Source organism: Pseudothermotoga sp., from assembly GCF_031962025.1.
GTDB lineage: Bacteria > Thermotogota > Thermotogae > Thermotogales > DSM-5069 > Pseudothermotoga_B.
In genome coordinates this window covers 115,344-173,014 of the sequence record NZ_JAVRKW010000004.1, presented here as the reverse complement: position 1 = coordinate 173,014, position 57,671 = coordinate 115,344, and the positions used below count along the sequence as shown (strand labels likewise).

Below are 57,671 nucleotides of genomic sequence, written 5' to 3'. Positions count from 1 at the left end.
TTTCCCATATCGCGGCTGATTTTGTAATTCTGGTAGGTCGATTCTCTCAAAGCATGTTCAAGAATATCTGCTCTTGCAGCAGAGAAGACTTCCTTTGTGTCATTTAGAAAACTGACCCACTTTGGCGTAACCAGATCGACGAGCCAGTTCACGGGGTTGAGTTTGTCCTTGATGAGTTTTTTGAAATTTCTGAAATCACTCACGCTGTTGAAATTGATCGGCACAGGTGTGTTCGATAACTCTTGAAAATTTTCTACTTTTCTTGTCATCTCGATCAACTGCATCAATGTCTTGGTATTTCTCAGGCTGTCCAGAGCTGTTTTGAAAGATTCGTCCGGTATTTTTCTTGCAATAACTGAGCGTTGCTTGACAAGTTGAATGATCTGCTCCTGACTGACCTTTTCAGCAAAGATGGATGTGCTGAAAAACAAAACCATAGTGGCAAGCATGACCAAAACCGCAAAAGAAATCCTTTCATTCACTTTCACAAGCCATCACTCCCATGGAACCTGCTGCCTGAGGGAATTGTAAAGTGGGCGAGCAAGTGATTTTAGTTTATTATAACACAGAATCTTATCAAAATTAATCCCAACTTCGTGGAAGATGAATCGCTGAAAAGTGGATGGTTGTTCACAAGCCAAAGACGAGAGTATATTCTTCTATCTGTCCAGGTCTTTGTTCGATTTTGACGATCGCCTTTCTGTATTTGATGGTTTTTGAAGAAACAGTTTTTTGGATAATTTCAAAGTTCAAAGAATGCACCCTTGGATACTGAACATTTCCATTCCAGTAAAGCTCGTTTATGGACTGAGCTGTTACATCGGAAAGATCATTTCCAATTTCGTACTTTGAAAGATATCCGTTTACGAAGTTGAGCAGTGCAGTGGCTTGAATCTTTGATTCTATCTTGCTGGTTTGCGTTAATGACAAACTGATGCTTTCAAACCCAAAAACCAGAAGAATGGACACCAAAAGCAGTGCAACAACTGCCTCTGTCAGTAAACTCCCTCTCATCAATAAACACCTCTGAGCGTCAAAACGAGTATTTTTTCTCTCTTGGCAGGTGTACCGATAGAGCTGATGCCTTCAAGTATTTTTTCATCATAGACGTAGTTTTTGTAATATCCCGTGACAGTCGTATCTCCACTAAATGTTCCCACAGGACCTCTGTAATTTTGCATAAGAGAGCCAAAGATCGTGAGCTGACCTGATGGACCTCCTGTATTGTAATCTTCTACGTAGAATCTTTCGTTGAATGCGTAGATACTCGCAGTTATTTTCAAATTTTGTTCCTTATCTTTCACAACAACTGAATTGTTGGCGACTATGTTCAGAAAATCTGTGCGCTCGGTGTTTCTCATGTTCTGAATCATCTGTTCATTCACGACTATATTGTCAATTCTGTTGTGGGGAAAAAGGTCTCTGAAATCTTCGTACACTATGTGATCGTATATCTCGACATCACGTTCAGAATAGATAGTGTATTTTCCATCTACATACATTGGTTGGCCGCCGTTGCTGATATTTTTTAAAGCCACGGTAAGGTTGGATTTGAGAATTCCATTGAAATTGACATTTCTTGTTTCATCATTACCACTACCCTGTAAACCAAGCCATTCTCTGCCGTTTCCGTGTATGATCATTTGATAGCCACCATTTGGTCTTGGTTTGAGAGTAAAAAGAGGATCTCTACCAGAACCCTGTCCAGTATATTCAACATAGACTTTCATGAAATGATCATTTCCCTGACCCTGTGCACTTTTAAATTCAACTATAACTTTTGTCGCTGTTAGCGTATGGTTCCCCCTTTTGATAGATGTAAGGTTCAATTTTATACCGGATTCGACTGTACTGTTTATGAAATCTGAAGGAGTTTTCACCAGAGCATTGATGTCGCTGGAATAGTTGTCTTTTATCATCGACATTCTGTATTCTTCAATGTCTTGCTGTGTGAGTATTTTCGGTGAAGTTGGATCATCGAAAATGGGTCTGTCAGTGTTAGTTCTATACTTCAAGCCCTTGACTTCCACGGAAGATTTGAATCTTGGGCTGCCGCTGATGTAAATGTAGTCGTTTGATCTCATCGGACCGTCTATCACCTCACCGGTTTTGAAATATATTGGACCTATGTTAGGGCTATACTCGGTCTCAGTGAAATAGGCGTATTTGTTCAAAAAGTCTATGGCAATGACCGCGGCGGAGTAAGCTTCCAGTTTGCCGCTGTTTGATTTACTCACCAAAAGAGCGGCGTACGGTTTATTCTGAATCTGGTAAGAAGCTGTGATTGGAAGAACGATGCAAGAACCAGAAATGCCAAGCTCGTTCAGATCCTGGTTGAACTGGCTTATCGTTGAAAGATCGTAGTACTTTTGCTCGTTGATCTTGCTGAAAAGGTTCTGCCAGTAAGCTCCATCAGATTGAGAAATCATACGCTTTTTAAATCTGTCCCACCATTCTATGTTTTGATTCACATCTGACTGAGTCCAGCTAAGATCGATTCCACCGATGCCTTTGAAGTATGGTTTTAAATATGCAAAAGACAGCTGTAGAAGTTTTTGTGAAGACAGATATGCGTTGTTTTTTTCTATCTCAAGTGCGTTGTCTTTAACGTAAACTGCGGTGTTTGTCAAAAGAGCCATCGATAAAATCGATATCGCGGCAATTATGATAAGAGTGTATATCAAAACATAGCCTCTTTTCACAGATACCACCTCACTTGATATTGCTCAAAACAACAGAACAACGAAGTTCATAACTTCTACCTGCGGCTTTTTTGACCAGGGTGTAAAAGATCACTCCTGTTCTGGGACTTGAAAAGGTACATGCATCCAACGCACCTATTTGTGTAGATTGACTGTATGATCCGTTGATTTCTTCCACAGTCAGAACCAAGGTACCATTGGAAAAACTCAGCGTGTATTTCAGCTTTGTCGCAGATCCATAGGTGCCATACACACCTTTGGAAAATGGGACCGTTGAAAAAAAGGTCACAGAATTACTCTGGACAGTCAAGCCGTCAGATGTTGGACCGGCTTTTAAAAGTTCTCGTCGAATGGCAGAATCGATTTTAGCCAGTTGTTCGTAAATATTTATCTTTTCAGTCACAATCTGAGAATTTCTGATCACCTGGTTGTATACAAGAGCAGATATTCCAGTCACTGTAAAGATCAGTATCATAACCACTATCAATTCAATCACCGTAAAACCCTTCACAAAAATCTCCCCCGACCGTTTTTGAAAATTATATCAAATATTCATACCGCGATTGAAAGAGCATACTCAAGCATACGTGTGCATACTCATAAAAGTGGGTATGGTATCGGTTTTTATTCACCTTCAAGACCAGACAGGCACACTTTTTAAAGATGACAAAGATTATCTTAGTTGATATACTACCATAGGATTATAAACTGTATGGAGGTGGAAGATGTGAAAAGAAAGGTTATCATCATGGGTGCAGCAGGAAGAGATTTTCACAACTTCAACACGTTTTTCAGAGACAACGAAGATTACGAAGTTGTAGCATTCACAGCTACACAGATACCGGATATCGAAGGCAGGGTTTATCCACCAGAGCTCGCTGGAAGACTTTACCCGAAAGGAATTCCAATTGAATCTGAATCAAACCTGGTTGAACTCATCAAAAAACACAATGTGGACGAAGTTGTGCTGGCTTACAGTGATCTTCCGCATCAGTATGTTATGGAAAAAGCAGCGATCGTCACCTCTGCGGGCGCTGATTTCAAGTTGATGGGACCAAAACACACGATGATCAAATCTACAAAACCAGTTGTCGCAGTCTGTGCAGTCAGAACAGGCTGTGGAAAAAGTCAGACCACAAGAAGAGTGCTGGATATACTCAGATCAAAGGGTTTGAAGGTGGTTTCTATCAGACACCCGATGCCTTATGGAAACCTTGTTGAACAAAAGGTGCAGAGGTTTGCCACTTATGAAGATCTGGACAGGTACAAATGCACAATAGAAGAAAGAGAGGAATACGAACCACACATCGATAGAAAATCTGTGATTTATGCAGGTGTAGATTACGAAGCAATTGTCAGAAGTGCCGAGGCAGAAAATCCAGACGTGATTCTCTGGGATGGTGGAAACAACGATTTTCCGTTCTATAAACCGGATCTTTTGATTGTCGTGGTAGATCCGCACAGACCCGGGCATGAAGTCACGTACTATCCCGGAATGACCAACCTGTTGATGGCAGATGTCGTGGTGATAAACAAAGAAGAAACTGCTGATCCACAGGCAATAGAAACGGTCAGAAAAAATGTCGAAAAATGGAATCCAAAAGCGATTGTAATAGATGCAAGCTCACCGATATTCGTCGAAGATTACTCAAAAATCAAAAACAAAAAAGTGCTCGTGGTTGAAGACGGTCCTACTCTAACACACGGAGAAATGAGATACGGTGCGGGATTTATCGCGGCAAAGAAATTTGGAGCATCGCAGATTATAGACCCAAGACCGTTTGCAGTCGGATCGATAGTGGAAACATACAGAAAATACAGCCATCTGGATCTGATCCTTCCAGCCATGGGATATGGAGAAAAGCAGATCAAAGAACTTGAAAAAACGATAAACTCATCGGACGCAGAGCTTGTCATCATAGGAACACCAATAGATTTGAGAAGGGTTATGAACCTGAACAAACCAGCGGTGCGTGTAAAATACGAGCTGCAAGAAATAGGAAAACCAGATCTGCAGGACGTTCTGAGTGATTTTGTCAAAAAGATTGGAAAGAATATCTAAAGATGAATCACTTAACATGTTTTTTGAACCAGTTTGTACTTTGTTCTGTCTATAAGGATAGGAAAGAAAATTAGACAATTTTGGTCTTAGTAACTTGTTAACACAAACGTTTTCACACAGGAACCTAAACTGATAGTATTTGTAACTTGAAACCATTACAATTTAGTTGAAAAGTGAAGAGAAACCCCCCTATCCCCCTTGAGATACACCCCCCACGGCTTTTGCGGGCTTTAGAGCCCGCATTTTTTTTGCAATTCTCCATAAAGTGGACCGGCGGTTGTTCGAGAGATTTTTACGATAACCGTGTCACCTAAGGAAACATCCTGAGCTGAAAAGATGACTATCTTGTTTCTCATATCTCTACCGTAGTAAAAACCGTCTTTTGTAGTGCCTTCAACGATGATCTGAACACATTGATTGAGGTATCTTTGGTTCAATTTCCTGTTTATCTGTTTTTGAAGTTCAAGCAGTTCGTTGAGCCTTCTTGCCTTTTCTTTTCTGTCCACGTCGTCCTTGAAATACTTGCTGGCAACAGTGCCCTCACGCGGTGAATAAACGGCAAGATTCAACCGCTCAAATTCAACGTTTTTAACGAATTCAACAGTTTCGTTGTGGTCCTGTACAGTTTCTGTGGGAAAGCCGACTATTATATCACTGCTGATGGAAACATCTTCTATTCTGTCGCGGATCTTTTTCACAAGTTCGAGATACTGCTCCTTGGTGTACCGGCGATTCATCAACTTCAAAATGCGGTTGCTGCCAGACTGAACTGGTATGTGAAATGATTTTGCCGCCTTTGGATTTTTTGCAACGGTTTCTATGAGTTCATCACTGATTTCTGTGGGATAAGAGGTCAAAAACCAGATTCTTTTTATCTGTTCAAATTCGCTGGTGCGCTCTATTAGCTCTGCCAGAGTTGTCTGGTTCATCAGGTCTTTGCCGTAAGCGTCTACATTTTGACCCAGAAAGGTTATCTCTTTCACACCATCCTGCACGAGTTTTTCGATCTCATGCAGTATATCTTCCATGGGTCTGCTTTTTTCTCGACCCCTTGTGTACGGAACTATGCAATAGGTACAAAACCTGTTGCAACCATGAATGATCGTCACCCATGCGTGATGTTTTGACGTTCTCAGTCTTGGCACATCTGAATTGATTGAACAAATCGTGTCTTCTAAAAAAACTACTTTCTCACCGCTGATGGCTCTGCTTAAAATATTCGATATCTCACTTATAGACCTTGAGCCGAGCACAAAGTCAGCACCCAAATCTAAAAGTTTTTCTGCTTCAAGATTCGAACCGCATCCAGTTATACCGATAACTTTCAATTTTCCCTGCTTTTTCAGCTTCAAAAGCTGTCCCAATTCCGAGTGGTACTTGTCCTGGGATTTTTGACGAACGACGCAGGTGTTGAGAACAACGACATCTGCTTCGTCTAAGGAATGAACTACATCAAACCCATTTTGCAAAAGGATGCCTGACATTATTTCAGTATCGTTCAGGTTCATCTGACAACCGTATGTTTTGAAAAAAACCTTCATTGTGTTATGAAAAAGGGGACACAGTCCCCTTTTTTCATTCCTCCTCTTCAAGCTCTTCTTCTTCAAAAAGATCTGATATATCCAGCGAATCTTCTTCTTTCAAATCACTTTCAGTTGTTGGCTGTTCGGCGGGTTTCTCGGTGGGTTCTTCAAAGGAGATGCCTTCTTTTCCTTCAAGGTAAGCTTCGGCGATTTTCGAGGTTATCAACTTTATAGATCTTATAGCATCGTCATTTGCTGGTATAACGTAATCCACAGGCTCTGGATCGCAGTTGGTATCAACTATACCTATAACGGGTATGCCCAGAGAATTTGCTTCCTCAACGGCTATTCTCTCTTTTCTGGGATCGATGACGTAAATTATGTCGGCTGGTCTATCCATGCCTTTTAATCCACCAAGGTTTTTTCTCAGTTTCTCAAGGACCTTTCTGAGTCTGCTCTGTTCCTTTTTAGGAAGCTTGGCAAGTTCACCGCTTTCTTCCATTTGTTCGAGCTCAATAAGCTTGTCGATTCTCGGCTTGATCGTTTTGAAATTGGTCAAAAGTCCACCGAGCCAGCGGTTGTTGACATAGAAACATCCACATCTCTGTGCCTCTTCTTTTACCACATGTTGCGCTTGCTTTTTGGTACCGACGAGGATCATCGTTGCTCCTTCACTGGCTTTCGTTCTGACAAATTCACAGGCTTCTTCCACGAGCTTCAGGGTCTTCTGCAGATCGATGATGTAGATACCCTTTCTGGCTCCATAGATATAGGGAGCCATCTTTGGATTCCATCTTCTTGTTCGATGACCAAAATGGACTCCGGCTTCAAGCAGTTGTTTCATGGTAATAACCGGCATCAAAACACCTCCTGATTTGGTTAAATCTTCCGCTCTTCTCATCTCCTTTGCCGACCCGACTTTTTGGGCACCGAGGCTCGGGATCAAAGAGCGTGCTTTTTTAAAAGCGTATATATTATATCCTCTATTGTTAAGTTCTGTGTCAAATCAGTGTAAAAATAAAAATCTGGTATTATCTTTCACGGGAGGTGTACTTTTGCTTCTGATTGGCATAGGTGGAGGAACGGGGTCTGGTAAAACAACAGTTGCCCGAAAGATCATCCAGAGAGTCGGTGCAGATAGGTGCATTCTTCTGCCGATGGATAACTACTACAGGGACATGAGTCATCTTGAATTTGAAGAAAGAAGGAAAATCAACTACGATCATCCCGATGTGATAGAATATGAACTATTAAAAAATCACCTTGAATCGTTACTTGAAGGCAAGTCTGTTGAAATCCCGACGTATGATTTTGCAAATTACATTAGAAAGCCCGAAACACTTCACTTCTCACCTAAGGACGTTGTCATTGTCGAGGGAATCTTTGCTCTGTACTATGACCAAATATACAGGCTTTACGGGTTATCAGTTTATGTTGATGCCGAGAGTGATATAAGGTTCATCCGCAGGCTCAGAAGAGATGTTCGTGAAAGAGGAAGAACTATGGAGTCTGTTATAGAACAGTACCTGCAGACTGTGAAACCAATGCACGACGCATACGTAGAGCCCACAAAAAGGAAGGCAGATATAATAGTACCAAGAGGCGGACATAACGACAAAGCTATCGAAGTGGTTGTGAATTACATTTTCAAAAAACTGGAGTGTTCGGGATGAAAAAGATCACCATCTGTTTTCTTTTGATCTACTGTGCGGCTTTTTCGGCTGGCAAATTCAAATTGATAAGAACATTGTGGGTAGACATAGCCTATGAGCAGGGTCTTGAAAGACATGCTTTGATTCTTTCAGAAAAAGCCGATGAAATATATCAGAAAATCTCCAATGAGTTCGGTTTCACTCTCGATCCAAGACCGACAGTTTATCTGATCGATAAAACAGACATCGCAAATGGATATGCAAATCCATTAAACAACATCATCGTGATATACCCGAATGAAATCGATCCGTACATTTTCATACCAAAATACGATCAGTGGGTGAGCTTTTGTTTTTCACACGAATTAACTCATCTGTTTCTCGCAAATGCTTTTTCACCGTATTTTTCATTCACTTCTATCTTTGGTCATCCAGTTGTAGCGGCAATTCAATCTCTTTTCACTCCGCTTTATTTGCATGAAGGGGTTGCCGTTTATTATGAAACATTTCTGTCCAATTCCGGTCGTGGGAGAGACAGTCTTTTTGAAGAATTCATCCATCAGGCGAAGTACACCGATGTGGGACTGAAATACGCTTCTTCTCTGAACACGCGCAGGTGGCTTCCTGGCGGGGCGGCTTATGTTCAGGGATTCTCATTGTTGAATTCCATAGAGGAAAAGTACGGTCATGAAAAGGTAATGGAACTGGTCAAAAAATTCACTCAGGATCCTTTAGCCGGTTTCTACAGGGCTTTGAAAAATTCTGGGTTGAAAGACGATCTTCAAAACTGGCTTGCCAAACCACCACAGCCACAGGAAATCGGAAAAATATCAGAAGTATTGATGTATCCAAGTAAAATTGACATCAATGCCTGGAGAATATACTACATTGCAAAAAAATACAATTCAGAAGAAGCAATTTATTACTACGATACTTTTACGCACGAGCATGTGAAACTTCTTGATGTGGACAACGTCGTGTCCTTTTCCGTCAACAGGACCAGAATGATAGCGATAGCAAGGTATGTTCAAGATAAGAGCTCAACCACATCTCGATTGTACCTTTACAGCGGTACAGTAAAAGATCTTGGTATTGAGAAAGTTGTTGATCTATCTTGGATGAACGATTTTGAACTTGCCATGATCAGGCAGGATGAATCTGGCAGAAGGTTCATCGACATTTACGATTTGAGGGACAGAAAATTAAAGAGGATTTTTGGACCGGATAGATCAATCATTCCACTTCAGATTACGGCTTTTGATGGAAGAATTGTTTTCACAGCAAAAATAGATGAACAGATAGATCTTTTTGAAATTGATCAAAACAGATCGATGAACAGACTCACCAACGATGGATATGCCAAATTATCTCCAAAACTTTTTTCAGATGAACTCTATTTCTGCGCGGATTATTCTGGCAAGTTCGATCTGTACTCGCTGAATATCAACAGCAAAAAGATTTCAAAGATGAACGTTGAAGGGGCGATCAGTGCTGTTTTTCTCAACGATCTGGTTTACTCGTTCAAAGTCGTCCCGGGCGGTTTTTCCATCTTTGAGCAGCCGGCAAAACCTGAGTTTATGGCAAATTCAAAAACCTGCACCTTCGAATATCTGCCTGCTGAGCCTGTGAAAATACAGGATGCAGAAAGTTATTATGATTCGGTGAAATTGCGATTTGTCCTGCCATTTCCGTATTTATCATTCAATACAGGTCTGGATTACGGTGCCGGCGTTGGTCTGGGATTCTGGGACGATCTCATGGATACGTCCATGATCTTTGGATGTGTCTGGTCCTGGGAAAAATGGATGGCACAGTTCATGATCAAATCGCATTCTGATGCGTCGTTAACTGTTAATTTTAATCAAAAAAACGATGTGTTTACGCTTTCTACCCAGCTCGATGTACCTTTTTATGTGAACAGGGGGTTATTGAATGAGAAATTCGATTTGATTCTGGGGGCAGTTCTGGATCAAAGGATGTTTATAGATCCACAGGTGAGAGTTGTTTATACGCTTGGAAAGGTCGGTGGCAGACTGCATCAAATAACTCTGCCTGACGTGATGATCTGGTCGGACCTTCTACCGAATTTAAGCGCTGGTTTTGCAAAGGCGTTTCTTTTGAAGGATATCGTCTTTCGATTTTACAGTCAGGTGAAGCTCACAGATTTTCAATACGGTGCTGATCTTTTCATACCAGGACCTTCAATCGATTTTGGCACTGTGGACGGCTTTTTCGCAATTGACGGTGTGGATTTCTCACCGGGCTTTCGTGTTAAGATCTATAGCGATGAGATCGGATACGATGCATGGTTTAAAGTAACTGTTAATTCTCATCTGATCTACCAGGTTCCCATTCTGTTTTCTATCACGATGGGTATTAGAGATTCAAAAGGATATCTGAATTTCTCCATAGAAAACGTGCTGAGCTCTCTGCTCAATTGAAAATCACAAGGCGCATGATATAATTTTGAAAAAAGAGGTGATTGTATGAAAGTGGCAATGGTTGCTTATGAAGTGTATCCTTTTGCGAAGGTTGGAGGCCTTGCAGATGTTGTTGGGTCTCTTCCGAAGGTCATAGAAAAACAGGGGGCAAAAGTCACTGTCTTCATGCCATTCCATAAGATTGTGCAGAAAAATTGCTCAAAGATGGGTCTTGTGATAGAACCTGTTGCAAAATCTATTCAGGTTCCAAACCTTCAGACTTCAGAGAAATTCGATCTTTATAAAAGCCGAATGCCCGATTCTAACAGCGTTGTTTACTTCATAGCGAATGACCATTACTTTTGTGCTGAAAATGTGTATGAAGGACCTGACCTGGCAGAGCAATCGATCTTCTTCTCGAATGCATCCTTGGAAGCGATGAAGTACCTATCAGAAACCTTCGATCTGGTTCATGCTCACGACTGGCAGACGGGACTGATACCGGTTTATCTGAGAACGATTTACAGAACCGATCCTTTCTTTTCTAAAACTGCCACCGTTTTTACGATACACAATCTGGGTTATCAGGGCATATTCAACCCAAAGTACATCAAATTCGCCGGACTGCCGAGTTATCTGTTCAACATAGACGGGCTTGAGTTCTACGGACAGATGAACTTTCTCAAAGGCGGAATCCTTTTCAGCGATATCGTCACGACGGTAAGTCCAACTTATGCTCAGGAAATTCAAACTGAGCAGTTTGGTGAAAAGCTCGACGGTGTACTGCGTCTCAAAGCTGAGGATTTATATGGAATACTGAACGGCATAGACTACAACGAATACAATCCAGCGACTGATAAGAGAATATACGCAAATTACGATATTGATAGTATTGATAACAAGAAAATCAACAAAAGAGAACTGCAGAAAGAACTTGGATTACAGGTCAAAGAAGACACAGCACTGATTGGTATGATAAACAGGCTCGTTGACCAAAAGGGACTCGATCTTGTTGAAAAAGTTGCAGATTATGTGATGATGTTCGATGTTCAGCTCATTGTTCTTGGAACAGGTGACAAAAAATATGAAGAATTCTTCACAAACCTTCAAAAGAAATACCCCACAAGGGTTTCAAGCAACATCAAATTCGACATCGACCTTGCGCAGAAAATCTATGCCGCAAGCGATATGTTTTTAATGCCATCGAGGTATGAACCGTGCGGGCTTGGGCAGATGTACAGTTTGAGATATGGTACAGTGCCCGTGGTGAGATACACTGGCGGTCTTGCCGATACTGTGAAGGAATACGATCCAAAAACAAAGGAAGGAAATGGATTTGGCTTTAGAGAGTATGATACAGCACATCTTCTGGAAGCAATTGCAAAGGCTGTGTATTTCTATAAAAATGAGGCAGATCACTGGTCAAAAATAATCAAAAATGCGATGAGTACAGATGTCTCATGGGATAGATCTGCAAGACAGTATATGAGAGTTTATCAGGAAGCGTTGAAAAAGAGAAAATTCTGAGGAGGATTGCTCAATGCCTGAGTTCAGGAAAGATCCCGTTCTGAAACGCTGGGTAATAATAGCCACCGAGAGGGCAAAAAGACCTCACGATTTTGTAAGACCAAAAATAGAGGAAAAGCCAAGCTTTTGTCCATTCGATTATGGGAACGAACACACAACTCCACCTGAGATTCTTGCGTTCAGACCAGCCGATACTGAACCAAACACACCCGGCTGGTGGGTAAGAGTTGTGCCGAACAAATTTGGCGCAGTTAACCCGTCCCTTCAAGCAAAGAGATATGGCGTTGGTATGTTTGATGCGATGGATGGCTTTGGATACCACGAAGTGATTGTCGAAACACCGGATCACAACACGCACATTGCTCTTATGGATTACAGGCAGGTTGAGGAAATCATCTGGGCGTACAAACACAGATATGAAGCAATCGCAAAAGACAAAAGGATTCAATATGTGCTTATCTTCAAAAACCACGGTCGGGATGCAGGTGCTTCTCTGCAACATCCGCACAGCCAGCTCATAGCCATCCCGATAGTACCAAAAAGAGTTCAGGAAGAAATGAACGGATCTGAAGAATACTATTCATACAAAGAGCGGTGTGTCTTCTGCGATATCATAGATCAGGAGATCCAAAGACAGGAAAGAATAGTTGAAGAAAATGATGACTTTGTATCACTTGAACCTTTTGCGGCGCGTTTCCCGTGCGAAACATGGATCATTCCAAAACGACACATGAGCAACTTTGACGCAATAGAGCAAAATCAGGTTAAATCTTTCGCTCAGATTTTGAAAAATACACTCTACAGAATATACAAAGCTCTGGATAATCCACCTTACAATTTCATGCTTCACACATCACCGACCACCGGTGAAGGTAAGAATTACTATCACTGGCATCTGGAAATCGTCCCTCGCCTCACCAACGTGGCTGGATTTGAGTGGGGCTCGGGCTTTTACATAAATCCAATGCCACCCGAAGAGGCGGCAAAATATTTACGTGCAGTTGAAATACCATGAATTTATGGTAAAATCATTTTGTACAACACTTACTCCAAGGAGGATTGGTAGAATGGAGATTTTGAAGGTCAGTTCAAGTTCGAATCCCAACAAAGTGGCGGGGGCTATAGCGGGTGCATTATCAAAAGCAGACAAAGTTGAGATCCAGGCAATTGGTGCAGGTGCTGTTAACCAGGCAGTGAAAGCCATTGCTGTGGCGAGACGATTTCTCAACGAGGGTGGGAAGGATATCTACATGATTCCTGGTTTCATTGAAGCTTTGATCGACAACGAAACAAGGACCGGGATGTCCTTCAAAGTTTTTGTAACACCAAAACAGTCCTGATCGATGGATGATGTCCTGCAGGAGATAGTTAGAGCTTGTCTTGAAGATCAAAGAATACTTGAGATCGTTCAGGCTGTTGCGAAAATGACAGCGCAGGAGAAAGAGCAATTTGAGTCGAGAGTGAAAAGTTATTATCTTAGTAGGACAGATCAGGCAGATTTGCAGGCTTATCAGTTTTATGTATTCATATTGAGTGGATCGAACGCACAAGAGATACTGAAAATTGTTTCATCTAAAGGACTGTGTGTTTAAATGTTTTTGTAATTTGTTCAGAACCATTCTAAATGTGGTATAAATGTTCTGTGCGGGCGTAGCTCAGTGGTAGAGCATCAGCTTCCCAAGCTGAGGGCCGCGGGTTCGAAACCCGTCGCCCGCTCCAGACCTCAACTCGGATACGGGTGAGTCCCTGTCTGGGTTGAAGGATTTTAAAAATGTGGAGGTGCAATCTGTGGATCAAAAAGAGAAACAGCAGATCATTGAACAATTCAGGATCAACGAAAAAGACACAGGCTCGATCGAAGTTCAGGTAGCTATACTGACCGCGAGAATAAGACATCTGACAGAGCACTTGAAAGCTCATCCAAAGGATTTTCATTCAAGGCGCGGTTTGATGAAGATGGTCGGCAGGCGCAGAAAGTTTCTCAAGTATCTCAGGAAGGCAAACCCGGAGTCATACAGGACCTTAATCGAGAAACTCAACCTGAGGAAATAAAAAGTAAAAAAACAAAGAGGGCGGGCATCTGCCCGCTTTTAGTTTCTTGGAAGTAGAGGTGATTTGCTTGAAAACATGGAAACAAGAGATAGCTGGAAGGGAATTTTTCGTCGAACATGGAAGGGTTGCAAAGCAGGCGAATGGAGCTGTCATGGCTCGGATAGGTGAAACAACCGTTCTTGCAACGGCTGTGATGGCTGATTCCGTCACAGAAGGTATTGATTTTGTTCCGCTGACCGTTGAATTTCAGGAGAGATTTTATGCCGCCGGAAAAATACCAGGTGGGTTTGTCAAGCGAGAAGGTAAGCCAAGCGAAATGGCAATCCTGTCCGCAAGAACAATCGATAGACCTATCAGACCGCTGTTTCCAAAAGACCTCAGAAATGAAGTTCAGGTCGTTGTTACTGTAGTCTCGGCAGATACCGTTAACCCACCAGATATAGTAGGTGTTTTTGCCACCTCACTGGCACTCAACATCTCTGATATTCCGTTCAACGGTGTAGTCGCGGCTGTCAGAGTCGGACTTGTCGATGGCGAAGTCGTTTTCTTTCCAGATGAAGAACAGCTTCAAAAGAGTTTGCTCGACATTGTGGTTGCCGGTACAGAAGATGCCATAACGATGGTAGAAGGTGAAGCAAAAGAAGTAAGTGAATCACAGATGGTAGAAGTTCTGTTCAAGGCACATGATGTCATCAAACAGATAATTGAATTTCAAAAGCAAATACTGTCGCAGTTCGATGTCAAAAAGATCAGCTTACAGGAGAAAACTTTACCTGAGCAAATCGCAAATGATTTTGTTTCGTTGATTGACGAAAATGAACTGAGAAACAGACTTCTAACGCAGGGTAAGAAAGCCAGAAGTGCAGCTTTGGATGAATATTACAACATGATCTGCAACAGCCTGAAAGAAAAACACGGTGAAGAAAAAATCGAAGAGCTCTCAGTTCTTTTAAAAGACGCTTACGAGGAAAAACTCAAACACAAAATGAGACGGATCATAGTTGAAGAGGGTATAAGACTTGATTTGAGAAATCCAAAACAGGTGCGACCGATAAGCTGTGAAGTTGGTATACTCCCCAGAGTACATGGTTCTGCGCTTTTCACCAGAGGAGAGACACAGAGTCTTGGGATAGTTACCCTTGGTGCACCGATGGACGAACAGATAATAGATTCTTTACTTGAAGAAGGAACAAAAAGATTCATGCTGCACTACAACTTTCCACCATTCTCAACCGGTGAAGTCAAACCATTGAGAGGTCCAAGCCGTCGGGAAATCGGACATGGATATCTGGCAGAGAGAGCTTTGAAGTTTATCCTTCCAAAAGAGGATGAATTTCCTTACACGGTCAGAATAGTTTCAGAGATTCTCGAGTCAAATGGGTCGTCTTCGATGGCTACAGTTTGCTCTGGCTCGCTCGCACTCATGGATGCAGGAGTGCCGGTTGCCAAACATGTTGCTGGTGTTGCAATGGGTCTGATACTGGAACAAGATGCCCAGATAGTTTTGACGGATATACTCGGAGCTGAAGATCACTGGGGAGATATGGATTTCAAGGTAGCAGGCACAAAGGACGGCATTACAGCATTCCAGATGGACTGCAAGGTCTCTGGTGTATCGCGAGATCTGCTTGAAAGAGCCCTGAATCAGGCAAAAGAGGCAAGGCTTCATGTACTGGAAAAACTTTACCAAGCAATTGACAAGCCAAAGGATACTCTATCTAAATATGCACCTGTGATAAAGGTCGTCGGTGTAGACCCATCAAAGGTCGCCGAGATAATCGGACCCGGTGGGAGAGTAATAAAGACCATCATAAAAGACTACGATGTCAAGATATCTGTCGATGACCTCACCGGAAAGGTGAGCGTGATCGGTGACGATCAGGCGAAAGTTGAAGCTGCGATCAAACAGATCAACAACATCGTGAAAGAAATAACTGTCGGCGAAATCCTCGATGGCAAGGTAACTCGCATCGAACCATTCGGCGCTTTTATAGAAATCGCACCGGGAAAGATTGGATTACTGCATCAGAGCAAGCTTGTCAGAAATCTCAAGACAATCAAGATAGGCGAAATCTTGAAGGTAAAGGTCAGCAGTATTGACAACATGGGCAGATTTCAGCTTGAAGAAGTTTCTACCGATGAAGATCATGTTCGTAAACAGCAAGGTAGATCGTACAAAAAAGATAAGAAAGAAGAGTAATTTGTTTTGATCGATATGTGCCAGCATTCAAAGCTGGCATTTTCATGGAGGTAGATCAGTTTGAAAATAGAAAGAAAACAGATCAATACCAGCACGATCTACTATTTACCTGTGAAAGGTGTCAAGACTTTGTCAATTGCATTTATCGTTCCGGCAGGTTCAGCACATGAACCAGAGGATTTTGCCGGAATCGCACATTTACTGGAACACGTAACCTTTAAAGGCACGAAAAATTATGAAGAATTTGCTCTAAAATACGAGTTAGAAGTTGTAGGAAGCAGCCTGAATGCATTCACGACCAAAGACTTCACGGTTTATTATGCCCGTACACCTTATTCTTATTTTGAAAAAGCCATCGATGTTCTAAGTGAGTTGGTCTTCAGTCCGCTCATTGAAGATCACGCGGTGGAACTTGAAAAATCTGTGGTCATAGAAGAAATAAAGTCTTTCAACGAAGACCATATCAGCAGAGTGCAGGACCTTTTTGCACAGAGTATACTCCAGGAGCCTTACTGCCGACCGGTGATCGGATATGAACAGACCGTTGCAAAAGCCAGTGCACAGGTCCTGAAAGATTTTCATTCCACAAGATACGGTAATCTGAGGATAGTGGCGGTCGGAAAGATAACAAAAAATCTGATCGAGAAACTTGAAAATGTCGTGGTGCGATATGATAAAACTGTAAATGAAGATGATATTCAAATGTCTTTTAAAGAACCTTCACGTGTTTTTGAGCAAAGAAATGATCTGAGTCAGGTACATGCCGTTGCAGGGCTCGCAATTGATTTTGGACTGGAAAGCTCAAAATACCCAGCCTTTCTTGTTCTGAACACTTTGCTTGGAAGCGGTATGAGTTCGATGCTTTTCACCAGAATAAGAGAAAAACTTGGACTTGTTTATGACATAGAGCTGTTGAGTAACATGGGTAAAAACAAGTCTCTGATGGAAATATACGCTTCAACAAGTGTTGAGAAATTCAAAAGATATGTACAGGAGATGAATAAAATCTTTGATGAAGGATCTATTCCCAAGGATTATTTTGAGTACGGCAAGAAAAGGTTGATCGGGAAACTCCAGATGGTTACAGAAAGTGTCTCAGGTATGTTTGGCTATGTTCTGGAACCTTTGCTGGTTAAAACCGAACCGTTTGAACTGGAAGATATACTCAAAAAAGTTGAATCTGTGAAATATAAAGATGTCCAGGAAATGTGGAAAGAAATCTGCTCAAGTAAATGGCACTGGGCTTTGCTAACACCAAAGGAGAGTGAAGATTTAATCAAAATTATATGACTGGACAGATCATCTGGAAAAAAGTTGATTCACTTGTACCCGGAGATATATCTATGGAGACTGTGAGGTTTGCCAGTGATCAGCCTCCTGTAGTTCGTTTGGGACAGCCTCTTACAAAACAAATCATAGAAGAACTCAAAAAGAACGATGTGAAATATCTGTGGATACAGATCTCACCGGTCACTCCGCCGGTTGTGAATCCACAAAAGATAGAAAAATTGAAAGAAGAGATAAAAGATATCTTCCACGGTGCAGCCCAAAAATTACAACTGAACAAAAAGGAAGTGAGTGATCTTTCAAGCCAGATCGTAAACGATATTGTGAAAAACTATTCCGATAAGATATCTTTGATCTTTCTAATTCAGCAAAACGATGAAGAATATACCTATGTTCACGAGGTACACGTTGGAATGATATCTTCACTCATAGGTTTGCAAATTGGAATGAAAATAAACCAGCTTTCACGGCTGGCTTTTTCTGCGATAATTCACGATGTAGGTAAAATCATGGTACCAAAAGAGGTTCTTTATGCACCAAGAAAGTTGACTCAAGAAGAGTTTGAAATGGTTAAAAAGCATGTGGAGTATGGTTTTAGAATATGTGAAAAGTCAGGTATAGATGATGTCAATGTGATAAGTGGTGTTAGAGATCACCATGAAAAGTTAGACGGGACAGGATATCTGAGAGGTTTGACAAAAACTGAATTGACAGTGGAATCTAAAATCATAGCGATCGCAGACATATACGACGCTCTGATTTCAAATCGATCGTACAAAGCTTCCTGGTCACCATACAGGGTTGTTTCAGAATTGATAAAAATGGCATCTTTTGGAAAAATCGATAGAGAATTGGTTCAGGCATTTGTTTCCATAGTAGGTCTTTATCCGGTTGGTACGACAGTTCTTCTCAATTCAGGCGAAAAAGCAGTTGTGGTTGGAAACACAATGGGCCGCGCAACGCAGCCCATTGTGAGATTAGACAGCGGTGAGCAAATTGATCTGGCAGAGGAAAAAGGGTTGATGATCACTCAGGTCTTGGACTGACTGGCTTGTCTGTAATAACTCAGATAGTAAAAGAGCGCAGTAAAGATACCCGGTCCAACTATGTTTCCCAGCGTTGCTCCGATGATATTTTTCCAAAAACCAGCCCAGTTGAGAGTTTGTGGACCATAATTAGAAGCAGCCTTTATGAAAAGTCCGATCGGTATCAGAGCCATGTTTGCTACACTGTGTTCAAAGCCTATTGCGACAAAGGTCATTATCGGGAAAAATATGCCCAGAATCTTACCCTCCACGCTGTCCGCAGCCAATGCGAGTATCACAGCCAGATCAACCAGTATGTTGCAGAGCATGCCCCTGAAGAAGATCGCACTGAAACTGAGGGTGACTTTGGAATTTGCAATAAAGATGGCGGTCTTTCCAAAGTCATTCACGACCTGACCCGAACCCCAGAGGTTCGTCTGAACAAGCATCCAGGCTATCAGAATCGAGCCAATAAATTGAACAAGCAGATTCTACAGGCACCTATAGGTTCAAGTGAAGGATGATGACACAGAACCGGGATTTCTAAACCATTTTGTTTCGCTACATCGTAAATCGTCTGACCTTCTTGAGCCTCGTAAACACGTCCATTTATTGAAACCTTCATGCACACACCTCCCCTAAAATATCGGAGAAAATCCTTGCTCGTACCAGAAATTTTTCATGGCTTCGTCGTACAGATTTCTGAGCATATCTCTGTGTGATTTTTCCCAATCTGATAACTCCAAAAGTGCTTTTTTTAAAGAAGCATCACTGGCATTTTTCGCCGCGTTTTCATAAAAAACGGCAAAATCATGTTCTATCAAGTATGCCATTCTCAAAATTGAAAGATCTGTCATCGACTGAGTATCTCCCCAGGATTCTTCAAATTCTCTGATTTCAAAATTGACTGGTCTGTACGGCACAGCTTCTTTTTGAACGTCTTTTGTTTCCAGTAAGCTGGCGATGTAATCGATATGTGATTGTTCCATCTCAACCAGTTGCTCGAAAAGCTTTTTCAACTGATCATTGTGAACTCGTTCCAGCCTGCTTTTGTAGAACTCTCTACCTTCCACTTCCTGTGCAATGGCATACCTCAGAACGATCTCAGTTTGTTGATCCATGAAAATCACCTCCTTTGAGATTTCTGTTATCTGAATTTATGATTTTTATGTATTTTTTAATGATTCTATCACATATATATTTTATTCCATATCATCTTTCGAAAAACATGTTTTTGAAATTTTCCCGCACCATTTCTGGTAATGGATTGTTCTGCTATTTTTGAGATATTTGAGATATATTATACAGGTAGAGCTCAAAGAGGAGGGTTAAAGATGAGTTTAAAAGAAAAGCTTTCTGAGGATCTCAAACAAGCCATGAAAGCCAAGGACGAAACAAGGGTTCGTACGATAAGATTGCTGATAGCCGCGATCAAAAATTTCGAGGTTGAAAAAATGGCACAGGCAACTGATGGAGATGTGCTGCAGGTTATGTCAAAAGAGGTCAAAAAAAGGCTTGAATCAATTGAAATGTACAGGCAGGCAAAGAGAGAAGATCTTGCAGCCGAAGAAGAAAAAGAGCTTAAGATCATAAAATCCTACATGCCCGAGCAGATGAGCGAAGAACAAATAAGAGATATAGCAAAAAAACTGATAGAGCAGCACAATCTCTCAAGCCCGAAAGATGTTGGAACAGCTATGAAACTCATAATGCCTCAGCTAAAGGGAAAAGCAGATGGTAAACTGGTCAACAGGATAGTTCAGGAATTGCTGGGAGGTTAAGTTCATTGCCAGACACAATTGCTGCGATTTCAACTGCGAAAGGGACAGGTGCCATAGCAGTCATAAGGATGAGCGGTGACGACTCATGGCAGATATGTCAAAAGGTACTCGCCAAGAAGATAAACATTGAACCAAGGAAGGTGTATCACAACTTCATAAAGGATAGCGATGGCATGTTGCTCGACGAAATAACCGTCGTGTTCTACAAAAAACCGCACTCTTACACTGGTGAAGACATGGTCGAGATAATGTGCCACGGCGGTTCGGTCATCAGTCAGGCGGTTCTTGATCTTCTGTTGAACAACGGTGCGAGAATGGCACATCCAGGTGAATTCACAAAAAGGGCATTTTTGAATGGAAAAATTGACTTGACCAAAGCAGAAGCGGTTAGACAGATCATCGAAGCATCTTCAAAAACCTCTGCAAAACTGGTGGCAAACAATCTCTCTGGTAGATTATCCGAAGCTGTGAGAGAATTGAGAGAAGTACTTTTAAATGTCCTTGCAAAGATCGAAGTGGAATTCGATTACCCCGATGAAATTTTCACAGAACAGAGCGTGATACTCGACCAGTTGCAGAAAGCTTCAAATCTTGCAGAAAAATTGCTGGAAAATGCCCAGAATAGATTGGTCTTGTCAAGTGGAATCAAAATTGTGATCGTAGGAAAACCAAATGTAGGCAAATCTTCACTTCTTAACGCACTTGTCAAGGAAGATCGCGCGATCGTCACAGAAGTTCCCGGTACCACAAGGGATTTAATTCAGGTTCCAGTTACAATTGAAGGTGTTTCTTTCACTCTAATCGACACGGCTGGCATAAGAGAGTCGCAGGAAAAGGTGGAAAAAATAGGCATAGAAAGAGCCATAAAGGCGGCGTCAGAAGCTGATTTAATCCTGTTTGTACTGGATGCAACTGTGCCGGTGGATATGGATGATTTGAAAATCTTGGAGCTTATTAGAAACAAAAGATATCTGGTAGTGATAAACAAAATAGACGCAAACGATTTGATCGACAGAGAAGAAATCAAAAAGGTGCTCAAAACAGATGCTCACACTATAACAGTTTCCGCACTTTACAAAGAAGGTATCGAAGAAATCGAAAGGCAAATTATTGAATCTGTATCTGACATAATTAACAACACACAGGGCTACATCACCACTCAAAGGCAGCACGAGTGTCTTTTAAACTGTAAAATCAATATAAACAACGCACTGAGAGATCTCAAAGAAGGGTTTGCGCTAGATCTGATCGCTCAACAAATAAAGGATGCCATAGCAAACTTGGACCTTTTACTCGGAACGAATTATTCCACAGAATTAATCGAGAAAATCTTCAAGGATTTCTGCGTTGGAAAATAAAGAGGGGGCAGGTCCCCCTCTTTGATATTACTTGACTTTCTCTTTGAGTGCTTTGCCGGGTTTGAATTTTGGAACTTTTCTTGCAGGAATTGTGATGGGCTTCTTTGTCTGCGGGTTTACGCCTTTTCTGGATGCGGCTTTTCTGACTTCAAAGCTTCCAAATCCAACGAGTTGAACCTTCTCGCCCTTGGCAAGTGCATCTGTGACTGTTTCAAAGACCATGTCCACGACTTTCTTGACGTCCTTCTTCTTGAGTCCGGCTTTCTTTGTCACTTTGTCGACAAGTTCCTTCTTGTTCATCTGTTATCCCCCTCCTTCTATAGGGTTCCGGGAGATGAGATCTCCCTCTTGCAAGAATAATAACACTTTTGAGAGGGTGATTTCAAGTCCCCCTTGATCAAAGGTGAAAAATCACCGGTTGATGTCAATCAAATAACGATGGAAACTCAAAATATAAAATGAATTAATGAGAAAAACCTCATTTCAAAGTGATTTTGAAAGTAAAAGCTATCTGTTGCCAATTTTCATGGTATTATTGATTGAAAACGCAAATATTTGGGAGGGCTCGTTATGAAAAAGGTATATGTGTTGTTCTTGCTTTTACTTACCATGTGTGTGTTTGCAGTTACGCAATTTGTGCCGGCAAGTTATGATCAACTGATCCTCGCAAAAAACAATTCAGACCACTACTCTATGGCTAAAAAAGTACAGTTGATCGACATCCTGACGAACGGACTTGGCATCGAACCGATGATTCAAGGAATGCTGGCAAGCTCGCTGGTTCAGTATGGTGCAACAATCGATCAGTTAAACGATCTTTTGAGCAAAGACATCCTCGTTGTTCTTTCAGGTCAGGACATGGCTGCGGTCCTTGGTCCGTCAAAATACGCATCCAAACTTGTAAAAGCAATTTCCGGTATTTTTGGCTCAGGAACATATGTTGCACAGAATGGTGATTATCTTTTGATCTCAACAAGCTCTGAACTGCTCGGAAAATGTCAAAAAGGCGGGGGCAAGATACCAGATGAAGTACAAAAACAGTTTTCAGATACCGCTGTATGGGCAGTTGTCTTTTCTCCAAAATTAGTCGTAGAAGATTCGATATTTTCTCTGAATGCAACAGTCAAAGTACTCCAGGATAAGCTGGTTGGCGAGTCGGTGATCTATGCACAGAATGAAAAAGCCATTGCTCTGTTGAAAGACATGAAGCCATCAAAGAATTTTGATATGTACAAAGATCCAAACATCGGTGGGGAAATATTCTTATTTGCCAATGTGTCCAATTTTGCATCTTTGAGTGCCGCGTACAAGGGTTTGAATTTCTCTGACATGCTTTCCAAGATCCCCATTTCCTTAGCCGCAACGGAAACAGAGGTTATAGAAGAGCAGTTCGAACAATTTATGAATCTATCAAATAAGCTGACAGGTCAGATGGCAATTTCAATGAAAATAAGCAATGTACTGGAAAATCTGCTTTCGCCTCAGCAGAGTCAAACAAATCAAAAAGTTGCCAATCCAGTTATTTACGGTGTTACTGGTGGGAACATAAAACTCGAAGAGCTTCAGCAGGCGCTTAAAGGTCAAATAAAAACAGCGAAAGGTACGCGATATCTGGATCTGGATGGAATTTATGTTACCAGCGACAATGGACAGATCAGGTTTTATTCTTCTGTTCCTGCTGAATTTTCAAACCAGAGAGGTTCTTTTGACAAAATCGTGAAATTCTATGATCCACAGAATATGCCCGTATTCATCTGTGTGGATTTCGCTCCAATGTTGGAGAAATTACTTGGCATGAATGTGGATTCAATTTTTGTGCTTACAAGCACGGTGAATGATAAAGCCTTCACAGTAAACTGGTATCTCAAATGAGGAGGTGCAGTGATGACAAAGAAACTGGTTTACTTTTTTGCAAATGGGTCAGCCGAAGGACGCGCCGATATGAAGGACATTCTCGGTGGAAAAGGCGCAAATCTTGCCGAGATGACGAATCTTGGTATACCCGTTCCGCCAGGTTTCACAATCTCTGCTGAAGTGTGCAGGTACTTTTATCAAAACAATCGCACTTATCCTGATGGATTAAAAGAAGAAGTTTCCAGAGCCATGAAAAGACTCGAACAGGTCACTGGAAAAGGCTTTGGAGATCCAGATAAGCCATTGCTTGTGTCCGTGAGATCCGGTGCGGCTATATCGATGCCTGGTATGATGGACACGATTCTCAACCTTGGTTTGAACGACAAAACCGTTGAAGGTCTTGCGAAAATGACCAACAATCCTCGCTTTGCCTACGATGCCTACAGAAGATTCCTTCAGATGTTCGGCGATACTGCCCTTGGTATGCCCAAAAACAAATTCGAAAATGCACTCGAAGAAATGAAAAAGGCAAAAGGAGTCAAACTCGACGTCGAACTCGATGAAAACGATCTGAAAAAACTCGTTCTGATCTACAAAGAAATATATAAAGAGGAAAAGAAAGAATTCCCGCAGGACGTGGAAAAGCAACTCTGGCTTGCCATCGACGCGGTATTTGGAAGCTGGATGAGCGATAGGGCAATCAAATACAGAGAGATAAACAACATAAGAGAAGATCAGATGCTTGGAACAGCGGTCAATATCGTGGCGATGGTCTTTGGAAACATGGGTGATAAATCTGGAACCGGAGTTGCATTTACACGGAATCCCAATACCGGTGAAAATGTGGTTTACGGCGAGTTTTTGCAGAACGCACAGGGTGAGGATGTTGTGGCAGGTATCAGAACTCCCATGCCACTTTCAGAACTCAAGAGGATCATGCCTTCTGTTTACGATGAATTGATAAAGATAATGAAAAAACTGGAAGAACACTACAAAGATATGCAGGATATAGAATTCACAATCGAAGAAGGCAAGCTGTACATGCTTCAAACCAGAAGTGGAAAGAGAACATCCCGCGCGGCTATAAAAATTGCCGTGGACATGGTACACGAAGGACTCATTACAAAGCAAGATGCTGTGATGCGCGTGAAAACAGAAGACGTTGAAAGGGTACTCCATCCACGCTTCGATGAAAAAGCAAGGGCATCCGTCACGGTTATAGCCAAAGGCTTACCTGCTTCTCCCGGTGCCGCAACTGGGAAGGTCATCTTCCATGCTGCAAAAGCTGAAGAGCTTGGACGCTCTGGTGAACAGGTGATCCTGGTGAGACCGGAAACAAGCCCTGAGGACGTCGGTGGTATGGCATTTGCACAGGGAATACTCACATCCAGAGGTGGAATGACCTCTCATGCGGCAGTTGTGGCACGTGGTATGGGTAAACCTGCCGTGGTCGGCGCAGAAACAATAGAAGTTAAGGAAGAAGAAGGATTTCTCAGAGTTAACAAGACGATCGTAAAGGAAGGAGAATGGATCTCAATAGACGGTTCCACCGGTGAGGTACTGCTTGGCAAAGTACCGACGATCAAACCAGTTGGCTTGGAAGGTGAAGTTGCTGAGTTACTACAGTGGGCTAACCAGATCAGAAGACTGGGTGTGAGAGCGAACGCAGACATACCAAGAGATGCCGAAGTGGCAAGGAAATTCGGTGCAGAAGGTATAGGTTTGTGCCGCACTGAGCACATGTTCTTCGAAAAAGACAGAATACCGAAGGTCAGAAGAATGATCGTTGCAAAGACAAAAGAAGAAAGAGAAAAGGCTCTTGCAGAATTGTTGCCACTCCAAAAGGACGATTTCAAAGGTTTGTTCAAAACTATGGCAGGCTATCCGGTTACCATAAGATTGATCGACCCACCACTTCATGAATTTTTGCCACACGATGATGAACAGATTAAAGCCACAGCCAAAGAGCTTGGAATATCCGAAAAAGAACTGAAAGACGTTGTTGAATCTTTAAGCGAACTAAACCCGATGCTCGGTCATAGAGGATGTCGTCTCACGATTACTTATCCGGAAATTGCCGTGATGCAGACAAGAGCGATCATTGGAGCTGCAATTGAATTGAAAAAAGAGTCAAATCTTGATGTCATCCCGGAAATAATGATTCCATTGGTTGGACATGTGAATGAACTCATTTTCCTCAAAAAGATAATCAAAGAAGTAGCAGACCAGATGATAAAAGAATCCGGTGTGAAGATCGATTACAAAATCGGAACCATGATCGAAGTTCCAAGAGCCTGTGTCACAGCCGATGAGATTGCAAAAGAAGCGGAATTCTTCAGCTTTGGTACAAATGATTTGACTCAGATGACTTTTGCTTTCAGCCGAGATGATGTCGGTAAATTCCTGCCAGAGTACCTGCAGAAAGGCATTCTCGAACATGATCCATTCAAGTCCATAGACCAGGTTGGTGTTGGAGCTCTCGTTGAAATGGGTACAAAGAAAGGAAAATCGGTGAGAGCCAACCTCAAGGTCGGAGTCTGCGGTGAGCACGGAGGAGATCCGCGTTCAATTCATTTCTTCCACAAAGCCGGTCTTGACTATGTGAGCTGTTCACCTTACAGAGTACCTGTGGCAAGACTTGCAGCCGCTCAGGCAGCACTTATGGATAAAGCCAAAAAATCAGAGGATTGAACCTTGGGGGCTTTTGCCCCCTTTTTTGGTGATGGTATGGAACACTATTACAGTGAAAAGCCAACCAGTGAATTGAGGATTAAGTCTGTTCTGTTCAAATTAAAAAATGGTAGAACATATAACTTTCAGACGCCCTCGGGCGTCTTCAGTTTCGGTGAAATCGATAAAGCCACCAGAATATTGATTGAACATGCTATCATTCATGGAAACAGTCTGCTCGATCTTGGGTGCGGTTATGGCGCAATTGGAATCGTACTCAAGGGTGAGTACCCTGATCTTGAAGTTTTTATGAGTGATATCAATTCACGGGCAGTTGAATTTGCCAAAATCAATGCCAAGAACAACAACGTCGATGTGACGATAAAGCACGGGGCATTTTATGAACCCTGGGAAAGTGAGAGATTTGACATGATCCTGACCAATCCGCCCATGGCTGCGGGGAAAAAAGTCGTCCTCAGAATGATCGTTGAATCGATTGAACATCTCAAAGACAACGGTTCCTTGCAGGTGGTTGCATACCACAACAAAGGTGGCAGTTACATAAAAAAAGCGATGATGGAAATCTTTGGTAATGTCGATGATATATACAAAGAAGGCGGAATAAGGATATACAGGTCGCTAAGGGTGTAGAAATGCTACGGGTAGTGGATTTGAGTTTCAGTTACAGGTCCGCAGTGGCACTCAAAAAAGTCAATCTTTCAATACATGACGGTGATTTTATTCTCCTTGTAGGCGCTAACGGCTCGGGAAAAACGACTCTTTTGAAAATACTGGCTGGGCTACTTCCGATTCAAACGGGCAAGATATTTTCAGATGACAGAGAGCTTTCACAGCAAGATTTGAGGTTGTTGAGCGGGTATGTTTTTCACAATCCGATTAATCAGATAACCGGTTCGACAGTTGAAGAAGACATCGCATTCGGACTTGAGAACATGGGGGTGCCAAGAAACACCATGCAGGAGCTGGTTGAAAAAGCCCTTGATGTATTTCAACTGCGCCAACTCAGATATGAAGATCCTTTGAATCTGTCAGCCGGACAGGCACAAAGACTGGCAATTGCCTCTGTAGCTGTTCTGAAACCAAAGTACTTGCTCTTGGATGAACCAACATCCATGCTCGACGACACTGGTTATAGACAGGTAAAAGAGGTACTGAAAACCTTAAACCAAATGAACGTGACCGTAATTGTCTCAACTCATGAAATACACCAGTTCATCGATCTTGCAGGTAGAATAGTCCATCTTTCTGATGGAACAGTGGATTTTGACGGCTCAATTGATGAATTCATCAAATCTCCCATAGACGATGTTGAAAAATGAGGTAAGGTCTATGAGCGCCTTTCAGATAAAATTACAGGATGTGGTTTTTTCCTATGATAATTCAAAACCAATTTTAAAAGGAATAAACCTGTCAATAGAACCGGGGGATTTCATTTTAATAACCGGCGACAACGGCGCCGGGAAATCAACATTGCTCAGGATAATCGCCGGAATTTTGAAGCCAAAATCGGGTTCTGTCACATTCAATGAAAAATCCATTTACGAGCAGAAGGATTATTTCAAGAAAATAGGTTTTGTCATGCAGTATGCAGAAGACTCTTTTTGTTGCGACACAGTTTTTGATGAAATAGCATTTGCTTCGAAAAATTTCCAGCTTGATAGGATCAAAGAACGCGTAGAAAATGTGGCAAAACTCGTTGGAATAGATCAGACTCTTTTTTCTAAAACTCCGTACGAACTTTCGGGTGGTGAAGCACGTAAGGTAGCCATTGCCTCTATGATCGCACATGAACCACTTGTGCTCATTTTAGACGAACCCTTTGTGGGTTTAGACAAACATGGCAAAGAATCTCTCAGGGATATACTGCAAAACTGGAAAAAAAACCAAAAGGCAACTGTGATAGTATCGCACCAGTTGAGGTATTTGAATGACCTTGCAAACAAAATTTTCAAGCTTCAGGCAGGTATGCTTTTACAAGTTCACCTTTTATAAAGATGGCAGGCAACGAAATGTCCTGACGCGACTTCTTCAAGTTGCGGTTGTACATCACTGCATACAGACAGCGCATAGGGACATCTTGTTACGAACCTGCAACCCTGCGGCGGGTTTATAGGACTTGGCACATCACCCTTTAAAACGATCTTTTGTCTTTTCACCTTTGGGTCTGGCACAGGGACTGCCGAAATCAATGCCTTTGTGTACGGATGGAGCGGGTTACAGTAAAGCTCTTCACTCTCAGCGAGTTCAACCATCTTTCCAAGGTACATGACACCAATTCTATGAGATATGTACTTGACGACATTCAAAGCATGGGATATGAACAAATAAGCCACTCCAAGTTTTTGTTGCAGATTTTCAAGAAGTCTCAGTATCTGGCTCTGTATAGAAACATCCAAAGCGGAGACAGCTTCATCGCAGACTATCAGATCCGGTTCAGTTGAAAGGGCTCTGGCAATGCAAATCCTCTGTCTCTGACCACCGGAAAACTCATGGGGATATCTGTTGATGTGTTCCGGCAGAAGTCCAACCATATCGAGCAGTTCTTTGACTCTTTTTTCAAGGTCTCTGCGGCTGATGATATTGTGGTAGATCATCGCTTCACCGACAATGTCTTTTATCGTCAATCTGGGGTTCAGAGAACTGTACGGATCCTGAAAAACGATCTGCATCTTTGGACGAAGCTTTCTCAATTCTTTCTGATTCATGTCTGTGATGTCAATTCCTTTGAAAAAGATCTTACCGCTCGTTGGCTCTATCAATCTCAAAACACATCTACCTATAGTGGTTTTACCACATCCACTTTCTCCAACAAGCCCGAAGGTCTCACCTTTTTTTATGTAAAAACTCACACCGTCAACTGCTTTCACATTTGCAACAGTTCTTTGAAAAACTCCACCCTTAATCGGAAAGTATTTGACAAGATCTCTCACTTCAACTACGACCATTTTTTCACCTCTTAATAACACATAGATTTTCCAAACCCATGGCTTTTTAATCCTCTGGAACAGAACCCCTCAAAAAGCATCTGACCTTTCTATTTGAAAGATTTATCAGTGAGGGAGCCTTCTGCCTGCAGATTTGAATAGCTTTATCACATCTTGGATGAAATCTACAACCACTTGGAAATTCAATTGCATTTGGGACATTACCTTCAATCGTGTGAAGCGGGTGTTTTCCTGGTTCGAGTTTTGGTATTGATTTCAACAATCCGACCGTGTACGGATGCAGTGGATTGTCGAACAATTCCATGCAGGGGGCTTCTTCAACTATTTGCCCGGCATACATTACCAAAACTCTGTCGCACATCTCGGCAATTACTCCAAGATCGTGTGTTATCAAAAGCAGACTCATGCCGAATTTTCTTTTCAAATCCATCATCAGATCGAGTATCTGGGCTTGCACCGTCACATCAAGAGCCGTTGTTGGCTCATCGGCAATGAGGAGCTTTGGGTTGCAAGATAGAGCCATCGCTATCATGACTCTCTGCCTCATTCCACCTGACATCTGGTGGGGATAATCATTGTACCGCTTTTCAGGGTTTGGGATGCCAACGACTTTGAGCATTTCGATGGCTCTTTTTCTGGCTTCATCTTTGCTGACATTCTGGTGCACAATGATTGCCTCGGATATCTGCTTTCCGATGGTGATTACCGGGTTGAGCGATGTCATCGGTTCCTGAAAGATCATCGAGATCACATTGCCCCTGATCTGTCTCATTTCTGATTCTGGTTTTTCAAGTAAATTTTCTTTCTCGAAAATGATCCTGCCAGATGTAATTTTTGCCGGTGGCATCGGCAGTAATCTCATTATAGCAAGTGATGTTACAGATTTGCCGCAACCAGATTCTCCAACCAGTCCGAGAACTTCTTCCTTTCCTATTGAAAAGGTCACGTGATCCACCGCATTGACTATTCCGTCACCTGTGAAGAATTTTACGGACAGATCTTCAATCTGAAGTATGTTCATCCACTCACCACCGCGGAAGGATTCTTCGAGCACCTATGTATTTTTTGTCAAGGCTTTCCGAGTATTCGGGGCTGGATGAGTCAAAACTGTTGATCGCCACACCGTTACTTCCAGAGTGAATGTACTTCATGTCACCTATGTAAATACCTACGTGTGAAGGACCGGGCTTATACGTCTGGAAAAACACCAGATCTGCCGGCTGCAGATCTTCTCTGTTTTCAACCACCTCACCCTGTTCAAACTGCATATCTGCATCTCTTCTTAAAAAATAGCCAGCCATTTTGAAACAGAACTGTGTGAAACCAGAGCAATCAAAACCAAATGAGGTGGTACCAGCCCAAAGATAAGGAAGACCAAGGTACTGTTTTGCAATTTGGATTATGTAATCGGCACCTTTTTTGGTTGCAAAAACCTCTTCTCGCGAGTTGAAAAATTCCAGATCAGAGCTTTTCAAGCACACCCTTTCTCTACCGGGCAACTCCACCACAGACCAATCACCATAGATCTGCACATAAGGGATGACCGTACCCTGTACGAGCTTTTCATCTACTTTACTTTGCTCGTCCATCTGGCTGTAAACATCGGCGAACTTGCTCTTCACCAAAGCGAAACTCTTTGACAGATAGTCATTCAGCGTCATCTCATCTATTATCCACAGATTTTTGCCATCGACCCAGCCTATGTAAGAATCTTCCATCTGAACAAGATACCACTCACCATTCTGCTTCAGTAACCTGACTATTTCACCCATTCTTGCCTGTGTTACTGCGTTTTTCTGCAAAGTTTTTCTTGGACCATCCATCAGATTCGTCACCGCAACTTTGACCACAGCAAATTTCTTTTCACCGAGAGAATCCTCAGGCAGAACAGTCAATCTGTCGTCCACAGGTACTTTCAAAACCTCGGTTAATTTGCTAATGAGCGCATCTTTCAACTTAATGTCGCTTATTTCTCCAATCAGTTTAATTTCACTATCTGATGCATCAACACGAACTGTAAAAACCACTTCTCTTGTGTCGATCTTCATCTGGCTTTTGAAATCCGCTATTATCTGATTGGCTTTTTCCAAAAGCTCCATAGCTCCACCACTCCCAACGATATATGCAAAAAGAAAGATTGTGATCAGAATCATTCTTTTAAACACGGTATCACCTCACTGTTTCAACCTTGGATCCAGCGCATCGCGTAAGCCATCACCAAGCAGGTTGAAAGAAAAGGTCGTCAGCATTAAAACAACACCGGGCCAGACTGCATACCATGGTTGAATTCTCAAATACGAACTTGCCGCTCTTATCATATTACCCCAGCTCGGTGTTGGAGGAAGTATTCCAAGTCCCAGAAACGAAAGACCCGCTTCTGCCAGGATGGACCCGGGAATACCTATGGAAATAGAAACAATAATTGGACCCATGCAGTTTGGAAGGATGTGTTTTACAATGATTCTGAAATCTGAAAGCCCCTGAGCCTTTGCGGCTTCAACGAACTCCGTTTCTTTCAAGGCGATTACCTGACTTCTAACCAGTCGTGCACTTCCAGCCCAGCCTATAACGGACAGAGCTATGAACATATTCACAATACCTGGACCGAGTGCAAACATCATGCCTATGTAAAACAGTAAATCTGGAAAGGCGAACAGCATATCAGCTATTCTCATCGTGACCATATCTATCGTTCCACCGTAATATCCTGCCAGTGATCCTATGACTATTCCTATAAAGGCTGTTATAAACTGAGTAACAACACCTACTATCAAAGAAACCCTTGCACCGTAAATCAGTCTGGAGAGAATATCTCTTCCAAATTCATCAGAGCCAAGCAAGTAAACACCGTTTTTACATATTCTCGATGGTGCACCCATTGTTTTCAAACGATTGGGAAGATCTATTTTGTTCGGGTCGGCGGGAGCCAAAAGTGGTGCAAAGACAGCAACAAAAACGATTATCACGATGAATACCAGTCCAAAAATCGCGGGTTTGTTTCTTTTCAATCTTTTGTATGCATCTTTGTACAGCGATAACGATTTTTTCTCAGCCACTTTTGTTACCCCCTACTGCAGTCGAATTCTTGGATTGAGAAAGGCATAGGAGATATCAACGATCAAATTACCAAGAATGTATATAACCGCTGTGAACAGTACTACACCCTGTACAAGTGGATAATCCCTTTCCGATAGAGCCCAGACCGAAAGCCTTCCAAGACCAGGTATGGCAAAGACGGTTTCGGTGAGTATTGAGCCGGTCAAAAGCCCGCTCAACTGCATACCAAGAATTGTAACCACCGGAATCATGGCGTTTTTCAGAGCATGAACAAAGATCACCGATCTTTCAGCTAATCCCTTTGCTCTGGCGGTTCTTATGTAGTCCTGGCGGATAACATCCAAAAGAGCACTTCTGGTATAGCGGGCAATTGATGCGGCAAACCTTATTCCAAGGACTATGGCTGGCATTATCATGTGCTTGATACTGTAGTAACCTGATATGGGAAACCAGCCCAATTTCAAGCCAAAGATCAATTGCGCAACTATGGCAACCCAGAAAACGGGGGCGCTTATTCCAGCAAGAGCAACTATCATCATAGAGTGATCGAAAAAGGAATACTGCTTGACGGCTGAGATGATACCAACGGAAATTCCAAGTACAATTGCCACAAGATACGCGGAAGCTGCAAGCTTCAGAGTGGTTGGAAATGCCTCGGCAATCATCTTTGAGACAGCCACTCCCGTTTTAAAGGATTTGCCAAGATCTCCACGAGCGGCATTGAATACAAATCTCAGATATTGAATAACCAGAGGATCATTCAAACCCAGCTGTTCTCTGATCTGTGCCACAGTTTGAGGATCTGCGTATTTACCAACCATCTCAAGTACGGGATCACCCGGTACGACGTTCAAAAGTATGAAAGTTATCAAAGTGACACCGATGACAACCGGTATCGAAAAGATCAAACGGCGAATTATGTACTGAATCACTTTTTACATCCTCCTAAAAAGAGCGGAGGGGATGCCTCCGCTCATTGCTCATTCTTTGTATGCGTACAGGTATATGGTAATACCAGTTGGATGAGCTATGACTCCGTGTACATTTTTCTGTGTCGCAAGCAGGTACTTGAGATGGAACAGTGGTATCACAGCAACGTCTTCTCTAACTATTTTGTATTCAATTTCTCTGTACATCTGTTCTCTTTTCTTTGGATCTACTTCTGTTTTAGCTTTTTCTATCATTTCCTGAACTTCTTCGTTGTTGTAACCAGAAGACATCTGGTTCCCCTTGGCAAAGAAAACCCCTATGTAGTTGTCCGGATCTGGAATATCTGCCCACCAGTTGGAGTACGTTGCAGGTATCTTCCCTTCATTTCTTGCCTGTTTGTATGCTGCTCTTTCCACAGGTATTATTTCAAGATCGATCCCCACTTCTTTTGCCATTGCCTGTATAATCACATTTGCATCGCTCAGTGTATCACCACCAGACTGCCAGGCTGTGACCTTTCCTATATTTCCAAGCTGGGCAACGAGCTTTTTGGCTTCCTGTGGGTTGTAATCGTAAGCCGGACCTTCACCAAGCGGATATGCACCGGGTATACCGGGCGTGACAAAGCTTTTTGCAACTGTTGCGCGTGGACCATAAAGCGATTGAGCAAGTTCCTGTTTGTTAATAGCCATTGCCATTGCTTTTCTGAGCAATGGATTTGACCACTTTGGATCTTTCAAATTCATCAAAAAGTAGTAGGTGTTGAGCGCTTCCTTTTCAATGATGTTGTATTTTCCGGTTTTCTTAATCCTTTCGTACTCCAGCACGGGTATGGTTACAACGTCCAGAGTACCTGCTTCGAATTCCATCAGTGCCACAGATGACTCCGGTATGATTCTGTAAACTATTCCATCCAGATATGGCAAACCTTCTTCAAAATAATACGGATTTCTCTCAAAGACTATTTCGGTATTTGGAGTGTGAGATTTCAATCTGAATGGACCTGTTCCGACAGGGTTGAGTCTCCAGTTGTCTCCTGCGGCTGTTACGAGTTTTTCAGAGAGTATGCTTGCCGCAGGTACAGCAAGATTTTGCAGGAAAGGAGCATAGGGTTTCTCAAGAATGATCTGGAATCTGTAATCATCGATTTTCTTAAAACCTTCGATAGAAGTGGCTTCACCTTTCATGAATGCAGCAGCACCGAGTATTGGTTCAAAGAGCCACTTGCTTGCACCCCTGCCTTTTGGACTGAGCATTCTTTCAATGGTGAATCTGACATCGTCGCTGGTGAGTTCTGTTTTGCCGTCTTGAAATTTAATTCCTTTTTTCAATTCAAATGTGTAGACAAGACCATTCTGCGAAATCAACGGCATTTTTGCGAGCAATTCTGGTTCCAGCTCAAGTGTATCTCCCCTGTACCTTACCAGTGTGCTGAAAAGCAAACGAGCCATGGCGTATGTCTGCAAGTAGGTATCTTCCTGTGGGTCAAAGGTCATGCGATCAGCTGTCCAGTAATCGTACACCACTCCGCCTCTTTTTGGAGTTTGTGCAAAAACAAATGCTACCGCCGTGATCAGTGCAATTACCAGCAAAAACTTTTTCATGGATACACCTCCCCAATTGTGGTATGTTCACACTTTCTTCAATAACACTGTATATAATTTACCACGGGTTTACATTAAAAGTCAAGTATTCATATTGGGTTTATAAAGTTATTTTGTACTGACAAAATAATATAATTACCGTACTCTCAACAAATCATTTTTGATCAACAGATCGAGCACATCTGCGACTTTTCTTTTATCGATATTCAAATAGGCAGAAGCGAATGTAACACAGGCGTCGTAGTCGTTCAAGTACCTTGCACTTAAATTTAAAATCTCTCCCAGGTCAACCATGTATCTTTCGTTCGCCAGTTCACCGGTTTTATCGAGCCACTCATAACCAAGCGGACCTTCATTCACCGGTTCTATTTTCTTTTTGATATTTTCACGGCAAAAGCTGGTTCTGTTTTCAATTACCATTCGGATCAGATCTGCTCCGGCAAGATCCTGTATGTTCATCAAAAAAGACCTTACCCTTGAGTTTGAAAGTTCCTTTATGTGTTCTGGTATATCAGCCGAGAGCATCAGGGTGTGCAGTACAGCCTGACCAATCCATCTGAACATCGAAGGATCACATTTGTCCGGTGTATCTTCACTGGTGTGGTAATACCTGTCTGGCCAGTGACCGATGAACGGTGAAGGAGTGTGATAATTTTCAAAGACAACGTGATCTGATCCACTTTTGAATCTCACTCTGAAAAATCTTTTGCTGTATGATTCCGAGCTGGTTGGTGCAAATTTCATCAAAGATTCGTACAGCAATTGATCGTAATAACCAGGTAGAAGAAATGGTGTTTCATGAAGCAGTAGAGTGGCTCCTGTTTTTGTTTGATCTTCTCCAACCATATCCAGGTTGATAACGCAGTCATAGTTATTCTGGGCTGCGTATGGCAGGCTGCCGTAGAACTCAGGCAAAAGAAGTACATCGACGTTTATACCGAGTTTTAAGTTTTCCAATTCCTTACAGATATGCAGTGCCAGAGCAGATCCTGAAGCATTGTCATTCGCTCCAGGACTGGGATGGCATAGATGTGCCACTATACCGATTCTCCTATTTGAGTTGTTAGAAAATCTGATTCGAAGAACCTGCAAAGTACCAGTTTTTAATTCACTATCTATGAACAATCTGACTCTATTTCCTTTGTTGGAAAGCTGTTTGAGCAATCTGAACTGATTGAAATCGAGCGAAAAACCAAAAGCTTTGTATTTGCTGTCTTCAAGTGTATGGGGCAGGGAGAGATAGTTCACGGTCTGCGGCATTTTTTCAGGAGTTCTACCAATTGATTCATCCTGAGATCTCATGTAATACACAAGAAGACATTTTGCCCCCAGTTCCCTGACATACCTTTTGAAGGCTTTTGAAGGATTTTCATTCACCAGTACAGCCTTGTTCGAGAAATCCCCCTGATAATTTTCATCGACCAGCTCCAAGGATTGCCAGCCATTTGTTGAGCTACTTCCAAAAAGAACGCTGACCTTGCATGATCTGAAAGAATTCAAGAAAATCCTTGGACTTTCAAGCCACAGTTCAGCATCTTTTATGTTCCACACCATCGTGGATTCAAAATTTCCATATCTAACGCCACCTGTTGGATATTCAAGTACGTTGATCTTTTTTTCGTCGATCCCCCATTCAAGTAACATCTCCACCAGTCTTTTTACGAGATTTTTGAAATCATCACTTCCCCTTGCTCTGTGAAAAGAACTGATGAATCTCATCGTTTCAAAAACTTCATATTCATCCACAGCATCCACCTTCTTTCTTGCTGTTTGAAAAAATTTTACTCCTCTGCATACGGTATCTGGTTTTATTAGAGTTTTCTTAAAAAGTAGAACATATAACTTTTAAAATAGGACAATTATAGTGAACAGAAAAATTCACGGAGGTGATTTGAGTGAAAAAAGTGGCAGTGGTACTTGTAAGCTTAGTTCTGGTGGCAGCATTGAGTTTTGCAGGAGTTTTTGGCAAAGGTTACGGAAACATGAGGCAGATCAACAAACAGCTCAATTACACCGAATTTATCAAGGCTCTTGATCTTTCAAAAGACCAGGCACAGCAGCTCTTGGGAGTAATCACAGAAACAAAACAGCAACTGAATGAACTTGAGCAAAAATACCAAGCTTTGCTTGAGAAATCCAAGGACATGACACTCAACGAATTTGCAACTGAAAAAAGAGCGCTGAATCAGGAACGCGCACAGATACTTCAAGAAGCCGAGAAAAAGATTGCAGATATCCTCAAGGTATCACAGCTTGAAAATCTCAGAAATTACTATTTCAACAAATTCAAAGACTATGCAAACCAATTTCAGCAAAGACAGATTCAGCAAAGGCAAATGCCGTTGAGACCTTTTGGCAGTAAAAACCAGATACCAGCAATGCCCTTGCGCGACAAGATGATGAACAGATCTTTTGATAACACAAAGGGTGCATTTAAACTTGCAATTCTTCTGGACGATGATTTTGAAGAAGCGTTAAGAGCATACCTCCAGTAACCCCCACCCCCTCGAGTGCGCCGGCGAAAGCCGGCGTTTTTGCATTCATCCTGATTGGGTGAACTACCATCCACCTAAAAAGATAGAGGCTTTATGAGAAATTTGGCAGCAATTTAGCTGCCCTTATTCTCACAGGGTGGTTCACACACCCACTACTGGTTATCTGAGACTCACCAGATACCTTCAAAAATGTTGTACCATACTGTTAGCAATTCATCTTCATCTTGTAGAAGATGGAATCTTCTTGCTTTATCCTTGATAAAATTTCTCTTGTGGAGGTACATTATATGGAGCGAAAGATATATCTAAAGAAACTCGATATTTCTCAGGCACTGCAAAGTTATAAAGAGAAACTTCAGCAGGTGGGTTTTTTTGTTCCTCAGACGCAGATCATACCTACAACCCAGGCACTTGGTAGGGTCCTTGCCAGACCAGTTTATGCAAACAGAAGTGTACCCACTTACAACAGCGCCGCAATGGACGGGATATTGATAAAAAGCCTTGATACCATCGGAGCAACCAAAACCAGTCCAAAGGTTCTTTCTAAGGATCAGTTCAAATTTGTAAATACCGGCAACAAACTTGAACCACCTTTTGATGCAGTGATAATGATTGAAGATGTTCATGTAATAGACGATGAACATGTTCAGATTTTTGAATCAGTACCACCATTTCACAACGTGCGCTTAGTAGGGGAAGATGTCTGTGAAAAAGACATGGTCTTTACACGTTATCATCTTCTGAGAGCTTATGATATTTCTCTACTGCTGGCTGCCGGTGTTTTTGAGGTGGAAGTCATAAAAAAGATGAGGGTGATGGTCATTCCCACGGGTAATGAAATCGTATCACCAGAAAGTGAAATTGGTGAAGGCTTGATACCAGAAACAAATTCGACGCTCATAGCGAATTATCTGAGTGATATGAACGTGATTGTGGATGTACATACGCCCGTGGAAGATAGATACGAATCGATACTGTCTGCTCTTTCAAGTGCATGTTCGTCATACGACATGGTTTTGATAAATGCTGGATCTTCAGCCGGTAGCTTTGATTATTCCTATCATGTTCTGAACAATCTTGGTCAGATTGTTGCTCACGGTCTGAATATAAGACCTGGAAAACCCACAATCCTGGCAGTGGTCAACGACAGACCGGTCATTGGCTTGCCGGGATACCCCGGCTCCTGTTTTGCAGTCCTTGAACAGATTGTCAAGCCCATAATTTTTGAAAAGTACAAAATTTTGCCGGCTGGTGAAGCTGTTGTACAAGCCATATCGACCCGCAGAATTTTTTCAGCCGTTTCCGAAGATGAATACATAAGAGTTAGTCTGGGCAAGGTAAAAGACAAGTACGTCTTTGTCCCATTAAAAAGAGGAGCCGCGAGTATGGAGGCACTTGCCAAAATGGATGGAACTGTTACGGTACCAAAAGGAATCGAGGTGTTGGACGAAGGTCAAAAAATTACCGTGAAGACCTGTAAATCCATCGAAGAAATTGACAAAAACATCATTTTCATGGGAAGCAACGACCCAATTTTATCTATTCTGGCAGATATGATCAAGGAAAAAGACTTCACCATAAATCTGAATGTGACAAATGTGGGCAGCATGGGCGGGTTGATATCAATTTCAAAAGGTTACGCTCACATTGGCGGAATGCATCTTTTAGATCCAAGTTCAGGTGAATACAATCTTTCGTATTTAAGAAAATATTTGAAAGATTTTGTGCTCGTCAAGTTCATAAAACGCAACCAGGGCTTGATTGTGCAGAAATCAAATCCCAAGGGAATAAAAGACCTCACAGATTTGACACGAAAAGATGTGAGGTTTGTCAACAGACAAAAGGCTTCGGGCACCAGAGTTCTGCTTGACTATCACATAGAAAAACTCGGCATAGATCGCTCACAGATAAATGGGTACGATGACGAGGAATACACACACATAAACCTTGCATTGAAGATCAAAAAAAATCTGGCAGATGTTGGACTTGGCATAGCATCAGTGGCACAGATCATGGATCTTGATTTCATCCCCATGTTCTGGGAAGAGTACGATCTGCTGGTTTTACCAGAATTCATTCAGGACTATCGATTCCAATTGATAATGAATCTGATACTTTCAAAGGATTTTTGTAACCGTGCATTGACATGGCAGGGGTATGATCTTTCAAATGTGGGCAAAATCATCAGAGGTGATCAAGTTGATTAAAGCGGCTGTACTCACTCTGAGTGACAGGGGATTTGCCGGTCAGAGAGAAGATGAAAGTGGCAAAATAGCGATTGAGATGCTTGGAAAAATAAATGCAGTCGTCGAATATTACAGAGTCCTGCCTGATGAACTGAATTTGATAAAAAATGAGCTTTTGAGCTTGTGCGAAAAAGGTTATGATCTTGTGATCACAACCGGTGGAACTGGTGTGTCACCAAGGGATGTAACACCTGAAGCAACGCTGTCAGTCATAGAAAAAAGGCTGTATGGAATGGAAATAGCTATGATGAATGAATCATTAAAGCATACACCTTTTGGAATGTTATCTCGAGCGATCGTTGGTGTGAAAAATCAGACATTGATAATCAATCTTCCGGGCAGTCCGAAAGCCGTTCAGGAAAACCTGCAGGTGATTTTATCTGCACTGCCGCATGCCGTAGAAAAAATCAAAGGATCGACAGCCGACTGTGCAGAGCAAAACCGGTGAAAAGCCATGAAGATCGATTTTCTCAGGCTCGCTACCATTCAGGAAATTTACGATGATTATATTGCAAAGATCAAAGCCATCGACGAAGTTGAAAAGGTCGAAACAATGGATGCCTTGAACAAAGTGTGTGCAAAAGACGTTGTCTCACCTCAAAATCTGCCAGGTTTTGATAAATCCCTGGTCGATGGTTATGCTGTCATGGCTTTTGATACAAAGGGTGCTTCTATGAACCTGCCTGCTCTGTTAAAAGTAACCTGTGAAATTCAAATCGGCAAAAAGCCGGATCGAACACTCAAATCTGGAGAAGCCGCTTGGATACCAACCGGTGGAGCTTTACCACAGGGGGCAGATGCCGTTGTAATGGTTGAACACACGCAAGCCTTTGATGACTTTGTCGAGATTATGAAACCAGTTGCCGTCGGTGAGAATGTGATGAGATACGATGAAGACATCAAAATGGGTGAAACAGTGCTGAGAAAAAACAAAAGGATAAGAGTCAACGATATACAACTTTTGTTACAGCTTGGAGTCACAAAAGTCGATGTTTATCGACGGGCAAAAATTGCGGTGATCTCCACGGGAGATGAGATAATTGAACCGTGGCAGTCGCCTTCCTTTGCTCAGGTCAGAGACAGTAACACATATTCTCTTGTCGCATGGCTCAACAGTCTGGGCTTTTTTGCACAGAGGGTAGGTCATGTAAAAGACGATGAAGATCAATTACACGCACTGCTCAAAGATTGCCTTGACAATTACGATTTCATTGCAATATCCGGAGGCAGCTCAATTGGAACACGTGATTACACTACAAAAGCCATCGAAAGACTTGGTAAACCCGGCGTTGTCTATCATGGTGCATTGGTACAGCCCGGCAAGCCAACCATCTTTGCTCTGATCGATCAAAAACCAATACTTGGGCTTCCGGGAAACCCCGTTTCGTTTTTCGTGAGCAGTAGATTTTTTCTGCTGCCCATTTTAAAAAGACTTGAAAACGAAGAGAAATTCATACCACAGCCTGCCGGTCTGGTGAGACTGACTAAAAATGTGCCATCCACACAGGGTCGCGAGCATTTTGTGAGAGTAAAATTGAAATTTGAAAAGGGTGATATTCTGGCAGAACCACTTTTCAGTGAAACTGCGCATGTTTCAAATATATCTGCAGCCGATGGAGTTATAAGGATTCCTTCGCAAACAGAGGGTGCTTACGCAGGTCAGCTCGTTGAATTTTATACACTCTGAAGGGGTGATCTCGATGTTCAACCAGATATTCGTACTCGCAGTTTTTTGTTTGACTTACTATTTCATACTGAATAACAAATTCAAAACCTCCGTGATGGTTTTCTTAATGGGACTGGTCATCAGCTTTGCAAAAATCATAGATACCATGAGTTTGGAGAATCTTCCGCGTTTTATAGATTTCAATACCATAGGATTACTCGCAGGGATGATGATAACAGTTGGGCTTTTGAAAGCCGCAGGGTTTTTCCAGTTTGTGGCGGTGCTGGCAGTAAAATGGGGAAAGGGAGAAATGAAAAAGACTCTGTCGATAATCACCGTCGCGGTAACTTTCCTATCAGCCTTCTTGGACAACGTGACGACCATTTTGATATTTGCTCCCATATTGTTTTTCATATCAGATGTTGCCGGTATTGATGCAACTTATTTGATAATCATCGCGATTGTCGCGTCAAATATTGGCGGAGCTGCCACAATGATCGGCGATCCTCCAAACATAATCATCGGCTCAGCAAGCAGATTGAGCTTCAACAGTTTTATTGTTCACCTTGCACCGGTATGCATTCTCATTCTCATTCTACTGGTACTGCTGTGGTTCAGAAAAGTTCCAACCAGCAGGGATATAGAGGATAAACTTAAAGCGCTTGCGGCGACAGATCCAAAAACAGCCATCATAGACAGAAAGAAGGCAATATCGCTTTTAATCGTCTTTATGGCTGTCATAACTGGCTTTGCTCTTCACGAATTTCTCGATTATCAAATGGCGTTGATATCCATGGCTGGTGCCACAGTGGCGCTCTTAATATATGGAAAGTCATTCGAGGAAGCTGCCAAGGAAATAGAATGGGATACTCTGTTTTTTTTGATTGGACTGTTCATGATTACCTATGCGATGAAAGAAGTTGGTGTCATAGACTACATCACGAAGATCGTAGCCAATATTCGATCTCCGTATATAGTTATAACAGTCTTGGTATGGCTGTCCGGCTTTGCTTCGATGTTTCTTGGTTCAGTTCCTGCTACAACTGTGATAATACCGGTCGTTCAATCCCTGGTGCGGATGGGTTTCAATACAGGTTTGTGGTGGGCTCTTTCTCTGGGAGTTTCTCTTGGGGCAAATGGAACGACAATTGGCGCTCCAGTTAATATAGTAGGACTTGCCTTACTCAAAAAATACAGCGACAGAGCCGTGACCTTCACTTATTTTGCCAAAAAAACACTGCCTGCAACTATACTGATGCTCTGTCTGGTAAACCTGTATGTGGTCGTGATGTATTACCTGGGCTGGTGAAATGGTGCAGATTCTCAGAGAGTTTTCAGATTATCTTGCGCACATAAGAAGATTATCTGATCACACTGTTACAGCTTATTTGTGTGACGCAAGGCAGTTCATGGATTTTCTCTGTGAAAAAAAGCTGGATCTGAAAGATGTCTCAAGGGAAACAGCCGAAGAGTATATCAAGGTTCTTTCAAAATCTGCAAAAAATAATTTATCTTCAAGTTCGCTGGCAAGGAAGATCTGTTCTTTGAGAAGCTTTTTCAACTATCTTGTCATAAGAGGTATCTGCAGCACCAATCCATGGGAAGGTATTAGAAATCCAAAAACCCACAGAAGACTTCCAGATTTTTTGACATCAGGTGAAGTACAGAGATTACTCGAAAGTTCTATGGAAAATGAACGTGACCATCTTGTTCTTTCATTGCTGTATTTTTGCGGGCTCAGAGTGAGTGAACTGTGCAATCTGAGACTGGAAGATCTGTCTTTCTCACCAGCCTGCTTGAGGATCAACATGGGAAAGGGAAAAAAGGATAGAATCGTGCCATTGAACAACCAGTTGCTTTTCAAAATCGAAAACTACATAAAGAAAAGCGGCAAATCTCCTTCAGACTATCTCTTTGGCAGGAAAACCAGAATACACCCCAGCACGATCTTCAGAATAATAAAAAGATATGCCAGAAAATGTGGTATAAACAGCAAAATACACCCTCATACGCTCAGACACTCCTTTGCAACACACCTTCTCCAGCGTGGGGTGAATATAAGGGTTGTTCAGGATTTACTCGGTCATTCGAATCTATCAACGACAAGTGTGTATTTGCACGTTTTTGATCAGGAAAAGGTAGATGCAGTGAATAAACTTTTGCAGGAGGGTTGATTATGGCGGGGAAACTCACTTTAATAGTTGGTCCCATGTATTCTGGAAAGACTACGGAACTTCTATCTTATGTGGAAATTTACAGACTTGGCAAAAAGAGAACTGTCGTTTTTAAACCGTCTCTGGATAACAGATACGGAATAAGCGTGGTGAAAACCCATGCAGGACTTGAAGTAGAGGCTATAGCTCTTGAAAGGGCTCAGGAGATGCCAAAGTATGTTGAAGATCACGTTGATGCCGTTTTTGTCGATGAAGTTCAGTTTTTCGACAAAGACCTTGTCAAAATCGTTCGGGATTTCTTGGACAGAAACATAAATGTCTTCTGTGCGGGGCTTGATATGACCTTCAAACAAAATCCGTTTGAAACAACAACGCTTTTAATGGCTCTTGCAAATGAGATCATCAAAAAACGTGCTGTCTGCAATATGTGTGGTGAATACAATGCCACTCTAACCTATAAACTGGTTCAGGACGATGCTGAAATCGATGTTGGTGGCAAAGAGAAGTACATCGCGGTTTGCAGAGACTGCTACAACAAGATGGCGAAAAATGCGTAAAGGAGGATTTATCTTGCAGGAAAATGTACTTGTCGTTCCAAGCCATGAGATTTTTAAATTGACTGGCAAAAAGACAGGTGTGGTTGCGGTAAAGTTAGAGCAGGTCGAAAGAGTAATTGAAAACCATGGAAGGTTCATCAAAAGAGATCTTGTCGAGTATGACGAGGACTTCAGACAGGTGATACCGTACGTGGTCATGAAAAACAACGATGAAATACTGCTTTTGCGCAGAACAGAAAAACAGGGCGAGAAAAGACTTCACAACAAATATTCAATCGGCGTTGGCGGTCATATAAGATCTGAAGATGGTCTAAGACCATGGCAGGCGTTTTTGAATGGTATGAACAGAGAAATAGAAGAAGAAGTCAAAGCAAGGATAACAGACCTTCAGTACATCGGTCTGATAAACGACATCAGTTCACCAGTCAGCCGTGTCCATGTTGGACTTCTTTACTTGGCTCAGGTAATCTTTGAGGGACTGAATGAACCGGACATGTTTGACTACACCTGGAAATCACTGGATGAATTTGGTGAATTTGAGCAGTATCTGGAGGGATGGTCATACCTGACTTTGTTGAAACTGAGAGAGCTTATGCAAAAGTAAATCTATACCTCGATGTGCTTTCGAAGAGAAAGGATGGCTATCACGATATCATAGGGCTTTTTCAAACAATAGATCTGTACGATTCAATCGAATTTCGCATAATCGACGAACCAGAGCAGATCAGAATACAGTCCAGCGTGAAGATCGATGGGATAAACTTAATCGAGAAGGCTTTCAGAACAGTATCAGAGTATTATAAGATGGACTTTGGTCTTGAAGTGAGGTTGCTGAAAAACATACCGGTTGGTTCGGGGCTTGGTGGCGGCAGTTCAGATGCTGCCGCAACTATTAGATTTCTTTCAAAGATACTTGCCATACCACAGGACGTAGCGCTGCAAATCGCTGAAAAAGTGGGTTCTGATGTTCCGTTTCTTTTAAAGGGTGGTACCGCTATTGTTGAAGGTAAGGGTGAAAAAATAACATTTCTGGAACCGATAACAGATTACACTGTGAACCTCTTCTGCCCGAATATCAGTATCTCGACCAAACTCATGTATCAGAAACTCAACAGAGAAATGTTTGGCACAGGACCAAAACCCGTTGAAAGACTCTACCAGGCTTACAAACTCATGGATGTGCAGACGATAAGATCTTTTTCCTACAATGTTTTTCAGAACATCGCCTGCTCTGAGTATTCACAGGTAAAAAACAGCCTTGATATGGCATGGATGGAAGATCCGATAACAGCAATGATGACGGGAACAGGTTCCTGCGTATTTGGAGTGCACCTGAAAAAAGGAAGATACAGATTCATTGGGACCTTTGATACCCGATGACCGCCGCTCCAATTGCACCTGTTAAAACTGGCTCTGGCGGTACTTCGATCTTCACACCGATGGTTTTCTCAAGGGCAGCTTTCAAGCCCCTGTTCAATGCCACACCGCCGGTTAGTACCACCGGTTCTAAACCTTTTACTCTTTGATACATTGTACTTATCCTTTTTGCAATTGCTTTGTGAATCGCATAGAGTATGTCTTCTCTTGAATAACCAGATGCTCTGAGCGATACCACCTCTGATTCAGCAAACACAGTACAGACACTACTTATATCGATTTCACTGCTGTGACGCAATGACAGTTCACCTATTTTTTCTAAGGGTGTTTCAAGGACATTTGCCATGACTTCAAGAAACCTGCCGGTACCTGCGGCGCATTTGTCATTCATAACAAATTCAACAACCTGACCATCTTCAACCTTTATCACCTTGCTATCCTGCCCGCCTATGTCAATTATTGTCTTTGCCATTGGCATGAAAAAGTGAACACCCTTGGCATGGCAGGTGATCTCCGTCACCTGCTCATTTGCAAAATCGAGTATATTCCTTCCATAGCCGGTGCTGACAAGGTAGATTTCTTTGCTGTTTATTTTGAATTTCTCGATGACCTGATCGTAGAGTTTTTTCGCAGTCATGACAGGATAAGCACCTGTTTTGACGACGTTTTTGTATAAAAGTTTTGAATTCTTATCAAGAACGGCGATCTTTGTGGTGGTTGAACCGCTGTCGATACCGACAAACAGCTCGTATGTCTTTGAAAGACTATTTTTTCGATCTGCCGAAAGCTCCATCAAAGCCTGAATTCGAGTTTTTATCTGGGCATTTGAGAAAGACGTCAGATCATTTTCTATTACGACAAAGGGTATGCCGGTCTTTTGCAACAGTCTTTCATCAAAGTGGTAAAAATCGCAGAATTTGATGGTATGAAGAACTATTGCGGAAGGCTTTGTAAGCTGTATAAGATCTGAGATATTTCTTTGGGTTGACCTCATGCACATCAATTTTTTATTCAAAATTCTGTACGCGATATTTTTAAAAACATCTTCACTGTCCAAAGTTTTTGAAATCATCGAATAGGCACCGGAACAGGTTGCGTTGATGACATAACCGTTATTTTCTTCGACGATTTTGACCATGTTTTCATCAATGGGAGCGCCAAGAATCAGAACGGGATTGGCATTCAACTTTGTAGAACCTATCCATTTCTGGCCCGTGATCTGTTCATATAGCCTTTGAGCCTGTTTCAAATCTTCTGTTAAGGCTTTTTCAAGTAAATTCACTTGTTCCTGAATAGTTTTATGGGCTCTGAAGAGTTTTTCATCGCTCACATCACCGTATACAGATTTCAAAAACTGCCAGAGTGCCTTTAAATCATCTGACAGCTTTAAAATCGCCTGATCATCTGAAAAAACAGGTATGTGAAGTTCAAAAACCCTGTTGGTTTGCTTTAGAAAATCTGCAGCTCTTCTTGATGAATCACATGAATCAACCCATACAAGTACATCGTCTCTGTTAACTGATAGAACAGATTTTCTGCAAAAAGAACAGATATTGGGATTGAGCTTGTCAAATTCACAACCTGTGTTCTCAACTCTCCTATATAGCACACCAAGTGCCTGAAAGAATTCAAACGGCACCATCGGACAGTTGTAAACGATCATCCTATCATCTCCAGAAAAGCTTCTATTCGCGTTCTGTATTGAGCGGCAGATTGATTGGTATGATCAACGCAGTCTCCATCCAAAGACAAAAATGGTATACCGCGTCGTTCGAATTCCTCTTTCAGCAGAAAGACCGATCCAGATGACTGTTTACAACCCCAGTGATTGAAGTGAATAACTCCATGAACCTTAAAATCATCGGCGAGTTTTGTCAGAAAGTCTATTCTTTTTGAAAGATCACCTATTTGTGGGTTTTTCAAAAGTTTCTGTGCCAGAGATTCAACGGGTCTGTGCGGATCAGGATGCCAGTAAAGCCAGTCCCATTCGTATTCGCTTGTTACAACCATGAATTTAGAATTTTTCGAGAAAATCTGGTAAAGCTCGTTGTCATAATAAGGAGCAAGATGAAGCCACAACAACCTTATTTTGCCATTTGCTGGCGATGGTTTGTTCATCAAAAGCGATCTTGCCGCCCTCAGTAACTGATTTGGTCTCAGATGAAAGGCATAGAGTACATTCACGTGCTGATAAAGCTCCATGGGTATGGGATTTTCACAGAGTTTTGGATAGACTTCTCTGATCATATCAAATGCCTGTCTTTCTGCCGTCAAAATCCGCTGAAGAAGCGAATAATTGAATTTCCTTTTTAGCTGGTTTTCAAGTGCGTAGATGAGGTTTTCAATTTGTTTTGTCAGATACAACTGATTTTGCTGGTCGTCTTTTCTTGGAACATCGATCACGTATATGGGAATTGAGTTGAGCGAAGAATATGTGGTAAAGGTTGGAATATTTCCATCGCACAAAACATTCGTTGTTCCAACAAAAAGTGGCTCTGGCAGAGTGTTGAGCAGTGATATTCCAATGCCAGTCCTGTGAAAGGTACACAGATTTCTGGAGATCCCGTATGCCTCAGCCTTCTGGATAGCAATGTCTTCCAGAAACATGGAGGCAAACATACCAGAAAGTCCTTCTGCTGAAACGCAGTTCAAGCCGAAGGCAAGCACGATCTCGACCGGGAAAAACATGTTCACCCAGGCTGTCTTTCTGCCATTCACAGCTCCACAAACAGCGTCCAATGCAGAATAATCCATCCAGCTTGTAAAATCATTTTTCAAAAGTGCGACCATCTTTCTTCTTGATAGCTCTAAATTCAGAGCTGTTTTCAACAAAGCTCTTGCAACCAAAGGCTTTTCAAGATACTTTCTGAGAATCTTCCCGAACCCAACACTTTTCTTACTCATAAACACCTCCAAAAAACGACCAAAAAACAGTATACTATATCTTGGCATGGGAGGCGAAGAATGTGTGCGGAGTTTTTGGAATCATTTACAAAGAGCAGAGAGAAGACCTTGGAAAAATTCTGACCGATGCCGCACAGAGGCTGGTTTACAGAGGCTACGACTCTGTTGGTGTTTGTTCAATCACTCTGGATGGAAAGACAGATCTTCGTAAGGATGTTGGAATAGTTGATGAAGTAAGTGAAAGACTGAATTTTAAAGAATTGAAAGGCTTCAAAGGAATAGCTCAGTTGAGATGGGCTACTTTTGGCGTACCGTCCGCGAAAAACGCACAGCCCCACTATGATTGCGACAAAGACATGGTTGGAGCTCACAACGGTAATATCGTGAATACCGTTCAACTCAGAAAAATCTTCGCTGAAGAAGGGCACACAATTAGAAGTGAGAACGACGGCGAAATAGTTGTTCATGCGATAGAAAAATTTTATGATCAGTACAGAGATATGAACATAGCAATTGAAAAGGCGGCAGAATTACTGAAAGGTGATTTTGCCTGTGTAATCACGCGCGCCGATGATGACAAAATGTACTGCATCAAGCGCGGATCATCGCTGTATTTAGGAATTGGAAAAGATTTTGTTTGTGCTTCCTCAGATCTACCTTCGATCATTCCTTTGACAAGAAGAATAGTGCCTTTGCAGGATGGTGAATATGTCGAGTTCACCTGGGACAGTTTTACCATCCGCAACATCAAAACAGGAAAACTGATCCAAAGAGAACCTCAGATAATGGACATATCTTCCGAAGCAACTTCGAAGCTCAACTACGATCATTACATGATAAAAGAGATCTACGAACAGCCAGAGAGAATCTCCGCGTTGATTGAATTTCTAAAGTTCGACATGGATCTTGCGCGGTATGTGAACATTCTTGCAAAGGCAAGATACATATTCCTGGTTGGAGCGGGTAGTTCATACCATGCGGCTCTGGTTGGAAGTTACCTGTTCAATAAACTATCAAGAAAGGTCGCAGTGCCATGCCAGGCAGGAAGGTTCATAGAAAACTACGCAGATTCCGTCGGTCAGGAAGATGTTGTCGTCCTCATATCACAGAGCGGAGAAACAAAGGACATAATCAACGTACTCAATACCATCGAAGGGAAAACAACTGTTCTGTCGATTGTAAATGTGACAGGCTCGACTGTCATGATGAGAAGTCTTTTGAATATACCGCTGTGCTGCGAACTGGAGATCTCCGTTCCGGCAACCAAAACCTTCATGAATCAGCTCGTGGTTCTGTATTACCTTGCTTCTAAAATGAGCTTCGACGATCAGTATATGAGAGATTTAAAAATCCTTCCAGATCTGGTCAGAAAGGCACTGCAGATGAGCCAAGCCCAAATACAGGACCTGATCAATTCGCAAATGGATTTTTCAAACTCGTACATGCTTGGATATGGTATCACCCATGGAATCGCCCTTGAAGGTGCTTTGAAAATAAAAGAAGTTGTGTACAATCACATTGAAGGGATCTTTTCATCGGAATTCAAACATGGACCACTTTCATCGGTCAGTGAGGATTATCCGGTCTTTTTTGTGACACACAGCTCACAGGCAAACATAATTATCTCTCACATAAACGAAGTGACATGCCGAAAAGGTGCCGCAATAGTACTGAGCAACAAATCTGAAGAAATCTTCTCAAACGCGACAAAGATCATAGAATATCCGGATTGTCCATGGTATCTGTCGCCTTTTGCATCTGTGGTACCGCTGCAGCTTTTTGCCTATCATCTTTCGATTAAGTATGGAAGAAACCCGGATCTTCCAAGAAATCTTTCAAAGACGATAACAGTCGATTGAGGTGGTGAACTGTGCCTATTTATCGTTATTACTGTGAAAACTGCAAAAAAGAGTACAAAATGCTCATGAGCATGAAAGACAAAGACCCACAGTGCCCTGAATGTGGCAAAAAAATGACAAAGCAACTGCCAAAAATTCAGATAAAAGGTTCCACTGGCTCTTCTTGTTCATCCAAAGGCTGTTCGGGCTGCAGTGGATGTTCCTGATGGGAGTGAAAATAGATGAAAGTAGATTATCAGGATCTTGTTTACAAATGCCCGTACCTGCCAGATTTTTCCACGAGCGCTGAGCTCGAACCGGTGGAAGGATTCATAGGACAGGAAAAAGCAAAAAAAGCCGTTGAAGAAGCTCTGAAGATAAACGAAAAAGGATTCAACGTCTTTGTGGTTGGTATACCCGGAACTGGCAGAAGAAGTTTTGTAACCTCATTTCTTGAAAAAGAAGCCCTGAAAATGCCTACTCCCAGAGACTGGGTATATGTCTACAACTTTTCAAACCCATCCGAACCAAAAGCCATCTCACTCGAGCCGGGAAAAGGTCAACAATTTAAATCGGATATGCAGAAATTATCGGAAGAAGTGATCGAATCACTCGAAAAAATATTCGAAAGCGAAGATTACGCAGCCAAGAAATCGGAACTGGAAGACGATTATATGAACCAGAAGACTCAACTGTGGGAGAATCTACAGCAAAAAGCCAGAGAACTTGGTTTTTCGGTTCAGCTAACTCCCACTGGTGTCGTGAGTGTCCCAATCTACGATGGTAAACCTGTTACCCAGGAAGTCCTCGATTCACTGCCCGAAGACGTAAAACAGGCTTTCAACGAAAACAGTAGAAAGCTCAAGCATATCATAGAAGGTACTCTGTACAGATCAAGGAAACTCGACCGGGAGTACAAAGAAAAACTCAAAGAGCTGGACAGATACGCCGCACTTTTCACGATTGGAGCACTTTTTGATGAGATTCGCAAGCAGTATGAATCGAATTACGATGTATTTCAGTACCTTACAGATGTTGAAAATGATGTATTGAACAATCTGAACGATCTGAGAAGTGAAGAATCTGAAATCAGACAGCTTTACAAAAAAAGATATTCGGTGAATTTGATAGTGGATAACTCAAACACCACGGGTGCGCCGGTGGTGTATGAAAGAAATCCAACCTACTCCAATCTGGCAGGAAAAGTTGAGTATTACAGCAGGGGTGGAATGTTATTCACCGATTTCACATTCATAAAAGCCGGTGCATTACACAGAGCAAACGGTGGATTTTTGATACTCGAAGCGGAGAGTTTGTTGAAAAACCCGTACGCTTGGGAGTACCTCAAAAGGGCATTGCTTTCTGAAGAGATCGGTATAGAAAACCTGGAAAGCGCACTTGGATTTTCAAACATAGTCTCTCTCAGACCACAGCCAATACCGCTGAACATCAAAGTTTTTCTGATTGCCTCTCCAAGGCTCTATTATCTGATGTACACCTATGATGAGGATGTAAGAAAGCTCTTCAGGGTAAAAAGCGAGTTCGACTGGGAAATCGATGCCAATGAAGAAAATGTCAAAAAATACCTTGGTTTTATTTCATCAACGTGCTGTCGATATCAACTATCTCATCTGGAAAGAAAGGCTATCGAAAGAGTACTGTGGTATTCCTCAAGACTCGCATCAGACAGAGAAAAACTCTCCGTTCGGTTTGGAGAAATAAGCGGATTGATAAGAGAGTCATGCAGTATAGCTTCACAGCGCAACGAAAAATTTGTCCGCGAAGAAGATGTTAAAAGAGCGATAGATCAGATGGAAGAGAGAGTCAATTTGATCCAGACCAAGTACGATGCCCAGATAAAATCGCACGATTTAATGGTTGAAACAACTGGAAAGAAGATAGGTCAGGTCAATGGCTTGACAGTTTTTGACCTTTTAGATCACAGCTTTGGAATTCCCGTGAAAATAACGGCAAGAGTTCATCTTGGTAAACCCGGTGTCGTTGACATACAAAGAGAATCAGATTTAAGCGGCAAAGTCCACAGCAAAGCCGTTCTGACAATAGAAGGATTTTTCGGTGAGCGTTATGCACAGTATGTACCACTATCCATAAGTGCTTCGTTGAGCTTTGAACAGGTGTATGGAATAGTCGAGGGAGATAGTGCATCTGTGGCAGAAGTTGTAGCACTCATAAGTGCTATTGCCAGAGTACCTGTTGATCAGCAGATAGCCGTGACTGGCTCTATGAATCAGCATGGAGAAGTGCAACCGGTTGGTGGAGTTACCGAGAAGGTCGAAGGTTTTCACAGGGCATGCAGATTGCGAGGGTTGACGGGAAGTCAGGGAGTGATCATACCAAAAGCCAATTTGAAAAACTTGGTGCTCAAAGAAGAAGTTCTCAGTGATATACAAAAAGGACTATTTCACATCTGGGCAGTTGAACATGTAGACCAAGCCATAGAGATTCTGACAGGCAGAAAAGCCGGTAAGATAACCCGTTCAGGTGCCTATCAGCGTGGATCAGTAAACGATCTGGTTGTCAGAGCACTTAAAAAAGCCAAGGAACTTGCTGAAGGTAAAGGTGAAAAAAGAAAAATAAAAAGAAAAAGAAAATGAGTTTCAGCACTGTTTTTTCTCGAAATTCATCTCCGCTATGGATTTTTGCAGATACAGCGGTTCAAGCTCCTTTGGCTCTATAACCATTTTGTCTCTTGCTCTGGCAAGCACTGTTTTTGCAAGAACTTCTCCGTTTATACCTTCAAGCTCATCAGGGCATACTTTCCCCAAGTCTTTAAAGTAATGCTTTGCATCTCCGGCTAAGATGGGATCTTTTAGATTTTTTATAAAATTCACCGCACTGCTGATTTCCATAACGGCTGGTGCTGCTATCTGTTCACCGTTTTTGTAGTATGCAAAGTACACATAATCTTCTCTTGCCTTTTTGACAATTACCACCTCGCCATGGTGGTAAGAAAAATTAGCCGCAACAAGTTCAAAGGAAACAACCGGCACGACGTACTTAGAAAGAGAACAAGCCATGCCCTGAATGAATGCCAGTCCTATTCTGATGCCGGTCAGGCTGCCTGGTCCAACGCCGCATCCGAAATAATCTATGCTTTCAATAGGTCTGCCCGCACAGTTGAGAAAGTCCTTCACAATAGGTGCAAGCTTACTTGCGTGTCTTTCCACACCTCTGTAAGTGAGAGTTAAAATGTCCTGTTCGTCTGCGTAACACAGCACCAGTCTTTCTGAGGAGGTGTCGAGTGCGAATATTCTCATAACCTTCCTCCGATGAATTTGAGTAAATCATCTGGCTGCTGGCATGATATGAAAAAGATTGAATTATCAATGTATCTGTCGAAAAGTAGATCTTCCACTTTGAACAGAACCCTATCTGTCTGCACAAATCTCACTTTTGTTGAAAGTCTTTCCAAGAGTTTGTTGTAGCTCTCATGCACTGTGGAATCGGATAAAGCCACAAAGACGATCTTACCGCCGTTTTGATAATAAGAGACAAGATTATCTATTTCAAAATCATTCAAAGCCATCGACTCAGCAAAGCCATCTTTTTTTGGAAGAGCCAAAAAAATGCAGTAAGTGGCTGGAACTTTCTTGAAGTACGTCGAACTGTACTTGATCTCAAACCCCTGTTTTTCAAGATATTCTCCCACAGATTTCCAGAAATTCTGGTATGCGTTCTCATGTGATAGATCTATCGTTACAGAATTTGCCTTCACCTCTATCAGACCTGTTTGCGCCTTTTGACCATTTAGAAAGACAGTTACACAATAAGTTCCTGAAGTTAAATTGTCAAAGTGAACTTTGATTTCCTTTTTTGTTCGAGTATCAACAGGAGTTTTTAAAGACTGAACCTGATCAGACACATAGATTTGAAGATCACATTGAGTGGATTCATAAGAGCTGTTTATCAGATCAAAATACACATCAGCTTTGCTTTCTTGAGAATTTGCTCTCAGATTAACCACGTAAACATCACCGTGCTGAACCCAGATTGGAGCAGTGATGATCTCATCGTAGTCTTTCTGAATCACGTACAAGAAATACCACTCGTAGCCATCGGTAGGTTCACAGGTGTACTGTGTCTTGAACTGGTTTGAATTTATCTTCCAGCTTTTCACATCCCCACTCTGAGAGACCAGAGTTGCTTCAAGAAAAGGTTCATCATCCTGCAGTTCAATCTCGAAAACCAGTTGAGTTGCGTCTTTTAGAATCGAGCCCATCCACTGACCGTTGCATTTGAAAGTCACTTTTGCAGTTTTATCTTCGCTGGCATATACCCGTCTGTTTTTCAAAGCATCCATGATGGATTCGTATGTAAGCGAATCTGCGACTATAACAGTTCTGGTATCGTTTGCAGAGCCCCAGTTGTCTCTGTGATTGTCCTGATTAGCCGTCGCTCCCACATGCCATCCTTTATTCAATGCCAGTTTGTAATTTGAATACATTTCCTTGGTTATTGTCCTGTTTGAGGTATTACCGTTGCCCACTTCGATGAGATTTATGTATTGATCTGCCTCAAGATCGTAGTCAAAATCATAAAAATTGCCGTAGGTCGCACCGGGGTGGTTAAACTGAGCAAGCGCATTATTTTGAACAATCCATTTATAAAGAGCTTTCAGATCGGATTCATTTCTATCTGTCCACTTCTCTGTTCCATAAACATTTATGTGCCCAACACCACCGGTCCATTCAAACCCCCACAGAGCAACGAATTTTCCATTTTCCGTTATCTGCTGGGCAGTTGATTTTGTCAAAAAAAGTTTGTCCATACCATTAACAGTCTGTCTGAAGTAATAAGCATGATCTGTCAAGCCCTGAACATTGACGTATTTTTTTGCATAACTATAAGCTTCAGCAGGTGTGCCCCGACCATCTGAAAAACCTGTATGTGCGTGGATGTTGGCAAAATAAAAATTGTAAGAAAAAATCACCAGACAGCCGAGCAGAAAAAGAAATGTGAGTGATTTTCTCATCCTATCACCTCATCTTTCTTCAGAATCTCACTCAGAAACCTTCCAGTGTGGGAAGAACTGACTTTTGCAACCTGCTCTGGTGTTCCGTATGCGATCAGATAACCGCCCTCGTCTCCACCTTCCGGACCAAGATCGATCACATAATCTGCATTTTTGATGACATCCAAATTGTGCTCGATCACTATGACGGTATTACCTTTGTCGACCAGTCTATGCAAAACCGCGATCAATTTCTTGACGTCTTCAAAATGCAGTCCCACCGTCGGCTCGTCGAGTATGTAAATCGTTCTGCCGGTGGCAATTTTTTTCAACTCTGAAGCGAGTTTTACTCTCTGAGATTCTCCTCCGGAAAGAGTCGTGGCAGGCTGACCGAGTTTTATATAACCAAGTCCCACTTCTGAGAGCAAATTCAGAGTACGAAAAATGTGTGGAACATTTCTGAAAAACTCCAGTGCCTCATCGACAGACATCTGCAGAACTTCATGTATATTCTTTCCTTTATACCTCACCTGCAGTGTTTCTTCGTTGTACCGTCTGCCTTTGCAGACTTCGCATTCGACATACACATCAGGCAAAAAAAGCATTTCAATTCTCACAAATCCATGTCCCTGACAGGCTTCGCATCTGCCACCTTTCAAATTGAAACTGAATCTGCTTTTGTCATAACCCCTTGCCTTTGCCTCAGGGGTCATAGCAAAGAGTTCCCTAATATCGTCGAAGACTTTGGTGTATGTCGCGGGGTTGCTTCTGGGTGTCCTGCCTATTGGTGATTGATCTATGGCTATTACTTTGTCTATGTTTTCTATGCCCTCGATTTTTTCATGTGCACCAACTGGCAACCTTGTTTTGTAGATTTCATTCATAAGAGCTGGATAGAGTGTGTCGAGTATGAGTGAAGACTTTCCCGAACCAGAGACACCCGTTACACACACAAATGTCCCGAGTGGAATTTCTATTGTTATATTTTTCAAATTATTGTGCTTTGCACCGACAATCCTGAGCTTCTTACCATTGCCCGTTCGGCGCACCTTGGGATAATCTATCCTTTTCAAGCCAGATAGATACTGTCCCGTTAAAGAACCATCAGGATTGTTCAGCAAACCATCCACAGGACCAGAATAGACGACCTGACCGCCGTTTTCACCACCAAGTGGTCCCAGATCTACTATATAATCGGCATTTCTGATGACCTCTTCGTCGTGTTCAACTACGATCACGGTATTACCAAGGTCTCTCAGTTTTTTCAGTGTATTTATCAGTCTGATGTTATCTCTCTGATGCAGACCGATAGTTGGTTCATCGAGCACATAAGTCACTCCTGTGAGACCTGAACCAATCTGTGTGGCAAGCCTGATTCTCTGAGCCTCTCCACCAGAAAGGGTATTCACAGTCCTTGAAAGCGTCAGATAACCCAGTCCCACATCCAGCATGAAGCGAAGACGTTTTTTAATTTCTTCCACAAGCTCACCAACGATTTTCTGCTCTCTTTCTGTAAAGGATGCCTGAAGGTTTGAGATGAATTCGTAAGCCTTCTCTATCGTCATCTGTGTAAAATCGATTATGTTCATACCTTTTATCGTGACTGCCAGAGCTTCTGGTTTGAGTTTCTTACCACCACAGACAGGACAGGTTCTCTGTACGATGAATTTGCGTTCAATCCATTCTTTGATATCTTCTGACTCTGTTTCTCTGTAACGTCTTTCCAGATTGTTGACAATACCTTCAAAATCTCCATATCCATAAAGGACTGCTTCCTGAACATGTTGCGGCAAATCTTTAAACGGCACACTGGTAGAACCCCCAAGCGCATGAACCAGCCTTTTCACATACGAAAGATAATATCCATCGCTGTGATACGGTATTATTGCACCCTGATCAATACTCAATCTTTCATCAACAACCAGTTGTGGATCGATTTGAAGATTATACCCGAGCCCGTGGCAATTTGGGCACGCCCCGTAAGGGTTGTTGAAGGAGAAGAGTTTTGGGTTTATCTCAGGAAGGCCTATGTTGCACACGGGACACATCATGTGCTGGCTGAAAATCAATTCTTCATTTGAATCGGCATCTCTTATCTGGACAAAACCGGAACTTTCTCGAAAGGCTATTTCTATATCATCGGCGATCCTGTGCCTTTCATCTTCGCTCAATTCGAGCCTGTCGATCACCAGTTTTATGGTGTGTCTTTTGTTTTTGTCAAGTTCATCGATCTGCTCAAGTCTCACTATTTGGCCATCGACCTCTGCTCTCACAAAGCCTTTGGAAAGATATGTGGAGAATTCCTTTTTGAAAGTACCTTTTTTATCTGTAACCACAGGAGAGAGTATGTACAGCCTCGTCTTTGGTTTGAATTTTGTAAACAGATCTTTCACGATTTGATCTACGTCTTTTTTTTCAACGGGTCTACCGCATGAAGGGCAGTGCGGCTCGCCTATTTTTGAAAAAAGAACCCTTAAATAATCGTAGACCTCAGTGGTCGTGCCAACGGTGGATCTGGGGTTGTGAGAAATGCTTTTCTGGTCAATTGCAATCGCAGGAGAAAGACCTTCAATGGAATCAACATCCGGTTTTTTCAGCTCTCCAAGAAATTGCCGTGCATAAGTCGACAGTGATTCAAGGTACCTTCTCTGACCTTCGGCATAAATCGTATCCATTGCAAGAGTTGACTTTCCAGATCCAGACAAGCCAGTAACTACTGTTATTTTATTCTTCGGGATCTGAACACAGACATTTTTGAGGTTGTGTACACGC

Annotated in this window: 51 protein-coding genes, 1 tRNA gene and 1 pseudogene (2 of these 53 cut by a window edge); 31 read left to right on the top strand and 22 right to left on the bottom strand. The window is 42.1% G+C overall.

Annotated elements, in window-relative coordinates:
- The 4 genes from AC4E92_RS05185 to AC4E92_RS05170 form a co-directional block, all read right to left on the bottom strand.
- Positions 1 to 488 carry the 5' end (the start) of a hypothetical protein gene (locus AC4E92_RS05185; protein WP_490239526.1) on the bottom strand. It extends 691 nt beyond the left edge of the window, so 488 of the gene's 1,179 nt are visible here — the first part of the coding sequence; it begins with the start codon at positions 486 to 488; the stop codon falls past the left edge of the window.
- Between the two features lie 142 nt (positions 489 to 630).
- A complete protein-coding gene (locus tag AC4E92_RS05180; RefSeq protein WP_490239525.1) occupies positions 631 to 1,014 on the bottom strand; it encodes a hypothetical protein in 384 nt (127 codons plus the stop codon).
- Positions 1,014 to 2,702, bottom strand: coding sequence for a hypothetical protein (locus tag AC4E92_RS05175; RefSeq protein ID WP_490239524.1), 1,689 nt, complete (start codon positions 2,700 to 2,702; stop codon positions 1,014 to 1,016). The genes AC4E92_RS05180 and AC4E92_RS05175 overlap by 1 nt, the downstream gene beginning before the upstream one ends.
- Before the next feature lie 10 nt (positions 2,703 to 2,712).
- A complete protein-coding gene (locus AC4E92_RS05170) occupies positions 2,713 to 3,213 on the bottom strand; it encodes a PulJ/GspJ family protein (protein ID WP_490239523.1) in 501 nt (166 codons plus the stop codon).
- 216 nt (positions 3,214 to 3,429) lie between these two features.
- Here AC4E92_RS05170 and AC4E92_RS05165 point away from each other — a divergent pair, with 216 nt between their 5' ends.
- Complete coding sequence (locus tag AC4E92_RS05165) at positions 3,430 to 4,764, top strand: cyclic 2,3-diphosphoglycerate synthase (RefSeq protein WP_490239522.1); 1,335 nt, start codon at positions 3,430 to 3,432, stop codon at positions 4,762 to 4,764.
- Between the two features lie 230 nt (positions 4,765 to 4,994).
- Here AC4E92_RS05165 and miaB read toward each other — a convergent pair whose 3' ends face one another.
- Positions 4,995 to 6,305, bottom strand: a complete 1,311-nt coding sequence (gene miaB, locus AC4E92_RS05160; protein WP_490239534.1) for a tRNA (N6-isopentenyl adenosine(37)-C2)-methylthiotransferase MiaB — start codon at positions 6,303 to 6,305, stop codon at positions 4,995 to 4,997.
- A 34-nt stretch (positions 6,306 to 6,339) separates the two neighbouring features.
- Positions 6,340 to 7,146 (bottom strand): 30S ribosomal protein S2, encoded by an 807-nt coding sequence (rpsB, locus tag AC4E92_RS05155; RefSeq protein WP_490239521.1) that lies wholly within the window; start codon positions 7,144 to 7,146, stop codon positions 6,340 to 6,342.
- A gap of 196 nt (positions 7,147 to 7,342) precedes the next feature.
- Between rpsB and udk the strand changes: the two genes are divergently transcribed.
- The 11 genes from udk to AC4E92_RS05100 all read left to right on the top strand — a co-directional run bounded on the left by udk (position 7,343) and on the right by AC4E92_RS05100 (position 18,471).
- Complete coding sequence (udk, locus tag AC4E92_RS05150; RefSeq protein WP_490239520.1) at positions 7,343 to 7,960, top strand: uridine kinase; 618 nt, start codon at positions 7,343 to 7,345, stop codon at positions 7,958 to 7,960.
- Positions 7,957 to 10,380, top strand: a complete 2,424-nt coding sequence (locus AC4E92_RS05145; protein ID WP_490239519.1) for a TolB-like translocation protein — start codon at positions 7,957 to 7,959, stop codon at positions 10,378 to 10,380. The genes udk and AC4E92_RS05145 overlap by 4 nt, the downstream gene beginning before the upstream one ends.
- A gap of 45 nt (positions 10,381 to 10,425) precedes the next feature.
- On the top strand, positions 10,426 to 11,886 hold the full coding sequence (locus AC4E92_RS05140) for a glycogen synthase (RefSeq protein ID WP_490239518.1): 1,461 nt from the start codon (positions 10,426 to 10,428) through the stop codon (positions 11,884 to 11,886).
- Positions 11,887 to 11,899: 13 nt separating this feature from the next.
- Positions 11,900 to 12,901, top strand: coding sequence for a galactose-1-phosphate uridylyltransferase (gene galT / locus AC4E92_RS05135; RefSeq protein ID WP_490239517.1), 1,002 nt, complete (start codon positions 11,900 to 11,902; stop codon positions 12,899 to 12,901).
- 52 nt (positions 12,902 to 12,953) lie between these two features.
- A complete protein-coding gene (locus tag AC4E92_RS05130; protein WP_490239516.1) occupies positions 12,954 to 13,226 on the top strand; it encodes a stage V sporulation protein S in 273 nt (90 codons plus the stop codon).
- Between the two features lie 3 nt (positions 13,227 to 13,229).
- A complete protein-coding gene (locus tag AC4E92_RS05125; protein ID WP_490239515.1) occupies positions 13,230 to 13,478 on the top strand; it encodes a hypothetical protein in 249 nt (82 codons plus the stop codon).
- A gap of 52 nt (positions 13,479 to 13,530) precedes the next feature.
- Positions 13,531 to 13,605 (top strand) — tRNA-Gly (locus tag AC4E92_RS05120).
- Between the two features lie 60 nt (positions 13,606 to 13,665).
- A complete protein-coding gene (gene rpsO / locus AC4E92_RS05115) occupies positions 13,666 to 13,938 on the top strand; it encodes a 30S ribosomal protein S15 (protein ID WP_490239533.1) in 273 nt (90 codons plus the stop codon).
- A gap of 67 nt (positions 13,939 to 14,005) precedes the next feature.
- The gene (locus AC4E92_RS05110; RefSeq protein WP_490239514.1) at positions 14,006 to 16,138 is read left to right on the top strand and encodes a polyribonucleotide nucleotidyltransferase; all 2,133 of its coding nucleotides are present in this window, start codon (positions 14,006 to 14,008) and stop codon (positions 16,136 to 16,138) included.
- A 60-nt stretch (positions 16,139 to 16,198) separates the two neighbouring features.
- Positions 16,199 to 17,428 (top strand): M16 family metallopeptidase, encoded by a 1,230-nt coding sequence (locus AC4E92_RS05105; protein WP_490239513.1) that lies wholly within the window; start codon positions 16,199 to 16,201, stop codon positions 17,426 to 17,428.
- Positions 17,425 to 18,471 carry an HD-GYP domain-containing protein gene (locus tag AC4E92_RS05100; RefSeq protein WP_490239512.1) on the top strand — a complete coding sequence of 349 codons (1,047 nt, stop codon included), beginning with the start codon at positions 17,425 to 17,427 and terminating at the stop codon, positions 18,469 to 18,471. The genes AC4E92_RS05105 and AC4E92_RS05100 overlap by 4 nt, the downstream gene beginning before the upstream one ends.
- On the opposite strand, the gene AC4E92_RS05095 is transcribed toward AC4E92_RS05100, so the two are convergent.
- Genes AC4E92_RS05095 through AC4E92_RS05085 form a run of 3 tightly spaced genes read right to left on the bottom strand, consistent with a single transcriptional unit; the run spans position 18,456 to position 19,571 of the window.
- Complete coding sequence (locus tag AC4E92_RS05095) at positions 18,456 to 18,899, bottom strand: formate/nitrite transporter family protein (RefSeq protein ID WP_490239511.1); 444 nt, start codon at positions 18,897 to 18,899, stop codon at positions 18,456 to 18,458. The genes AC4E92_RS05100 and AC4E92_RS05095 overlap by 16 nt on opposite strands.
- Before the next feature lie 8 nt (positions 18,900 to 18,907).
- Entirely contained in the window at positions 18,908 to 19,075 is a 168-nt protein-coding gene (locus AC4E92_RS05090; RefSeq protein WP_490239510.1) for a 2Fe-2S iron-sulfur cluster-binding protein, read from the bottom strand.
- Positions 19,076 to 19,088: 13 nt separating this feature from the next.
- Positions 19,089 to 19,571 (bottom strand): ferritin-like domain-containing protein, encoded by a 483-nt coding sequence (locus AC4E92_RS05085; protein ID WP_490239509.1) that lies wholly within the window; start codon positions 19,569 to 19,571, stop codon positions 19,089 to 19,091.
- A 213-nt stretch (positions 19,572 to 19,784) separates the two neighbouring features.
- Here AC4E92_RS05085 and AC4E92_RS05080 point away from each other — a divergent pair, with 213 nt between their 5' ends.
- Together AC4E92_RS05080 and mnmE are read left to right on the top strand one after the other, a co-directional pair.
- Entirely contained in the window at positions 19,785 to 20,231 is a 447-nt protein-coding gene (locus AC4E92_RS05080) for a GatB/YqeY domain-containing protein (protein ID WP_490239508.1), read from the top strand.
- A gap of 5 nt (positions 20,232 to 20,236) precedes the next feature.
- Complete coding sequence (gene mnmE, locus AC4E92_RS05075; protein WP_490239507.1) at positions 20,237 to 21,589, top strand: tRNA uridine-5-carboxymethylaminomethyl(34) synthesis GTPase MnmE; 1,353 nt, start codon at positions 20,237 to 20,239, stop codon at positions 21,587 to 21,589.
- A gap of 27 nt (positions 21,590 to 21,616) precedes the next feature.
- Here mnmE and hup read toward each other — a convergent pair whose 3' ends face one another.
- Positions 21,617 to 21,889, bottom strand: coding sequence for a DNA-binding protein HU (gene hup / locus AC4E92_RS05070; protein WP_490239506.1), 273 nt, complete (start codon positions 21,887 to 21,889; stop codon positions 21,617 to 21,619).
- A 270-nt stretch (positions 21,890 to 22,159) separates the two neighbouring features.
- On the opposite strand from hup, the gene AC4E92_RS05065 reads away from it, so the two are divergent.
- The 5 genes and pseudogenes from AC4E92_RS05065 to AC4E92_RS05045 form a co-directional block, all read left to right on the top strand.
- On the top strand, positions 22,160 to 23,461 hold the full coding sequence (locus AC4E92_RS05065) for a hypothetical protein (protein ID WP_490239505.1): 1,302 nt from the start codon (positions 22,160 to 22,162) through the stop codon (positions 23,459 to 23,461).
- A gap of 12 nt (positions 23,462 to 23,473) precedes the next feature.
- Positions 23,474 to 26,134 (top strand): pyruvate, phosphate dikinase, encoded by a 2,661-nt coding sequence (ppdK, locus tag AC4E92_RS05060; protein ID WP_490239504.1) that lies wholly within the window; start codon positions 23,474 to 23,476, stop codon positions 26,132 to 26,134.
- Positions 26,135 to 26,170: 36 nt separating this feature from the next.
- The gene (locus AC4E92_RS05055; RefSeq protein WP_490239503.1) at positions 26,171 to 26,764 is read left to right on the top strand and encodes a class I SAM-dependent methyltransferase; all 594 of its coding nucleotides are present in this window, start codon (positions 26,171 to 26,173) and stop codon (positions 26,762 to 26,764) included.
- A gap of 2 nt (positions 26,765 to 26,766) precedes the next feature.
- Positions 26,767 to 27,453 (top strand): energy-coupling factor ABC transporter ATP-binding protein, encoded by a 687-nt coding sequence (locus tag AC4E92_RS05050; protein WP_490239502.1) that lies wholly within the window; start codon positions 26,767 to 26,769, stop codon positions 27,451 to 27,453.
- 85 nt (positions 27,454 to 27,538) lie between these two features.
- Positions 27,539 to 28,126 (top strand): annotated as a pseudogene (locus AC4E92_RS05045) (ABC transporter ATP-binding protein); the annotation flags it as partial.
- Here the strand turns inward: AC4E92_RS05045 and AC4E92_RS05040 are convergent.
- The 7 genes from AC4E92_RS05040 to AC4E92_RS05010 all read right to left on the bottom strand — a co-directional run bounded on the left by AC4E92_RS05040 (position 28,114) and on the right by AC4E92_RS05010 (position 36,416).
- Entirely contained in the window at positions 28,114 to 29,079 is a 966-nt protein-coding gene (locus tag AC4E92_RS05040) for an ABC transporter ATP-binding protein (protein WP_490239501.1), read from the bottom strand. The pseudogene AC4E92_RS05045 and the gene AC4E92_RS05040 sit on opposite strands and share 13 nt — an antisense overlap.
- A gap of 46 nt (positions 29,080 to 29,125) precedes the next feature.
- Positions 29,126 to 30,100: an ABC transporter ATP-binding protein gene (locus AC4E92_RS05035; RefSeq protein ID WP_490239500.1), complete on the bottom strand. Its 975-nt coding sequence runs from the start codon at positions 30,098 to 30,100 to the stop codon at positions 29,126 to 29,128.
- Positions 30,101 to 30,104: 4 nt separating this feature from the next.
- Positions 30,105 to 31,244: a C40 family peptidase gene (locus tag AC4E92_RS05030; protein WP_490239499.1), complete on the bottom strand. Its 1,140-nt coding sequence runs from the start codon at positions 31,242 to 31,244 to the stop codon at positions 30,105 to 30,107.
- A gap of 9 nt (positions 31,245 to 31,253) precedes the next feature.
- The gene (locus AC4E92_RS05025) at positions 31,254 to 32,135 is read right to left on the bottom strand and encodes an ABC transporter permease (protein ID WP_490239498.1); all 882 of its coding nucleotides are present in this window, start codon (positions 32,133 to 32,135) and stop codon (positions 31,254 to 31,256) included.
- Between the two features lie 12 nt (positions 32,136 to 32,147).
- Entirely contained in the window at positions 32,148 to 33,068 is a 921-nt protein-coding gene (locus tag AC4E92_RS05020) for an ABC transporter permease (protein ID WP_490239497.1), read from the bottom strand.
- Positions 33,069 to 33,116: 48 nt separating this feature from the next.
- Positions 33,117 to 34,670, bottom strand: coding sequence for an ABC transporter substrate-binding protein (locus AC4E92_RS05015; protein WP_490239496.1), 1,554 nt, complete (start codon positions 34,668 to 34,670; stop codon positions 33,117 to 33,119).
- Positions 34,671 to 34,805: 135 nt separating this feature from the next.
- The gene (locus AC4E92_RS05010) at positions 34,806 to 36,416 is read right to left on the bottom strand and encodes a DUF4910 domain-containing protein (RefSeq protein ID WP_490239495.1); all 1,611 of its coding nucleotides are present in this window, start codon (positions 36,414 to 36,416) and stop codon (positions 34,806 to 34,808) included.
- 149 nt (positions 36,417 to 36,565) lie between these two features.
- On the opposite strand from AC4E92_RS05010, the gene AC4E92_RS05005 reads away from it, so the two are divergent.
- The 9 genes from AC4E92_RS05005 to ispE all read left to right on the top strand — a co-directional run bounded on the left by AC4E92_RS05005 (position 36,566) and on the right by ispE (position 45,188).
- Entirely contained in the window at positions 36,566 to 37,165 is a 600-nt protein-coding gene (locus tag AC4E92_RS05005) for a hypothetical protein (RefSeq protein WP_490239494.1), read from the top strand.
- A 287-nt stretch (positions 37,166 to 37,452) separates the two neighbouring features.
- Complete coding sequence (locus tag AC4E92_RS05000; RefSeq protein ID WP_490239493.1) at positions 37,453 to 39,372, top strand: molybdopterin biosynthesis protein; 1,920 nt, start codon at positions 37,453 to 37,455, stop codon at positions 39,370 to 39,372.
- Positions 39,365 to 39,859 carry a MogA/MoaB family molybdenum cofactor biosynthesis protein gene (locus tag AC4E92_RS04995; protein ID WP_490239492.1) on the top strand — a complete coding sequence of 165 codons (495 nt, stop codon included), beginning with the start codon at positions 39,365 to 39,367 and terminating at the stop codon, positions 39,857 to 39,859. Before AC4E92_RS05000 ends, AC4E92_RS04995 begins: the two co-directional genes overlap by 8 nt.
- Positions 39,860 to 39,865: 6 nt before the next feature.
- Positions 39,866 to 41,098 carry a molybdopterin molybdotransferase MoeA gene (locus tag AC4E92_RS04990; protein ID WP_490239491.1) on the top strand — a complete coding sequence of 411 codons (1,233 nt, stop codon included), beginning with the start codon at positions 39,866 to 39,868 and terminating at the stop codon, positions 41,096 to 41,098.
- A complete protein-coding gene (locus AC4E92_RS04985; protein ID WP_490239490.1) occupies positions 41,079 to 42,386 on the top strand; it encodes an ArsB/NhaD family transporter in 1,308 nt (435 codons plus the stop codon). Before AC4E92_RS04990 ends, AC4E92_RS04985 begins: the two co-directional genes overlap by 20 nt.
- 1 nt (position 42,387) lies before the next feature.
- Positions 42,388 to 43,251: a site-specific tyrosine recombinase/integron integrase gene (gene xerA / locus AC4E92_RS04980; RefSeq protein ID WP_490239489.1), complete on the top strand. Its 864-nt coding sequence runs from the start codon at positions 42,388 to 42,390 to the stop codon at positions 43,249 to 43,251.
- Positions 43,252 to 43,253: 2 nt separating this feature from the next.
- A complete protein-coding gene (locus tag AC4E92_RS04975; protein WP_490239488.1) occupies positions 43,254 to 43,808 on the top strand; it encodes a thymidine kinase in 555 nt (184 codons plus the stop codon).
- Between the two features lie 13 nt (positions 43,809 to 43,821).
- Positions 43,822 to 44,412 carry an NUDIX domain-containing protein gene (locus tag AC4E92_RS04970; protein ID WP_490239487.1) on the top strand — a complete coding sequence of 197 codons (591 nt, stop codon included), beginning with the start codon at positions 43,822 to 43,824 and terminating at the stop codon, positions 44,410 to 44,412.
- Complete coding sequence (gene ispE / locus AC4E92_RS04965) at positions 44,364 to 45,188, top strand: 4-(cytidine 5'-diphospho)-2-C-methyl-D-erythritol kinase (RefSeq protein WP_490239486.1); 825 nt, start codon at positions 44,364 to 44,366, stop codon at positions 45,186 to 45,188. Before AC4E92_RS04970 ends, ispE begins: the two co-directional genes overlap by 49 nt.
- Here the strand turns inward: ispE and AC4E92_RS04960 are convergent.
- Positions 45,163 to 46,848, bottom strand: coding sequence for an acyl-CoA dehydratase activase (locus AC4E92_RS04960; protein ID WP_490239485.1), 1,686 nt, complete (start codon positions 46,846 to 46,848; stop codon positions 45,163 to 45,165). The two genes, ispE and AC4E92_RS04960, sit on opposite strands and share 26 nt — an antisense overlap.
- A complete protein-coding gene (locus AC4E92_RS04955) occupies positions 46,845 to 48,089 on the bottom strand; it encodes a 2-hydroxyacyl-CoA dehydratase subunit D (RefSeq protein WP_490239484.1) in 1,245 nt (414 codons plus the stop codon). The genes AC4E92_RS04960 and AC4E92_RS04955 overlap by 4 nt, the downstream gene beginning before the upstream one ends.
- A 62-nt stretch (positions 48,090 to 48,151) precedes the next feature.
- Between AC4E92_RS04955 and glmS the strand changes: the two genes are divergently transcribed.
- From glmS to AC4E92_RS04940, 3 genes are read left to right on the top strand one after another with little or no spacing between them, the layout of a single operon-like run.
- On the top strand, positions 48,152 to 49,948 hold the full coding sequence (gene glmS, locus AC4E92_RS04950) for a glutamine--fructose-6-phosphate transaminase (isomerizing) (RefSeq protein ID WP_490239483.1): 1,797 nt from the start codon (positions 48,152 to 48,154) through the stop codon (positions 49,946 to 49,948).
- An 11-nt stretch (positions 49,949 to 49,959) separates the two neighbouring features.
- A complete protein-coding gene (locus AC4E92_RS04945) occupies positions 49,960 to 50,154 on the top strand; it encodes an FmdB family zinc ribbon protein (RefSeq protein ID WP_490239482.1) in 195 nt (64 codons plus the stop codon).
- Positions 50,155 to 50,169: 15 nt separating this feature from the next.
- Positions 50,170 to 52,542 carry a Lon protease family protein gene (locus tag AC4E92_RS04940; protein ID WP_490239481.1) on the top strand — a complete coding sequence of 791 codons (2,373 nt, stop codon included), beginning with the start codon at positions 50,170 to 50,172 and terminating at the stop codon, positions 52,540 to 52,542.
- Between the two features lie 3 nt (positions 52,543 to 52,545).
- Here AC4E92_RS04940 and tsaB read toward each other — a convergent pair whose 3' ends face one another.
- The 3 genes in view from tsaB to uvrA are tightly spaced (each overlapping or abutting the next) and all read right to left on the bottom strand, a layout consistent with a single transcriptional unit that may run on beyond the window.
- Positions 52,546 to 53,205: a tRNA (adenosine(37)-N6)-threonylcarbamoyltransferase complex dimerization subunit type 1 TsaB gene (gene tsaB / locus AC4E92_RS04935; protein WP_490239480.1), complete on the bottom strand. Its 660-nt coding sequence runs from the start codon at positions 53,203 to 53,205 to the stop codon at positions 52,546 to 52,548.
- Entirely contained in the window at positions 53,202 to 54,920 is a 1,719-nt protein-coding gene (locus tag AC4E92_RS04930; protein ID WP_490239479.1) for a CehA/McbA family metallohydrolase, read from the bottom strand. Before AC4E92_RS04930 ends, tsaB begins: the two co-directional genes overlap by 4 nt.
- Positions 54,917 to 57,671 carry the 3' portion of an excinuclease ABC subunit UvrA gene (uvrA, locus tag AC4E92_RS04925; protein ID WP_490239478.1) on the bottom strand. The gene runs 29 nt beyond the window's last position, so only the last 2,755 of its 2,784 coding nucleotides appear in the window; the start codon falls outside the window, past its right edge; its stop codon occupies positions 54,917 to 54,919. The genes AC4E92_RS04930 and uvrA overlap by 4 nt, the downstream gene beginning before the upstream one ends.

What these genes read in the sequence shown, in the direction of transcription:
- tsaB (WP_490239480.1), bottom strand. Translation starts at nt 53,205, where the DNA reads ATGAGAATATTCGCACTCGACACCTCCTCAGAAAGACTGGTGCTGTGT.
- AC4E92_RS05100 (WP_490239512.1), top strand. Translation starts at nt 17,425, where the DNA reads ATGACTGGACAGATCATCTGGAAAAAAGTTGATTCACTTGTACCCGGA.
- AC4E92_RS05140 (WP_490239518.1), top strand. Translation starts at nt 10,426, where the DNA reads ATGAAAGTGGCAATGGTTGCTTATGAAGTGTATCCTTTTGCGAAGGTT.
- miaB (WP_490239534.1), bottom strand. Translation starts at nt 6,305, where the DNA reads ATGAAGGTTTTTTTCAAAACATACGGTTGTCAGATGAACCTGAACGAT.
- AC4E92_RS04930 (WP_490239479.1), bottom strand. Translation starts at nt 54,920, where the DNA reads ATGAGAAAATCACTCACATTTCTTTTTCTGCTCGGCTGTCTGGTGATT.
- AC4E92_RS05050 (WP_490239502.1), top strand. Translation starts at nt 26,767, where the DNA reads ATGCTACGGGTAGTGGATTTGAGTTTCAGTTACAGGTCCGCAGTGGCA.
- AC4E92_RS04975 (WP_490239488.1), top strand. Translation starts at nt 43,254, where the DNA reads ATGGCGGGGAAACTCACTTTAATAGTTGGTCCCATGTATTCTGGAAAG.
- AC4E92_RS05000 (WP_490239493.1), top strand. Translation starts at nt 37,453, where the DNA reads ATGGAGCGAAAGATATATCTAAAGAAACTCGATATTTCTCAGGCACTG.
- AC4E92_RS05180 (WP_490239525.1), bottom strand. Translation starts at nt 1,014, where the DNA reads ATGAGAGGGAGTTTACTGACAGAGGCAGTTGTTGCACTGCTTTTGGTG.
- AC4E92_RS05055 (WP_490239503.1), top strand. Translation starts at nt 26,171, where the DNA reads ATGGAACACTATTACAGTGAAAAGCCAACCAGTGAATTGAGGATTAAG.
- galT (WP_490239517.1), top strand. Translation starts at nt 11,900, where the DNA reads ATGCCTGAGTTCAGGAAAGATCCCGTTCTGAAACGCTGGGTAATAATA.
- AC4E92_RS04960 (WP_490239485.1), bottom strand. Translation starts at nt 46,848, where the DNA reads ATGATCGTTTACAACTGTCCGATGGTGCCGTTTGAATTCTTTCAGGCA.
- AC4E92_RS04990 (WP_490239491.1), top strand. Translation starts at nt 39,866, where the DNA reads ATGAAGATCGATTTTCTCAGGCTCGCTACCATTCAGGAAATTTACGAT.
- AC4E92_RS05145 (WP_490239519.1), top strand. Translation starts at nt 7,957, where the DNA reads ATGAAAAAGATCACCATCTGTTTTCTTTTGATCTACTGTGCGGCTTTT.
- AC4E92_RS05040 (WP_490239501.1), bottom strand. Translation starts at nt 29,079, where the DNA reads ATGGTCGTAGTTGAAGTGAGAGATCTTGTCAAATACTTTCCGATTAAG.
- ispE (WP_490239486.1), top strand. Translation starts at nt 44,364, where the DNA reads ATGGTCATACCTGACTTTGTTGAAACTGAGAGAGCTTATGCAAAAGTA.
- ppdK (WP_490239504.1), top strand. Translation starts at nt 23,474, where the DNA reads ATGACAAAGAAACTGGTTTACTTTTTTGCAAATGGGTCAGCCGAAGGA.
- AC4E92_RS05085 (WP_490239509.1), bottom strand. Translation starts at nt 19,571, where the DNA reads ATGGATCAACAAACTGAGATCGTTCTGAGGTATGCCATTGCACAGGAA.
- AC4E92_RS04955 (WP_490239484.1), bottom strand. Translation starts at nt 48,089, where the DNA reads ATGAGTAAGAAAAGTGTTGGGTTCGGGAAGATTCTCAGAAAGTATCTT.
- AC4E92_RS04940 (WP_490239481.1), top strand. Translation starts at nt 50,170, where the DNA reads ATGAAAGTAGATTATCAGGATCTTGTTTACAAATGCCCGTACCTGCCA.
- AC4E92_RS05090 (WP_490239510.1), bottom strand. Translation starts at nt 19,075, where the DNA reads ATGAAGGTTTCAATAAATGGACGTGTTTACGAGGCTCAAGAAGGTCAG.
- AC4E92_RS05015 (WP_490239496.1), bottom strand. Translation starts at nt 34,670, where the DNA reads ATGAAAAAGTTTTTGCTGGTAATTGCACTGATCACGGCGGTAGCATTT.
- xerA (WP_490239489.1), top strand. Translation starts at nt 42,388, where the DNA reads ATGGTGCAGATTCTCAGAGAGTTTTCAGATTATCTTGCGCACATAAGA.
- AC4E92_RS05035 (WP_490239500.1), bottom strand. Translation starts at nt 30,100, where the DNA reads ATGAACATACTTCAGATTGAAGATCTGTCCGTAAAATTCTTCACAGGT.
- AC4E92_RS05130 (WP_490239516.1), top strand. Translation starts at nt 12,954, where the DNA reads ATGGAGATTTTGAAGGTCAGTTCAAGTTCGAATCCCAACAAAGTGGCG.
- AC4E92_RS05125 (WP_490239515.1), top strand. Translation starts at nt 13,230, where the DNA reads ATGGATGATGTCCTGCAGGAGATAGTTAGAGCTTGTCTTGAAGATCAA.
- AC4E92_RS05095 (WP_490239511.1), bottom strand. Translation starts at nt 18,899, where the DNA reads ATGCTTGTTCAGACGAACCTCTGGGGTTCGGGTCAGGTCGTGAATGAC.
- AC4E92_RS05080 (WP_490239508.1), top strand. Translation starts at nt 19,785, where the DNA reads ATGAGTTTAAAAGAAAAGCTTTCTGAGGATCTCAAACAAGCCATGAAA.
- AC4E92_RS05065 (WP_490239505.1), top strand. Translation starts at nt 22,160, where the DNA reads ATGAAAAAGGTATATGTGTTGTTCTTGCTTTTACTTACCATGTGTGTG.
- hup (WP_490239506.1), bottom strand. Translation starts at nt 21,889, where the DNA reads ATGAACAAGAAGGAACTTGTCGACAAAGTGACAAAGAAAGCCGGACTC.
- rpsB (WP_490239521.1), bottom strand. Translation starts at nt 7,146, where the DNA reads ATGCCGGTTATTACCATGAAACAACTGCTTGAAGCCGGAGTCCATTTT.